This window comes from Gemmatimonadales bacterium, assembly GCA_030697825.1.
In the GTDB taxonomy this organism is placed as follows: Bacteria; Gemmatimonadota; Gemmatimonadetes; order Gemmatimonadales; family JACORV01; genus JACORV01.
Genome location: JAUYOW010000010.1, coordinates 1 through 48136 on the forward strand (window position 1 = coordinate 1; position 48136 = coordinate 48136).

Consider the following 48136-nt stretch of genomic DNA (forward strand, 5'->3'; position numbering starts at 1 on the left):
CCTACACGCCCTTTACGCCCAGTGATTCCGGACAACGCTCGCACCCTCCGTATTACCGCGGCTGCTGGCACGGAGTTAGCCGGTGCTTCCTCTAAGGGTACCGTCAATCCCGGTCGGGTATGAGCCGCCGGGCCTTCGTCCCCTCCGACAGTGGTTTACAACCCGAAGGCCGTCATCCCACACGCGGCGTCGCTGCGTCAGGCATTCGCCCATTGCGCAATATTCCCCACTGCTGCCTCCCGTAGGAGTCTGGGCCGTGTCTCAGTCCCAATGTGGCTGGTCATCCTCTCAGACCAGCTACCCGTCGTAGCCTTGGTGAGCCATTACCTCACCAACTAGCTGATAGGCCGCAAGCCACTCCGTCGGCGTGAGGTTGCCCCCACTTTCATCACCCGGGATGTCCCAGGCGAATTCATGCGGTATTACCCGGCCGTTGGGCCGGCTATCCCCCACCGTCGGACATGTTGCTTACGTGTTACGCACCCGTTCGCCACTGACCTGGAGTTGCCCCCAGGCCCGTACGACTTGCATGTGTTAGGCACGCCGCCAGCGTTCGTCCTGAGCCAGGATCAAACTCTCCAAGAGTTTGAATCAGCTCGTCCGAACAACTGTGTTCAGCTGTCCGAATCACTTTACAAAACTCAGAATTGGTCCCCTCCCGCAGCACCTCTGAGAGCACTACGGTAAGAGCGGGGCCACACGAGTTCCGCACTCTCCGATTCGATTATCAAAGAACAGTCCGCGCGAAAAACTCGCGGTCAGACAATCAAAATAGAGGGGGAGCTGGGGCAAGTCAACTCCCCAACCAAGGCGGATTTAGGGGCTCTTCGGCAGGCGGAATCACCCCGGCCAGGGGCCACGATGCGGAACGCGCCAGGAGGGACTCGAACCCCCGACCCGCAGCTTAGAAGGCTGCCGCTCTATCCAGCTGAGCTACTGGCGCAGCAAAGACAGACGCGCAGACGCACCGACGCGCAGACGCGCAGGAAAGACGGCCTGAATCTATAACACCGAGGCGTCCCGGTCAGCCCGTCAGCTTCTCGAGGGCCGCCTTCAGCTGGCTCGCCGACTGCCAGCGATCCTTGGGCGCCTTGGCGAGCGTCTTAGCGAGGACCCTGGCCAGAGGCTTCGACACCTCCCGCCGGAACTCCCGCACGTCGGGGATCGCGGCCTTCTGGTGCAACTCCAGCAACGCCGCCTCGCTCTGGTGCTGGTACGGCGGCCGCCCGGCCAGGCTCTCGAACAGTACGCATCCCAGCGAGTAAAGGTCGCTACGATGATCGATCTCGGCACTGCCGGCCGCCTGCTCGGGGCTCATGTAAGGCGAGGTCCCGACGGTGAACCCGGACCGGGTGACGCGCTCGCCCTCAGAAACCTGGACGGCGCGCGCGATGCCGAAGTCGAGCAGAATCGCCCCTCGCGGCGCGAGCACGATGTTCTCCGGCTTCACATCCCGGTGCATTATCCCGTTGGCGTGCGCGTGCGCCACCGCGTCGAGGAGCTCCCGCGAGCCGCGCAGCGTGGGCTCGATAGGCGCCTGCTTGTGCTGGTCGAGGTACTGCCGGAGCGTCGGCCCGTCCACGTACTCCATCACGTAGTATAGGAACCACCCGGCCTCTCCGTAGTCCAGGAGCCGAGCGATGAGGGGATGGTCGAGCTTCTGGAGGACGCTGATCTCGCGGAGGAACCGTTGCGCGGTGATGCTGGGGAGAAGCTCCGGACGCAACACCTTTAGCGCCACCGCCCGGCCGCCCTGGTCCCGAGCGAAGAACACCCGCGCCGCTCCACCGGCCGCTATCTCTCGATCCACCGCGTAGCGGTCGCCCAGGGCTTGGCGCACCATCGGGAGCAGCTCGCGCGGAATAGCGCACCTCCGGCGCTGCGGGGATGGGGCAATAGTCGGGGAAACCGCGTGAAGCCGCAAGCCGGAGGGACGATCGAAGAGAGAATGGCGTTGAGGGTCGAAGAGGCAAGGGCGTTGAAGGTTCAAGAGAGAAAAGCGTTGAAGAGTTGAGAAAAACGCGTAGGTTGGGCCCATGACTCGCTCACTCGCTCTCGCGCTCGCGATCCTCACCGCTCCGGCGGCCCCGGCTCTAGCCCAGGGCACCCAGGTCGTGCTCCTGGGCACCGGCACGCCCAACCCCGATCCCGATCGCTCGGGACCCGCCGTCGCGGTGGTGGTGAACGGGAGCGCTTATCTGGTGGACGCAGGTCCCGGTCTGGTCCGGCGGGCGGCTGCCGCTCAGCGTCGCGGCATCGCCGCGCTCGCGGCGCCCAACCTCAAGATCGTCTTCCTCACCCACCTCCACTCGGACCATACCGTCGGCCTCACCGACCTCATCTTCACCCCATGGGTCCTGGAGCGCGCCGCCCCGCTCGAGGTGTACGGCCCACCAGGCATTGGCGCGATGACGGCCCACCTCGTGGCCGCCTTCCGGGAGGACATCCGGATGCGCACCGAAGGCCTCGAGCACGCCAACCGCACCGGCTATCAGGTCAACGCCCACGAGATCCGACCGGGACTCATCTACGCGGACAGCAACATCCGCGTCACGGCGTTCCTGGTGGAGCACGGCTCCTGGCTGGAGGCGTACGGATTCCGTTTCGACACCGCCGATCGCTCGATCGTCGTCTCCGGCGACACCCGCGCGACCGATGCCGTCGTGGAGGCTTGCAACGGGTGCGACGTTCTAGTGCACGAGGTCTACTCGCAGGTAGGCTGGGAACGCCGAGAGCCTCTATGGCGGCGCTACCACGCCAGTTTCCACACCTCCGCGCCCGACTTGGGCCGCATCGCGGCGCGCGCGCGGCCCGGGCTGTTGGTGCTCTACCATCAGCTATTGTGGAGCGGCACCGAGGGGGACGTGCTCGCGGACATCCGCGCCGGGTTCAGCGGCCGGGTGGTGTTCGGGAACGATTTGGATGGCTACTAGGCGTTGAGCAACGCTCTAGCCCTATCATGTCCATCTTCGTGGCAGACGCCCTCGGCCTGTGGCGGCACGACCTGAATCCCTCGTAGCGCGTTGGCGGGCTGGGGCGTAGATTGGGGCCGCTCGGAACGGCACTCCGCTCTGCGCCCTATTCCGCGAGGACTATGAGCTTATCGCCGCTCGGCGCGCCGCTCGTCCGATAGGCGGCCGTGAGGGACCTCCCCACCTCGAGAGAGTAGCGTCATGCGCGTAGGGATCCTCGACATTCTCGCGCTGCCAACCCGCCGACCGGCAGAGAACTTCTATCGCCTGCTGTTTACGAAGCAGTTCGCCAGCGTTACCCCACAGGCAATCTCAGTGTGGTGCCGCCGGCTGGGCCACGATACGTACTACGCAACTTACTACGGCGTGGGCCACGCGCACCGGTTGCTGCCGTCGGACCTGGACGTGGTTTTCATCTGCTGCTACTCGCAGGCGAGCCCGCTCGCCTACGCCCTGGGCGCCATCTACGCCAGGGCCGGCACACGGACCGTGATCGGTGGGCCACACGCCAAGGCGTTTCCGCTCGACTGCCTCAGGTTCTTCGACCTGGTCGTGAAAGAGTGTGACGAGACGCTCATTGCCGACATTCTCGCCGGGCAGTTCGATCCCGGCTCCGTGATATCGAGCGCGCGACCGTTCGATGACCTGCCACCGGTGGAAGAACGGTTGCCGGAGATTCGGGCCTCAGCCTTCTTCTGGAACCGTCTGGGTTCTCCGCTGACGTCCGTTCCGATGCTGGCCAGCATGGGCTGCCCCTACTCGTGCAACTTCTGCATCGATCACAACAACCCGTATCGTGCGCTGCCGCGCGATCGCCTGGCCGCCGACCTGCGGTTCGTTGCCCAGAAGCTCCCGGGCACACCCATCTCCTTTCACGATCCGAACTTCGCCGTGAAGTTCGACGAGGTCTTCGATGTTCTCGAGGCGGTCCCAGTGAACGAGCGCATTCCCTACATCATGGAGAGCTCGCTCTCGATCCTGCGCGGCGACCGGCTCAAGCGCCTGAAGGACACCAACTGCGTGTTCGTAGCTCCGGGCGTCGAATCGTGGACCGACTACTCCAACAAGGCGGGCGTGGGGCGCCAAGGCGGCGTCGAGAAGGTCAACCGCGTCGTTGACCACTTCCAGCAGCTGCACGAAAACGTGTTGTACCTCCAGGCCAATTTCATCTTCGGGCTGGATACCGACATCGGCCGCGCGCCCATCGAGCTGACCAAGCTCTTCATGGACGGCACGCCGTTCGCCTGGCCCGCGATCAACATTCCGGTCCCCTTCGGCGGAACGCCGCTCTACGACGAGTTCATGCGCAACGGCCGCATCCTCATGGCCATGCCGTTCGGCTTCTACTACGCACCGTACCTGGTGACCACGCTGAAGCACTACGAGCCGGTGGACTACTACGAGAAACTGATCGAGCTGTTCGCGCACGCCTCGACGCCGGCGATGCTCAAACGGCGCCTGGCGACCACAACGAACTGGCGCGTGAAACTCCTGCACTGGTCGCGCACGGTCGGCACGCGCTCGCGCATTGCCGGGTTCGTTCGTATCCTCGAGATGCTTCGCACGGATCCCCATTTCCGCGCGTTCCACGAAGGACGGACGGAAGCGCTCCCCGAGTATTACCATCAGCAATACGAGCAGGGACTCGGCCAGTACGCGGAGCTAGTGAGTCGCACCGACCGTATTCCGAACCTGGAGCGCGCCGACTGGCGCACCGGTATCCATGCGAGGGTGGTAGGCGTGTAGCCCGGTGGGGCGAACAGGAAAAGGGATGGCGGCACTCGGGGATGGCGCCCACCGATGCCGGCCCGTATCCTAGACCGATAGGTAGGATTGCCCCGCGCTTGGAAGCTCGCTCGGCTTCGCTCTGACGCTTCTTGTTGGTTGGGCGCACCTCTTCCCCGAAGGTCCGGCATGGACCGTCCGCCTTCAACCGTGTCGTGGAAGCGGTTGCTTTCCAAGTTGTGGTGGAAACACAACTGGAAGTGGGCCGTTCCGGTCGCCGGCCTGGCCCTCCTTCTCTTCGGTCCGGTGTTGCTCGTGGTCATCCCCCTCGTCTACCTCGGCGTACGCCAGAGCAGGAAACACACAGCTAAGCTGCGGCACGTCTGTGAAGTCCTCGGATTCGCCTTCGAGGACACTGAGGTCCGGGAACTCGGCGCCCGGTTCGGCGATTTCCCCCACTTCGCGCTGTCCGGCGGCACGGGTCGGGGCCTGATGACGGGGTCGCTGGCCGAGCACCCAGTCACGGTGATGGAACACTTCTACGGCATCCGCTCGAAGTACAGCGAGACGCTGGCCGTATTCCCGGACGGCGCGAAAGGGCTGCCGGACTTCGAGCTGGCCCCGGGCTTGGGGGCTTTGGGTGAGAAGATCCAAGCGGTGTTCGGCTACCAGGACATCAACTTCTCGGAGAACGAGGAGTTCTCGAAGCACTACGAGCTGCGAGGCACGAATGAGGCGGGGATCCGGCGTACGTTCGACGCGACGATGCTGGCGTTCTTCGCCGCGAACCAGGGGTGGTCGGTCCAGACCCGCGGCGGGGCAGCGATGATCTTCCGCGGCCACAGGCTCTACGCGCCCGCAGAAGTGCCGGGCTTCCTCGCCGAAGCCCTCAACGTGCTCGGCGAGTTGACGCGGCGGTGAAGGACTCGGCGATGCCGGCCGGCTGTCCTCGGGACACCGCGCCCGGTGCTCGAGCGGCTGGAGTCCCTCTGGCGCGAACACGATCGGGAGTTCGCGCGCTTCGCGGAGATGCCGCTCGTCGGCGTCGCCGTGCACATGTTTTCTAGGGAGCGGCTCAGCATGGCTACAGCTCGTCTGACACTATTGCTTGTTGGCGCGGTATTGCTCGGGTGCCGTGAACAATCCCAGACAAGCGGGCGCTCAGCGCCCGCAGCGACCCTGCCAGGCGACTCTACGGGAGCTTCGGCGCCACGCGCTGACACGACGCTCGCGCTCGGGCCCGATCAGTATGTGGCGCACGGCACCTGCCCATTTGAGTGTTGCCGGTACGGCCGCTGGGCTTTCGCTACGGCCGCTGAGGTCCACCGCACCCCTTCGCTGGGTAGCCCGGTGGTCGCACAGGTCTCTCCGCGCGAGGTCATCCTCGCAGACAGTGGCATCGTCGTCGTCACTCCGATCGGTCTCGCGGTGGTTGACTCCGCCGTCGATGATCCCGAGTCGGACTTCAGCTTCGCCGCGGGTGACACCTTGTTTCTGCTCGACTATCTCGGTGAGGGCCTGCGCCGCATACGCGTCCGCGAAGAGACGCTTCGGGTATCCGAGTTCTGGGATTCCACTGGGCGCCATGGGGCGCGCCTCCTTCGGCCGCCGCTGCAGATCTGGTGGGTCCATGTTACGCTCGATCCACCGGGCGTGCGGGGCTGGATACTCATGACGACCGACGTAGTCGCGGGCCCTGAAAACGTAGTTCTGCACGGTGAACACCCATGCTCGTGACGCCGGTGCCGGTTGGAGTTGACGGCGCGCCGCCGGGTCCGGCGTCGTGCAGGTTGCCGTTCTGTGGCGGGGCGGGCTGGGGCAGCATAGGTTTGCCAACAAGGCATGGGCGTTCCGTGCCAACGCCAGTGGCGCACGGAGGCGCCGGTTCACGCATGAAGCACTCGATTCGCAACCCATTGTGCCTCTCCGCCACCGTGATCGGTGTGGCCTTCTCTGCCTGTTCCGATCGCAGCGGCGAGTCTCAGAGGGCACCATCCTCGCGAGCCGACTCTCCACCTGCTCAGACCACACCCGCCGCGTCCACTATCGCGAGTGTCAACTACGACACTATCATTGGCCTCGCCCAGGCGCGCAGCAGCGGTGAGGTCTGCCTTGCCATCCCCGCCACTCTTTCACCAGGTACAGTTGTCACACTCGTTTCAGTCCCCTTCGCGGGAGGAGAACGGGCGGCGACGGCCTTCCCAGCTCAAATTGCCTCTGCGTCTGCCCGCTCCTGCGTCGACTCCACTGGCGTCGGAGTTCAAGAGGGCGGCGACTCGCTTTACACGCTGACGCTCATCAGGGACACGATCACACCCGGGCCAGTCTACTTCGCGGTCGCTGCCCCCATCGACCGCTTCACAGTGCGAGGTGACTCTGTCCATGCACAGCTCGGCCCACGCGATGAAGTACTCTCCTTTCGCGTTTGCACGAGTGGGGAAGGGCTACACTTCGAGGCCTGGCTCGGCGCACCTATCACAGGCAGGCGTGTGTGGAATCGATACTACTATCTCGGATATGATGTCGAGCCGTCCTGTTATTCCGCTGATGACGGGGGGACGCAGTGAGGCGCGGCCCAACACCATTAAGAAGTGCCCTGTCAAGCGCTTGAAGCTGCCGGCAGACCTCGGCCACCGGCCAGCCGGGCCGGTCCACGTCCTGCACAAAGCGCAGTCGCTCGTCCACACGTGACGTCTCCCTCCATGGCATGGCGCCTCCTAGTCGAGGCGCCTGGTTTATCGTGAGTAGACGAGGACTCCACGGCTCCTCGCCGCGTAGCAGTACATCGCCTTCTCGGACAACGAAGAGTTCTCGAATCACTACCTGCTGCGAGGCACGGACGAGGCGGCGGTCCGGCGTGTGTTCGACCCGACGATGCTGGCGTTCTTCGCCGCGAACCAGGGTTGGTCGGTGCAGGCCCATCGCGGCGGGGTGACGATCTGCCGCGGCTGGAAGCTCTCCGCGCCCGCCCAAGTGCCGGGCTTCCTAGCCGAGGCGCTGACAGTGTTCGGGGCGTTCGACAGCCAGGTATCGCCGAGCGGGACGCCGCCGAGCCAATCGCCAGGACTCCCCAGTTCAACTGCACCTCGCCCATCAGCCCACCCGGGAATCCTTGCACTGACACCGAAAACTACTATCGGGGCCCTGCCTTCCCGGAGGGGCTTGTGCCCAGGGTCGGCGGCCAGATCCAGGGAATAGACCTGACGTGGGAGCATGGCGACCTTCAGGGGGTTTCCCTCAGCTTCAAGTCTGGTGTCGATGAGGCGGCGATCCGGAATGCTTTTCGGCTTCCAGATGTGACGGAAGAGAACATGCCAAGAGATCTGACGAACGTGATGTACGTGAGCATACAGCGTTGTGGCAACGACTATTCCTGTCTTCTCCTGCAGGGCTTCGACCACATGGGAGCCGGCGACGTCGACTGTGGCGCCGCGGACGACGGGGACACTACGAGAGACTCGACGCAGATGGCCGCCGCCTGCTGCCCCGACTGGCCGCACCGGTAGACGCGGCCGCCGCCTGCCGAGCCTCATCAGCCCGGTAGCTCCGGTCGTCAGCGTTGCCGTCGTCGGCTTGTTCTTCGCGGGCGGCTTCGTCCCGACGATGTGCGGCTGCGGAGACGGGAAGGCGTATGTCGCCGAGATGAAGAGCGATTTGCGCAACCTGGTGACCGCCGAGGAGTTCTACTTCGCCGACCAGGTGTCGTACACATCCTCGACGACCGCGATCGACTTCGAGCCGTCGGCCGCCGTGAGCGTCTCCATCACGTCCGCTACCGGCACGGGCTGGGCCGCCACGGCGTCACACAACGGCACGGACAAGACGTGCGGCATCTACGTGGGCAGCGCCAGCGCACCGATCGCGGGCCAGAACGAAAGCGAGCCGAAGTGCCAGTGATGTAGCCACCTCTCTCGGGGGTTCACGAGCATGCGGCCTCGTGGGGCAACATGATCGCCGCGGGACGGGACGCTTCGGTGACGGATTGAGCTGCGACTTGCGCATCATTTGGGTACGGTGGACAGGCCGCGGGAACTGGGGCGCGCGCCCGGGCCGGCTTGCCCCGTTGGCGGCCTGAGCGCAGCTTGAACGGCGTCGGTGCGCCCGGACCCCGGGGTACGGTGGCGCCGGCACCGGCCGCTGCATATCATCGCGAGTCTGGCAGGCTAACTCGGCTACGGGGCCGAGTTATCACCCGAGCGTCGACCCGGGCTGTTGCGCGCCGAGTTATGCGCCGATTTGTCGCATAAGCACGGTGTAGGCCGAGTTAGCTGGACAGGAGGACTTTTCGTGAACCGAGGTAGCAAAGCAATGACGGCCATCCTTGGTTCTGCGATCCTTTTTGCCGCATCCGTGGCCACTGCCATTGTCTTCCTATGGCTCCGTGATTGGTTCGGGGCGGGAGACCTTACAGCCTTCATGTTCTGGACAGCCCCAGCGGCTGCTATTGTCATTCCCGCCTCGCTGCTTCTGCGTCGCGTTTCGTTACAATGGTCATCGTATACAGTCCTTGGTCTGGCCGCACTCGTAGCCCTTCTTCTGGGATGGACATGGACCGCGATCGTAGCGGCCGTCCTCGGTCCATGGATCGGGGCATTCAGCGTGCCGGTGCTCTACTGCTGGACCGTGGGTTTTCTCGTCGCGCTCGTTGGAGTTGTTGTTTTCTGGCGCAAAGGCACGTGGCCGACAGGAGCATTCATTACCATAGCTGTCGCTTTCGCTCTCTTCTTCATGCTGCGGTCGCTGTCCACCCCACCACCCGACCTCATCGTGTATCTCAAGGCTGGTGCCACCCAGTCCGAAGTGGATGAAGTCTGGAACGGTGTACTTTCGCGCGCTGATTCGTCAGGTGTCGGCTACTGGCATCTCGATGGAATCCAGTCTCTTTCACGAGCTGACGGCGTGGAGGGTCCTGGCATTCGAATCGGGTTTCGGGCCCGGCTCTCCCGAGCCCGACGCTCTGAGATTCGTGGGGTCGCGCTTTCTGGTCCGAATGTTCGAAACGTCGTTGACGCACCCGCCCTCGGAGCCGGACAGATGCGAGCGAACTTTAGACTCCAACACGGTGCAGGGTCGGCGACACCACCATAGGACATCGCGTGCGTGACCAGCAGGTAGCGCATCCGCACATTCCCGGTCTTGCTGATCCGCCCCCGGTGCTGCCGCTCGCCGGAGCTGTACTCCTGCGGCGTCAGGCCGAGGTACGCTTCGACCTGGTGCTCGCTCTTGAACCGCGTCACGACGTCCAGGGTGGCCACGAACGCCACCGCCGTCACCGGCCCGATGCCCGGCGCGGTGCACAGCTGGGTCACGACCGGATCGCCGGCGACCACGGAGGCCAAGCGCGCGTCGGCGGCAACGATCTCGCCGTTGAGCGGCCCCAGGAGGACGCGCAGCGGCGCCACCTCGGCGTCCAGGAGGGCCGGCAACGGCAGCGCCGGCCCTGTCCGTTATGCCGCCAGCGGCACAACATGGTCACTGGTCGGGTCTTCCGCTCCCTCGTTTCAGACCGTAACATTGTCGCGTCACGCACGCCGCCGCCGTGGGGTTCTCCCGGGGCGTGGTGTTTGGCACCCCACCTCGACGTGGCGGAGGCGCTATGAGCAAGCTCTTCTTTCTGGTCTGGCTCGCGGTAATCGTCGTTGTCATCGCCGGCGTCTGGAAGACCTTCGAGAAAGCGGGCAAGCCTGGATGGGCGTGCCTGGTCCCCATCTATAACGCGTGGGTCGTACTCGCGATCGCCGGCAAGCCCGGCTGGTGGCTGCTCCTCCTGCTCATCCCGGTCGTGAACCTCATCGTGGGGATTCTGGTGTCGATCGCGGTGGCAGAGCGGTTCGGGAAGGGGACGGGCTTCGGCGTTGGCTTGGCGCTCCTTGGATTCATCTTCTTTCCGATCCTTGGCTTCGGCGACGCCCAATACCGTGCCTCAAGCTCAACCGGGCCGACCGCCACGCCTGGCTAGAGGCGGACCGCGCTGGCCACTGGCGGTCAAGGGCATGAAGCTGCCGGCGCGGCCAACCGGCGGTGCTCCGACTTGATCATGGTTTGGCCGCGCCGCAGCTTGACCCCCGCAAAGGGGAGTCAGTCCGGCCTGGGCGCGGACGCCGCTCGCGCCGCGAGAAGTTCGCATAGTGTTCGCATAGTTCGCCGAGGGATAGGAAAGCCCGCCGCACGCAAATGCGCGGCGGGCTTTCGCTTACAGAGTCGGGGCGACGGGATTCGAACCCGCGACCTCCTGGTCCCAAACCAGGCGCGCTACCGGACTGCGCCACGCCCCGGACTCGCCAAGAGTTGCAGCGTTGCAGAGTTGCAGCGGTTACAAGTATACAGGTTACAGGGGCCTGGCGACCAGCGCCGCCGCTACCTGCCTGAAGGCCTCTCCCCGGTGACTGACGGCGTGCTTCTCCTCGGCGGCGGCCTCGCCGAACGACTTGCCGAGCCCCTCGTGAAAGAACAACGGGTCGTAGCCGAACCCGCCGGTGCCCTTCGGCTCGTCGAGGACGCGTCCCCAGCAGCGGCCGGCGAACGATTCCGGCACCGCGTTCGGGCGCCGGATTAACACCGCCACGCAGACGTACGAAGCGCGGCGGCGCGAGGCGTCCGCGCCCAGGAGACGCCGCAGGAGTTCTCCATTGTTCGCCTGGTCCAGCTCCTTCCCCGCCAACGATCCCGCATTCGGCGCGAAGCGCTTGGACTTCACTCCCGGCGCTCCGAGGAGCGAGAGCACCTCGAGACCCGAATCGTCGGCGACGGTGGGCAGCCCGGTGAGCTTGGCGAAGTACTCGGCCTTGGCGCGCGCGTTGGAGAGGAACGAGTCGAACTCCTCGATCGCCTCCTCCTTCGAGCTCCACGCGACGCGCGCCCCATCGAGCGACAGCAGTTCCACGCCGGCGCCGGCTGACTTGAGTACTTCGCCGATCTCGCGGGCCTTGTCAGCGCTGCGGGTAGCGAGGAGGAGCTGGTTCACCGGCCCAGAGCGGCGCGCTGCATGGCGAATAGGCGCGCAGCGCCGGCCATCGCGAGATCGAGCAGTTGATCGAGGTCGGTGCGGCTGAACGTCCCGTTCTCGCCGGTGCCCTGCACTTCCACGAACGCGTCGGGCTCAGCGACGACCACGTTGGCGTCCACTTCCGCGACGCGGTCCTCCGCATAAGGCAGGTCGAGTCGCGGCTCGCCCTCGACGATTCCGACGCTCACGGCGGCGACCAGCCGCGCGAACGGGTCTGCCACGCCGGCGGTGCGGGAGAGCCAGGCGCACGCGTCCGCGAGCGCGACGGCGGCGCCGGTGACGGCCGCGGTGCGGGTGCCGCCGTCGGCCTGGAGGACGTCGCAATCCACGCGGATCGTGTGCTCTCCGAAGTCGAAGCCGGTGAGCGACGCGCGCAGGCTCCGGCCGATCAGGCGCTGGATCTCGTGAGTCCGGCCGCCCGCTCCCTGCCGTTCGCGTGAGGTCCGCTGAAGAGTGGCACGCGGAAGCATGGCGTATTCGGCGGTGACCCAGCCCTTGCCGCTGCCCCTGCGCCACCCCGGCACCCCGGCCTCCACCGACGCGGTGCACAACACCAGCGTCCCGCCCATGCGCACCAGGCAGGAGCCTTCCGCGTAGGGGTTGGCGCCGCGCTCCAACGTCACCGGCCGTAGCTCGGCCGCGCCGCGTCCATCAGGTCTCGCCACGTTTCGCCTTCGCGATGAAGTTGGTGGTGGAATAACCTTCCTCGAGCGGGATGCGCACCACCCGCCCGCCCCTCGCCGTCACGAGGTCCGCGCCCACGATCGCCTCGGGCGCGTAGTCCGCACCCTTCACCAGCACATCCGGTTCCAGCGCCGCGATCAGCTCGTGCGGGGTGTCCGCGTCGAACAGCACTACCGCGTCCACGCTTTCCAGCCCGGCGAGCACGAACGCGCGATCACGCTCGCGGTTGATGGGCCGGTCCGGCGCCTTGCCGAGCCGCCGCACCGAGGCATCGGTGTTGACGCCGACCACCAGCGCGTCGCCCTCGGCGCGGGCGGCCGCCAGCAGCGCGACGTGCCCCCGGTGCAGCACGTCGAACACGCCGTTGGTGAAGACGACCGATCCGGCAACGCCGCGACGCCAGCGTGCCAGTGCCTCGCGACCCATGATCTTGCGGTCGGGGGTGGAGCGCGCGCCGCCGCTCGAAGACACTAGAAGAGCGGGGCGCGCGCGCCGGGCGTGAAGTGGAAGCGGAAGACCTTAACGTAACCGGGAAGCTGGATGACGACCGAGTCGTCGTACGAGGCGCTGATGACGATCTCAATCGGGAACACGGTCGAGCGGCGGATGTCCCACTGCCTCCGCCCCAGCGGCAGGCCGAGGCTGTCCGACTTCGCTACGAGCCGGCGGCGGATCTCGTCGTTGCTGAGCGTGGTGGCGTACAAGGCCTCGGTCTTCACCTCGTCCAGGATCTGGTAGTAGCGGAACTGTACTTCGAAGTACTGGACGCCGTGATAGGCCGCGAACGCGAGAACGAGGAGCACGAGCAGGCACCCCAGCCGCGCCTTCCCGGCCTCGCTACGCCAGCGCTTCACCATTGCGACTGCGCTCCTTCCACGACGTCTGCCACCAGCTTGGCCAGCGCGGTGCGCCGGCCCTCGATTTCCCGCGGCGGCTGGTACTCGCCGTCCACCGACAGCCCATTGCGCTGCCAGAGCGCGCGCCCCAGACGCTGGTCGAATATCTCCACGTTGACGGTGATCTGCACCCGGCGACTGGTCACTTCGACGCGACGCCCTGGCCGACCGACCGCCTGCTCTGACTGATAAGACAGGGGAATGTCGGGATCGTAGCGCACGATCTCGCCGCGGACGACGGCGTCTGCGCCGGCCTCCGGCGCCGCACGGAGCCCGAGCCGCCGCTCGACCGCGTCGCGGATCGCCTGGAATACCTCCTGGGTGAGTGCGGGCTCGCCGGTGCGGTTGTCGAACGGCAGCACCGCCACCGTCCGGATGTGCCCGGGGAGGCCGCCGCCCCGGAACCCGTACACGCACCCCGCCGTGAGGCCGGCGAGGGCCACGGCCGCGAGGCTACGAGCGAAGACGCCAGACTTCACTTGGGAACGCCTCACTCGGCTGCCGGCTAGCGATGTCCACCTCGAACCGGGCCCGCCGTTCGTAGTCGGTGACCTGGGCGCGAAGTACGGCGCCGTCCGAGCCCCGGAAAAGGCGAAGCCGCCCCACCGGCCTACCTGACCGCTCCCGCGTCACGCTGACCAGCGTGTCGCCGCGCATCTCGAACGTCGTGCTTCGGCCGGCGTCGTCGGCCACGCGCCAGAACCTCCGCGCGCCGTCCTCGAGCAACTCGAAACCATTGCCGCCCTCCGGCGTGCGAATCACGCCGAGCGCGGCCCAGAGCGCGAACCGGTCCGGCAGGAGCTGGCCGACCATTTCCTCGGGTTCGGCCCGCACCGAGTCGCCGGCCACGATGAGCGTTCCGCGCGCCACGCCCAACCGGATCGCGACATCCACGCGCACCGAGTCCGGAGGCGCCACCCGCACCGCGCCGGAGCCCGACACCGAGATCCTCCCGTCATCCGAGCGCCAGCGGATTCGAAGCAACTCGCGCCGGCCGGGCGCCGTTCGCGCCGCGGCGGCCTCGAACGCCTCGCGCGAGGCCGGAGCAAAGGCGCCGGCGGGCGTGGCCATCCGCGGCGCGCGACAGCCGCACGCGAGCCCAGCCGTCACGGCGGCAAGATAGAAATGGCGCCAAGGCGAAGCAAGGAAAAAGGGGCTCATGATGCGCGAGCGCACGCTAGTAGTTGAACCCGAACCAGAAGTCCGCGAATCGCCGCCCTTGGTAGTTGGCTGGAAGGCTGTAAGGCACCCTGTCCCCGGCCCCGTATCGCCAACCGAGGTCGAGGCGCAGGACGAGCGGCGAGACGAAGCTCATCCGCAGCCCGAGGCCGTACGCGCCGAGGTACCCCCGGCTGGTGGAACGCGCGGACCACGCGCGACCTACGTCGCCGAAGAACGCGCCCTGGACGCCGGGGAACCGGAACTCGCCGAATGGGAAACCGATCGAGAGGTAATCCGTGATCGGGAACCTCCACTCTAGGTTGGCCATGACGGCGCGCGTGCCGGACACGTACGCGTACCGCGGGTAGCCGCGCAGGGCGTAGGAGCCGCCGATGCTGATCCGCCGCGGCCGAGCGCCGCCGGCGTAGTACCCGAAGCCGCGGAACGCCAAGGCGCTCCGGAGCCCGGTCCGCAGGTAGCGCCGCACGTCGGCCGAGATGACGTAGCTGTCGAACCGGCCGTTCTCGAGATCGGTGACCACGCCGCCGGTGAGGTTGGTCCGTCCGCCGTCGATGGGTCCGGTGGAGAGCCAGAGCGAATTGTCCTGCACCAGGGTGAGGAAGTTCGACGTCAGCACGCCGCGGCGGCGCGGCGCCCCCACGCTGAGGTCGTCCTCCACGATCCCGAAGTCGGTCCGGTCCGAGTGCTCCACCCGCAGCTGGCCCTCCAGGCGGGTGAAGCGGGAGAACGGATACCGCAGCTCGACGAAGCCGCCCACGGCCGTCTCCCGGAAGATCTGGTCGAAGTCTCCCTCGTAGAAGACGCCTCTCACCCGGAAGGCGCCGAAGCCCCAGTTGAGGCGCCGCGTCTGATTGAGGTAGAGCACGGTGCCGTTGAAGTTGCTCACCAGGTCGCCCAGGCTGTTCCCCTGCTGGAACGACACCACGCTGAGGAAGACGAGGTGATCGCCCAGCATGTCTGACAGCAGGAAGGTCGCGCCCTGCGCCGCCCCGACGCCCGGCACCAGCAACGCGTCCCCCGCGGCGAAGTCGAGGGAGTAGCGTTGGTCGTAGCGGGCCGCGTCGGCTCTCGCGTAGCGAGGGTCGTCCAGCTCGGCCCAGCGCCAGGCAGCCGGCTCCCTTTCCGCCGCGAGCCTCACGACGTCCCGGGGCAGCGAGTCCGCGACCGGCGTCCCCATCCCACCCACCGGGTCCGCAGGCGCCGAATCCGGCGGCGGACTGAAGCTGTAGATGTTGAACGAGAGGTTCTCGAACGCACCGAAGACGTAGCGCCCGACCGACGGCACCCACACCGCGTCGAACGTGCCGCCGGGGACCGAGGTCTCCCGCCGTCCGGTCCCGGCCGAGTCCACCACGTAGACATCGAACGTCCCACGCCGGTCCGAGGTGAACGTGATGCGCTCACCGGTGCTGTCGGCGCTCCACCGCGGGCCCTCGTCCCGCCAGGCCCCGTAGGTGAGATAGCGGACGCCGCGGGTACCGCGGTCCAGCACGAAGAGGTTGAGAGCGCCCTCCGGGCCGAAGGCCGTGCGGTCCGACGAGAAGACGACGCGCCGGCCGTCCGGCGCGAACGACGGGTCCAAGTCCTGGTACCGGTCGGAGGTGAGGCGCTCGAGCGTGCCGCCCGGCAGGCGGAGGACGTACAGGTCCGAGTAGCCGGAAATGGACAGGCCGGAGAAGACCACTTCGCTGCCGTCCGGCGACCACGACGGCGACAGGATCGAGACCAGCTCGGGGAACTGATAGCGGCCCACTACCCGGCTGGTCTGGATGTTCCAGAAGAACAGGGCGTCGCGCTCGAGGTACTTGCTCGCGAACACGACCACGCCTTCCGGGGAGACGTCCATTCGCGAGTCGAACGGATGGAACGACTCGAACTCCGCGCTTCGCTCACCCTTGACCACGGTGCGCGACCGCCCGCCGCGGAGCGGCGCGGAGTAGACGTTGGTGTACCCCGACTTCGGCGAGAGGTAGAGGACCTGTGGCTCGGAATCGCCCGGCGCGGTCCATACCACCGGCTTCACGGCCAGTGACGCGACGCGATGCGCGGCGATCTCCAGCGGCCGCTGCTCGGTGACCAGCGGGTAGTAGCGGCGCCGCATCTCGTACTGCCACTCGGCGGTCAGCTGGGCGAGGCTCCTCCCGAAGACCCCCCGGGCCAGCGCGTCGAAGTCGTCGTATTTCCAGATGTCGTCGTAGGCCTGCACCAGTCGCCACTCGCCATAGCGCTCCGCCAGGAACCGGATGAGCGTGCCGCCCAGCGGGTAGACGATCCCGCCGTATGCGAAGGTGAGCTGTTCGAGCGTGGGCAGCCGCCCGGAGACGGTGATGTCCCTTAGGATCATCTCGTCGCGCGTGTCCTCCCCGCCCGACCAGTACTCAGCGAGTCCTTCCTGCCACCAGAGCGGGAGCTGCTGGCGCCGCTGGCGCGGATAGAGGCTGAACTGCAGGGTCAGCTTCGACAGCTGGAAGACGTGGACCAGCTCGTGGCGAATGGTGTGCCGGAACTCGGCGTAGTTGCCGCGGAACGGGAGCGTCACCCGGCGCTTGAGGAAGTCGGTCACGCCCAGCAGGCCCTCGGGCGGGACGAACGGGAGGACGTTCGTCTGCTCGAAGTCCGAGTGGGAGGCGTAGACGATGAGCGGGATCCGCGTCGTCACGCTGTGGCGGAAACGGACCTCGAGCTCCCGGTACGACTGCTCGGCGTACGCGAGCGCGACCCGGGCCAGCTCCTCCTCTTCCGGATAGAAGTGGAGGTCCACGTGCTCGCCGCGCAGCACGCGCCACTGGAACTGGCGGTACTGGATCTTGTTGGGACCGAAGACCCCGAACTGGGCGCGCGCCGGCGCCGGCAGGAACAGCAAGACTGCCGCGAGGGCGAGGAGGGTCAACGAGGTTCGTGGCATGCTACCGAAAGATGCGTCGGATCCGGTCGCCCTGCACAACCTGGTCGAGGACGCCGTAGCCGTCGGTCAGGTGACCGAAGACGGAGTACCCGCCATCGAGGTGCGGCTGTGGGGAGTGAGTGAGGAAGTACTGGGAGCTGCCGGTGTCGGGGCCGGACAGGGCCATCCCCACCGCTCCGCGGTCGTAGCGCCTGCGATTGATCTCGTCCCTGATCACGATACCGGAGCCGCCGCTGCCGTCGCCTCGAGAGTCGCCATCCTGGATCACGAAGTTCGGGACGACCCTGTGCCAGCGCCCGTTGTCGAAGAACCGCCGGTCCACCAGCCGCAGGAAGTTGTCCACCGTCAGCGGCGCGTCGTAGCCGAAGAGGGCCACGACGATGCTGCCCCGGTCCATCTCGATCGTCACCCTCATCGCCCCGCCACCCGAGCGCAGGATGTAGCGCCGGGCTATCTCGCGGTAATCCTCGACGCTCCTGCCGGTCTCGATGGGCAGGACGTCGCCCCAGTAGCGCGCGTGCGTCTCCTCGCCGAACCGCTCGGCGACGGCGCGCCGGACCAGGTAGTCGGCGCTGCGGGGCACCGACGCGAGGAAGCTCCGCTCGACCGCGGCGCGGCTCTCCGCCCCGCCCTGCGCCAGCTGCCAGAGCGCATTCACGGCGGCCAGGCGCGCATCGTTCAGCTCATCATGTTCCGCCGCCCGGTACGCGGTGACGAGGGCGGGAAGCGACGCGAGGCTTGCCTCGCGGCCCAGGATGTCGGTCGCCGCGGAGCGCACCCCCACGTCCGGGTCGGTCAGCTTCGCGCGCGCCGCCACGGCCACCGCCGGGTCTCGCTGCTCGCCCCCCTGCCCCAGCGCGCCCAGCGCCGTCGCTACCACGCGCGGATCGGCATCGTTGAGGAGCTCGGTGAGCAGCGCGCGTGCGGCCGGCGTACCGACCGCACCGAGCATCTCGGCGAATGCCGCGCGGTTGCGCCAGTCCTGGTCGGAGCGCCAGGCTCTGCCGACCGAGAGCGCCGTCTCCGGGGCCGCCTGCGCCAGGCCGAGGAGGATGGCGCGCTTCAGCGCGAAATTGGGCGCCGGCCCGAACCGCTCCCGCAACACCGTGATGGCGCGCGAGCCGCCGAGGGTTCCCAGGGTCGCGGCCGCCTGAACGGGAACGTTGGGGTCGCGATCCACGAGCCGGCCGCCGGCCACGCTCGCCAGGCCCGAGTCGCGGAAGGTGGCGAGCGAACGCAGGGCGTTGATGCGCACCTGGCTGTTCTCGTCACCGACCAGCGCCCTCACGCGCCCGACGAAAACGTCGCGCGCCAAGCCGGCGGAATCCGCGATGGCGGCCGTCAGGCCGCGCGCGGCGTAGCTGCGCGTCAGCGGCTGGGAGTCGGTCGCCGCTTCGAGGAACGCCGCGGCGGCGGCGGGCAGGCGAAGCCGGGAGGCACTGTACGCGGCGTTCTGGCGAAAGGCGCCCCGGCTGGTCCTCACGTATTCGGCGAGCCGCGGGGCGATCGGGGAGTCGCGGCCCAAACGCCAGGCTTCGAGGAGCACGACCGCGGTGGCGCGATCGCCCGCGGGCCGGTCGGGGGGGTGACGCTGCAACAGACGCTCGAGCGCGCGAGTGGCGTCTTCGCCGCCGATCTTCGCCAGCGCGGTCACGACCTCGGCTTCGAAGTCGCCGCCCTCCACCGGGGCGAAGGCTTCCACGAGACGGGAGAGCGCCGGGACAGCAGCCGGGTCCCCCAACTCTCCCAGCGCGAAGGCTGCCTCGGCGCGGACGCCGGTGTCACGGTCCGCGAGCAGCGGGATCAGGATGGGCGTGGCGCCACGGTCGCCGATGCGGCCCAAGGCCATCGCCGCGCGGACTCGCACTACCGAGTCCGGGCTCTGGGCCGCGCGGCGAAGGGTGGCGGCGTCGAACTCGCGCCGGTCCTCGAGCGCGAGGATCTGGGCCAGATCGCCGACCGTGGTCTGGTCCTGCGCGAGCGCCGGCGCGGCGCACGCCACCCCGAGGAGGGCCATCACCATCAGAGAGTCGGCCCTACGCATCACGCCCCAGAACTCCGCGCATCAGGATGAGCAGGTCGTCGGGGAGCCGCGTCGGACGGCCGGTCGGACCGATGGAAACGAGCGCCGTCATCGCGGTAGCGAGCAGCGCGCCGTCGTCGGCGCGCTCCATACGATACTCGAAGTTGACGCGGCGGGAACCGACATCGGTGACCCAGCTCGTGACTCGCACCAGGTCGTCGTACCTGGCCGGCTTGAGGAAGCGGAGGCTCACTTCGGCCACCGCCAGAAGGAAGCCTCGGTCCTCGAGATCCCGATACCTGACCCCGTGACGACGCAGATGTTCCGTACGGCCGATGTCGCACCAGTCGAGGTAGTGCGCGTGGTAGGCGAAGCCCATCCGGTCGGCTTCGCCGTAGCGCACCCGAACTTCGACCGACGTGGAGAGGGCTGGTCCCGTCACCTCTCGTCGCGCCAGATGCCGAGGGCCTTGGCGCGGTCGCGGGCCGCGGGCGTGACGAGATAGGGCCCGCCCGCCGACAGCGTGTCGCCGCGCGCCGAGATCCGCGCGACGTCGCGCTCGGTGAGGAGCGGCCGCTTCCTTCCGGCCGGCGCGCCGCGCGAGGTGGCCACGATCACCGCCGAGTCCCCCGTCTGCACCTGTGCCGCGTTGGCCTCGTCCAGGTCCAGGTGCAGCTCCGTGGCGTGGTCGGGACCCATGCGCACCAGGACGTCGTGCAGCGTGACGCGCCGGCCCGCAGGCCCACATTCCATGGCGACCCGGTCGCCGTCGGCCACTCCCAGAGTCTTGGCGTCGGCCGGCGCGGCGTGCAGATGCCGCTGCGCGACGATCACGCCGCTCGCCAGCATCACCTTGCCCGCCGGCCCCTCGAGCGTGACGCCGCCGCCCGAGTTCTCGAGCTTGCCGCTCTGCCGGACCGGCGCGGTGACACCGAGGACGTGCCCGTCCGCGGTGGAGATCTCCAGCTGCGTGGCGCCGCGCGCCGGCCCCACGATGCGCACACCCTCGATCTTCCCTTTCGGGCCCACCACGGCGACGACTTCGGCCGCGGCGTACTGCCCCGGCTGCGAGATGGGCCGCTGGACCATGGGCGCCCTGCCCTTGCCGAACAGCGCCTCGAAATCGCGGGGCGAGACGTGGAGGTGGCGGTTCGACACGCCGATCTTCACCTCGCGGCGGGTGCGCTGCGTGGAGGCGCGGTCTGCGCCGGCCTCCGAGCCAGAGGGCAGCGGTGAAGGACCGCGCGCGGCCGCCGCCTGACGGGCCGCCGTCACCATCGCGGGGTACTCGGGCCGGTGACGCGAGGTCCCCGCGGGCCGGCGCACCGGCGCCACGTCGGGCAGCGTCTGCGCCGCGCCCGACCAGGCGGGCAACATCCCGGGGGTGGGGTCGCCCGGCGGCTCGGGACGGGTCGGCGTCGGCAGCCACGTGCCGCCCGCGCCCTTCTCGGCGAGCCTCGTCGCTACCAACTCGACCAGTTTGGCGACTTCGTCTTTCGTCATCCTCGACCTCTCGATGCGCGATGCTTGGCGAGGAAATCGTCCACCATGACATGGACCTCGGCCGGCGTAAAGGAAGAGGGAGCGGGGAGCGGGGAGCGGTTCCTTTCGGGCGCACCGACGTCTTGAATCACACCAACGGTACCGCTCCCCGCTCCCCACTCCCCCGGCGCCTTGTACTCCCGAATCTCATACGCCAACCGCTTGATGTTGATCAGATGCAGCGGCCCGATGTTGTCCGAAGTGCTGCTGCCCGCCCACGTGCCGGGGCCCAGCGTCATCGCCGGGACGAGGCCGGTCGTGTAACCCACTGCGCCCATCGCCGCCATCGTGTTCACCAGGATGCGGAACGCCGGCTTCTCCTCGAAGAACCGCTGGATCACCGGCTCGTCGCGCGAGTGGATGGCGAGCGAATGGCCGAGCCCGCCGAACTCGAGCAGCTGGATGCTGCGCTCGCAGCAGCGCTCCCAGCCGTCCTCGACGTAGTACCCCAACACCGGCGACAGCTTCTCGCGCGAGAAGAACTCCTTCGGCCCGACCTCCGTGCACTCGACCACGAGCACCCGCGTATCCGCCGGGACCGTGATGCCCGCCCGCCCCGCGATCACCGTCGCTGCCAGCCCGACGATCTCGGCGCTCACGCCACCGGTGCGCGAGTCCTGCATGGCGCGCTGGAGCCTGGCGCGGTCGTCGCCGGTCACGAACACGGCGCCGTTCTTCGGCAGCTCGGCCCGCACCTCTGCGTCCACCGGCGCGTCACACACGATGGAGTTCTCGGCCGAGCAGAGGAGGCCGTGGTCGAAGCACTTGCCGTTGACGATGTCGCGCACCGCCTTCGGCACGTCGGCGGTGCGCTCGATGATCGCGGGCACGTTCCCGGGACCCACGCCATAGGCCGGCTTGCCCGAGCTGTAGGCCGCCCGCACCATCGGGTACCCACCGGTCGCGAGGATCATCGCGGTGCGCTTCTGGCGCATCAGCTCCTGCGTCCCCTCGAGCGTCGGGATCGTCATCGAGAGGACGAGGTCTTTCGGGGCCCCCGCTCCCACCGCGGCGTCGTGCATGATGCGTGCCGCCTCGTTGATGCACTTCACCGCCCTCGGGTGCGGCGACATCACGATGGCGTTGCGGCCCTTCACGCTGATCAGCGCCTTGTAGATGGCGGTGGAGGTCGGGTTGGTGGTGGGGATGAGCGCCGCGACGACGCCCATCGGTACGGCCATCTCCTTCACCTTGAGCTCGGGGATCTCGCGGATCACGCCTACCGTCTTGAGCGGCCGGATGTACTTGAGGACGTCATCGGCGCCGAACTTGTTCTTGAGGACCTTGTCCTCGTAGCGCCCCATGCCCGTCTCGTCCACGGCCAGGCGCGCCAGCGGCTCGGCGGAGGCGGAGGCCGCGCGGGCCATCGCTTCTACGACGCGGTCGGTCTCTTCCTGGGTGGCGTGCGCGAAGGCCTGCTGCGCGGCGTGGGCCCGCTCCACCAGGTCCCGGGCTTCCTGGACCGACGCGAGGTCCTTGTCCACGGTACCGGGCCGCGCTCGCTAGGTGGAGTGGCCGAGGGCGCGGAAGTGCGCGAGCAGCTCTTCGCGGTTGGCGATGGAGAGCTCGCGCCCCTTGAGCGGGAAGTCGGGCATCTGGCGGGCGCGATGGCGGAGATCCACGACCTTCATCTCAGCGAGCGGGACATCGCCTCTCGCGGGATTGCCGGCGCTGCCCTCCTCGGCGGCGTCGGACATGAGCTCGAGGCCCGGATACGGACGCGGGATGACGTGCACGGACACCAACTGGCCCACCTTGCTGGCAGCGGCCGCGCCGGCGTCCACCGCCGCTTTCACGGAGGCGACGTCGCCGGAGAAAAGGACGGTGATAAGGGCGGGATCGGTCCTCTCGGTACCCAGCAGCTTGACCGGCGCCGCCTTCACGCCCGCGTCAGCCGCTTCGATCGCCCCCACCAGCCCCCTGGTCTCGATCAGGCCGAGGGCCTGTTCGGTCCAGGACGACATGCCCGGGCTCCTACACGCCCTTCGGGAGGATGAGCTCGATGTCCGCGTGAGGCCGCGGGATGACGTGGACCGACACCAGCTCGCCGACGCGCTCGGCGGCCGCGGCACCGGCGTCCGTGGCGGCCTTCACCGCGCCCACGTCGCCGCGCACCATGACGGTGACGTAACCGCCGCCCACCTTCTCCTTGCCGACGAGCTTCACGTTCGCGGCCTTGACCATGGCGTCCGCGGCCTCGATCGCGCCGACGAGGCCCTTGGTTTCGATCATGCCGAGCGCTTCAAGTGGCATGGCTCCTCCGAATGTGGCACGCTGGGAAAAACTCCGTGCCACAGTACGTGCTCCCGCCTCAAAAGTCAATAGAAACCAAGCGCTTGCGCCACTCCCCCCGGGGGAGCATTATGGGCGCGTGAGCGGCGAACGCGTGGTTGTGGTGGGCGATGCGCACCTGGGGTCGGCCAACATCCGGGACGAGGAAGCGTTCCACGAGCTCCTCGACGCCGTGCCCTCGCTCGGCGACCGGCTGCTCGTCATGGGAGACCTCTTCGACTTCTGGTTCGAGTACCGGGCCGTTATCCCCCGCCGTCCCTTCAAGACCCTCACCAAGCTGGCCGTCCTGGCCGAGAAGGGGGTGCGGGTGGAGATGTTCGGGGGGAACCATGACCGCTGGGGAGGGACGTTTTGGGGGGAGGACCTCAAGATCCCGTTCCACGCCGAAGGCACGGACCTGGTGATCGCCGGCCGGACGGCCCACGTGGCCCACGGCGACGGGCTGGCCGAGCAGACTCTGGGGGGGAAGCTGCTCCACTGGATCACCCGGAGCCGGTTCACGATCGGCGCCTTCAAAGCGCTGCACCCCGACTTCGGCTTCAAGCTCGCCGACCGGCTCTCCGGCGGCCTGGCGGAGGGCAACAAGTCGCCCGAGGCGATTGACGCGGCGGCGGCAGCTCAGGAGACCTGGGCCCGCGCGCTGATGGACAGCCGCCCCGACCTGGGATTGGTCGTTCTCGCCCACACGCACCGGCAGCGGCTGCTGGAGGTGGCGCCGGGTAGGTTCTATCTCAACGCCGGCCAGTGGATGGTGGATCGCGCGTACGCCGTGGTCGGGCCGGAGACCATTACCCCGCTGCGCTGGCCCGCGCGCCCGTAGTGGAGTTGACCCGCCGGTCTCAAGTGATCCCTGCACTATTCGCGGCGTACGGGCATTGTTGAGGTCGTTCTGAGGAGGTTGCCATATGGGGCAGGGTTCGGGTCCTTCTCATCGGTTGACGCTGGCGCTGCTGGCCGTGATGAGTTCGTTGCTCACCGCGGGATGCTCGCTCAACCGAATCGCCATCAACAAGCTGGGGAACGCCCTGGCCGAGTCCGGCACCACCTTCGCCTCCGACGACGATCCCGAGTTGGTGGGCGAGGCGATCCCGTTCAGCCTCAAGCTCATCGAGAGCCTTCTGGCTTCGGCGCCCGATCATCGGGGTCTACTGTTCGCCGCTGCCAGTGGCTTCACGAAGTACTCCTACGCGTACGTGCAGCAGGAGGCCGAGCAGCTGGAGGACCAGGACGTCGCGCGGGCCGCGGCCGCGCGCGCGCGCGCCCGACGGCTGTACCTGCGGGCGAGGGACTACGGCCTGCGCGGGCTGGAAACGCGCCACGCCCGCTTCGGGGAGAGACTCCGGGCCGATCCGGGCGCCGCGGTTCGCGCGGCCACCGCCCAGGACGTGCCCCTGCTCTACTGGACGGCGGCCGCGTGGGGGGCGGCGATCGCGATATCGAAGGACGACCCCGAGCTGGTCGCCGATCAGCCGCTGGTCGAGGCGTTGATCGACCGCGCCCTCGAGCTGGACGAGCGGTTTGACGACGGCGCGATCCATGGCTTCCTGATCAGCTACGAGCTGGCGCGCCAAGGCGCCCGCGGCGACCCCAACGAGCGCGCCCGGGCGCACTTCGACCGGGCGGTGAGTCTTACCGACGGGCGACTGGCCTCGCCGTTCGTCGCTCTGGCGGAAGGCGTGAGCGTGAGCCGGCAGGATCGCCGTGAGTTCGAGTCCCTGCTGCGGCGGGCGCTCGCCATCGATCCGGACGCCAGGCCTGAGTGGCGACTCGCCAACCTGATCATGCAACGCCGCGCGCGCTGGTTGCTGTCGCGGGTGGACCAGCTGTTCCTCGACGAGGTTCCCGGAGGCACCCGATGAGTCGGTTGCGCCAAGTCCTGATCCCGGCAGCCGTGGCCCTGGGCGCCCAGGGGTTGGCGCCGGGAGTCGCGACACCGCAGACCGCGCCGCTGCGCATCCGACTCGGGACCCTGGCGCCGCAGGGGACCTCGTATCACCGCATCCTCCAGGAGATGGGCGAACGCTGGCGCGTTGCCACCAACGGTCAGGTCCAGTTGACCGTCTATGCCGGAACCATGGGGAGCGAGCTCGAGCTGGTTCGGCGGATGCGGCTCGGGCAGCTGCAGGCCGCGACCTTGACGGTGGTGGGCCTCAGGGAGATCGACCGCGCGGTGGGCGCGCTGCAACAGATGCCCATGATGTTTCGCACGCTTGACGAGGTCGAGTACGTGCGGTCGCGGCTCGAGCCCGTCCTGGCCAGGCGTCTGGCGGAGCGGGGCTTCGTGGTGCTCTTCTGGGCCGACGCGGGCTGGGTGCGCTACTTCACCCGCCGCCCCGCGGTGCACCCCGACGACTTCAAGAGACTCAAGATCTTCGTCACCGCCGGCGACAACGAACAATTCGACCTCATGAGGTCGTCCGGGTTCTCGCCCGTGTCTCTGGATTGGTCCGACGCGCTCACCGCGCTGCGGACGGGGATGATCGACGCGGTCCCCACCATCCCGTACTTCGCGCAGTCGATGCAGTTCCATACCGTGGCCAGCAACATGCTGGAGGTGAACTGGCTGCCGCTGGTGGGCGGCACGATCATCAGCAAGAGAACCTGGGATGGCCTCTCCGCGGAGAGCCAAGCGGCGATGCGGGCGGCGGCGACCGATGCCGGCCGGCAGTTCCAGGAGCGCGGCCGGGCCGAGAGCGACTCATCGGTGGCCGCCATGAGACGGCGCGGCCTCAACGTCGTCCCCATCCCGCCCACCATCGACGCGGAATGGCGAACGATGAGCGTGAGCCTCTATCCGCAGATCCGCGGCACCATGGTACCCGCCGAAATGTTCGACGAGGTGGTGCGCGTATTGGCCGAGTACCGGGCGGCCCATCCGGGCGGCCGTTAGGCGATCGCCGGCGTGACCGCTCTTCCCTCTCCGGAGGCTGACAGCCCCCCTCTGGGCGGATGGCGCCGCCTGCCCGCCCGGGCCGAAGACCTGGCCCTCACCCTCGTGCTCGCCGGGATGATGGTCTTACCGCTGCTCGTGGTCCCGCTCCGAGGGCTCCAGGTGCAGATCAAAGATCAGGCGTCCATCGTGCAGCACCTCACGCTGCTTGCGGGAATGATCGGCGCGGCCATCGCGGCCCGCGAGGGGCGACTGCTGTCCCTCACCTCCGTGGATCTGTTGGTTCGGGGAAAGTGGCGCTCGGTGGCGCGGAGCTTCGCCGCCGCCGTCGCCGCCACGGTGACCGCGCTGCTGGGTGTGGCCAGCGTGCGGTTCGTCCAGAGCGAGCGGGCGGCCGGCGGCACGCTGGCCTACGACATCCCGCTCTGGATCGTGCAGCTGGTGCTGCCGATCGGCTTCGCGCTGATCACGCTGCGCATCCTCTGGAGAGCGTCGGAGACGTGGGGATGGCGCGGAGCGACCGTCGCGCTGGCGGGACTCCTGGCACTGTGCGCGGTGAGCCCGCCGGTGCCGCCTGAGCAACTCGCCGTCCCGGCCTTCGCGCTGCTGCTCCTCGCCACCGTGCTTGGCGCGCCGATCTTCACGGCCCTGGGCGGCGCCGGACTCATCCTGTTCTGGCGCGACGGTTCGCCGATCGCATCGCTCACCGTGGACCATTACGGCCTGGTGACCAATCCCACGCTCGCGACGGTCCCGCTGTTCACGCTGGCCGGCTACCTCCTCGCCGAAGGCGGCGCGTCGCGGCGCCTCATCCGGTTGTTCCGCGCCCTGGTCGGCCAGCTGCGCGGCGGCCCGGCGATCCTGGTGGTCCTGGTCTGCGCCTTCTTCACCTCGTTCACCGGCGCCTCGGGGGTCACGATTCTGGCGCTGGGCGCGCTGCTCATGCCCGTGCTCCTGGCCGCGGGCTACGCCGAGAGGACTGCGCTCGGGCTGCTCACCGGAACCGGCTCGATCGGCCTGCTCATCCCACCCTGCCTTCCCCTCATCTTCTACGGCGTCATCGCGGGCGTGGACATCAAGGACATGTTCCTCGGGGGGATCATCCCCGGAATCCTGTTGATCGTATTGACGGCCCTCTGGGGAATCAGCCAGGCGCCACCCACCGCGGCCCTGCGTCAGCCGGTCGACTGGCGGGAGACGCGACTCGCCGTCTGGGACGCCAAGTGGGAACTGCTCATTCCGGTGGTCGCCCTCGGGGCGCTCTTCAGCGGACTCGCGACCCCGGTGGAGGCCGCCGCACTCACGGCCTTTTACGCCTTCGTGGTTGAGACCTTCGTGTACCAGGACCTCAGGCTGTTCCGCGATTCCCCTCGAGTCATGGCGGAGTCCGGGGTCCTGGTCGGCAGCGTGCTCCTGATCCTGGGGGTGGCGCTTGGCTTCACCAACTACCTCGCCTTCGCCGAAATCCCGGCGCGCGCGGTGGAGTGGGTGACGGCGACCGTCCACTCGAAGTGGGCCTTTCTCCTCCTCCTCAACCTGTTCCTGATCGTGGTTGGGGCGCTCATGGACATCTATTCGGCGATCGTGATCGTGGTGCCGCTGCTGGTCCCCCTCGGCCTGGCGTTCGGCATCGAACCGGTCCACCTGGGGATCGTGTTCCTGGCCAACATGGAGCTTGGATTCCTGACGCCCCCGGTCGGTGTGAACCTGTTCCTCGCCTCGATGCGATTCAACCAGCCCGTCTCCGCCGTGATCCGCTCCGTCGTTCCCATGCTCATCGTGTTGCTGATCGGCGTGCTCCTGATCACCTACATCCCGGCGCTGACCACGACGCTGCCTCGCTGGTTCGGCGGGTAGGAGAGGCGGAACGGCACGATCGAGCCGCTGCTGCTGGCGCTTCGGTGCACCACAAGTCGCCCGAGGCGATGGACGCGGCGGCGGCGGCTCAGGAGACCTGCCCGCCTACCGTCCTTCTCCCAATACGATGGTCTCGACGTCGCGCACCCGCTCGCCCAGGAACGCCGCGCCGACGCTTTCGAACTGCTCCGGCGCATCGCTCACCACGAAATGGACGTGCCCCTCGGCGTCATTGGGGGCGTGGAGCGCCGAACTCCCGAGCTCGCGGGATACGGCCGCGGCGGTCTCCTCCGCGCTGTCGATGAGGCGCACGTCCGGCCCCATTACTTCAGAGAGCAGCGGCTTCAGGAGCGGGTAGTGGGTGCAGCCCAGGATGAGGGTGTCGATGCCGTCGTTCCTGAGCGCATCGAGATACTGGTGCGCGACGAGCTTCGTCGCCGCATGGTCGAGCCACCCCTCCTCGACGAACGGCACGAACAGTGGGCAGGCGCGCTGGGTGACGTGCGCAGCCGGATCGACCGTCTTGATCGCGCGTTCGTAGGCGCCGCTCCTCATCGTGCCGGCAGTCCCGATCACGCCGATGCGCCCGGTACGCGAGGCGCGCACGGCGGCACGCGCTCCCGGCCCGATAACCCCCTCGACCGGCACCGGCGAGACCCGGATCAACTCCTCCAACGCATGAGCGCTCACCGTGTTGCACGCCACGACAACGAGCTTCACCTCGCGGCTCACCATGAAGTCGAGGATCTCACGGCTGTAGCGCCGCACCGTGTCGGGCGACTTGTTCCCGTAGGGGACGCGGGCCGTGTCGCCGAAGTAGATGAGCGGCTCGTGCGGCAGCTGGCGCATCAACTCGTGGACGACGGTGAGTCCGCCGACGCCCGAGTCGAAGACGCCGATGGGATGCCGGTTCACCGCGCGGGCGGACGGACGCGCAGCGGGACGGTGACCCCGAAACCGGTGACGCCGCCCGGCAGACGTTCGATCTTGAGCGCCACCGGGAAGTCGTAGAGGTGCGCCGAGACGTAGGCCTCCGCGCCGGAGAAGAGGTGGTTGAAGACCAGGAGCGTGATCCAGTCCTCGCGCTCCTGCCGGTGCTCCTCGACGAACTTGTCACGCGTTCGGGCGAAATCCAGCTGCCACTGCGACTTCCAGACCATCGCGGCGGCAAGCCCCTCGAACGCGACGAACAGCCCGCCGGTCACGTTTCGGTTGAGCCGCGCCTGCCCCCACCCCGGAAGGACCAGCGAACGGAGGAATGCACCGGTGGGCGAAACGGGCGGGCGCGGGCGGATAGAGTCACCCCGCGTGGGCGGCGGCGGCGCGGAGTCCGGCTCGGCGGCGCGGACGGCAGTGGGGTCCGCGCGCGGCCGGGCGGGCGGGTTCTGCGCCAGCCCGACGGGCGCGGCCCCGAGCAGGAGCGCGAAGCAGGATAGGAGCGCGAGCCTCATCGGCCGATGAGCACCCGGAGACGCTTCGGCTCGATCGTTACGGTGACCTCCGTTAGGCCCGGTTCTCGCAGCTCGCCGTCGAGGTGGAGGACCAGCGGCGCGCCCTTCGAGCGGATGGTAACCGACCCGGTCCGGAACATCGCGACCTCGTTGAGAGAGTCGTGCGTGCCCTTCATCACCTTGGGCACCGACTTGAGGAAGGTCGCCGTGCTCACCTTGCGAATCAAGCAGACGTCGAGCAATCCGTCCCTGGGATCGGCTTGCGGGGTGATGTAGAACCCGCCGCCCGACGACACGCCGATCGCGGCCGCGAGCATCATCATCTCGCCGGTCTCGCGGTGCTCGGCGGCGTCGATCTCCAGGACCGGAGGCTTGAAGAAGACGAAGGTCTTGTAGATCGCGGCGAGATACACCGCGAAACCCTTCAGCCGCCTGATCTTGTTGGCCTGCTTCAGCGCCTCGGCGTCGAAGCCCACGCCCAGCATGTTGACGAAGTACTCACCTAACGCCTTGCCCACGTCGAAGATGGCGGTCTCGGCGCGCACGATCCGGGCCGCGGCGGCCTCCGGCGGGAAGCGGAACACGCCGAGGAGCTTCGCGAAGTCGTTCCCGGTGCCTAACGGGATGACGCCGAGGGCCGGGCGGGTGGCGCCGTCATCGGCGAGCGGAGCCTGGAGCATCCCGTTCGCGACTTCGTGGGTCGAGCCGTCGCCGCCCGCGACGATGATCCGCTCGACCCCGCTCACCGCGGCGTCGCGAGCCAGACCCAGGGCGTGGCCCGGCCCCGTCGTCTCGACGAAGTCGTAGGCGATGCCGGCGTCCTTGAGGCCGCGCTGGACCTGGGCCCGGTACTTCTTGCCCCTGCCCCGGCCGGACCAGGGGTTCAAGATGACGAGGGTGGTCACGGGTCAGTAGTCAACGTGCCAGGCTCGGCATGTGCAAGCCCGAGCCTCAAAGACGTCTCCTTGCGTCCGGGAATCGTCAGGCCGCGCGCCGCCGTCCCATGCTCGCCAGAACTGTCACCTGGGGCTCAGTCGCGTAGTTCTCAGTAGGTGAGTTGCAGCGAACCGTAGACGAACCGGATGTTCTCCGCTGCGCCCGTCTCCTCTATGAAGGGCCCGGGAACGAACCGGCTGTAGCCCACGAGTCCCGCGACATGCTGCCCCAGCCGCCAGGTGAGGGTGACATCCAGCTCGCTGCCCACGGTCGCCGCCCGGGTGACGCCGGCCGCGCGCTCCACCCCGCCCCCGGCGTGGTAGAGCCCGTCGTTGGTGCTCGCGCGCCGGAAGTGGTGCGCGGTAACGTCGGCCTGAAGGCTCTCGACCGGCTTGATCCCGACGCCGGCATTCAGTGCCACCACGTTCTGTCGGCCCACCACGTCTATGTAACCCAGGAAGGCGTGCCCCAGGGGGAACAGCTGGTTGAAGGTCTCTACATCGCCGCCCGCCGACCCGTCGCCGCTCGCGTAGTCGAGGCCGGCGTGAAATCTCGGGCGCCCCGGAACCGGTACGACCGTGTACGCCAACTCGCCGCCGAACATCGCCGCCGAGATAGTCCCTGCACCGAGACTTCCCCACTGATACGCGGCCTCGACGTCGTACTCGGCGCGCCCGCCACCCGCCCTCCCTGCGAGGCGCGCGCCGAACGTATGGCGCCTCTCGGGGCCGGCCGTTTCATTGAACGCGGCCGCTTCGCGACGCAACATAAGCCAGTAGCCCTGTAGCCCCGGCACCCGGCCGGGCTTCCTGGCGGCGTGGAGGCCAAAGAAATCCGTGCCGCGGTCCCAGCGGTTGAAGCCGGATTTCACTACCCGAACCGGACGTACGAAGAATCCGTCCAGCGTCCAGGCCCGGATGGTGGCCGTCCCACGGGCACCGTCGAAGGTCCGGCGCGTGTTGGTCCAGTCGAGCGGGCTCACCAGCCGCTGCCTGCCGAAGAGCAGTTCCTGGCGGCCGGCGCGCGCGGTGATTCCGACGTCGGCGGCGAGAGGGAGCGACACCTCGAGATACGCGTTCTGGACATCGATGTCGTCGGCGTCTACTGGGCGCCGGCCGCCGGGCAGGTTGCGGTCGGTGAGCACCGCGCTCTTGGCCTCCACGAACGCGCGCAGCCGTTTGCCGAGGTGCAGGTCCGCGTTGAGCAGGACCCGGTTCAGGACGAAATCGTCGTCGTGGTCGAGCGCAGCGTCGAAGCCGAAGTTCCGCCAGCTTTCGACCCGAGCGCGAAGCTGCGCGCCGAAGCCGACCCACACCTGGCCCTGCCGGCCGAGCGGAATGCGCTTCAAGGGCTGCGCGGCCGCCTGAGCCGGACCGGTTTGCTGAGCCGTCGACGGTGCAGCCGCCACCAGCATCCCCGCCAACCCGGCCATGACTCGCGCGAGGCGCATCATCAAGGACTGCCTAGCGCGGCGGGCGCCCCTGGGCAGGCCAACCGGATGAGGGACCTTCAGCACGGACGCTCCGCGCCGCGCCGATAGTAGTACCACCAGTTGATCCAGAGATTCACCGCGTAGAACACCGCAGCGCCGTAGAAGAAGAACTTCGGGGAGCCCAGGCTGGTAATCGTCAGCCCCACGAGGCTCGCAAAAACGAAGGGCCCGTAGGCGGCCACCGCCGCCGTCCACCCGAGCACACCCCCTGCCTGGCGCGGCGAGTGGGCAAAGATGATCGGTATCTGTCGAAAGGTGGACGCGTTCCCCAGCCCCGCAAAGAAGAACAGCCCGAGCATCAGCGCGACGAACCGGGGGAACTCCTGCAACGACGACGGATCCAGGAACGGCGCGATCGCCAGCGCGCAGGCCACCAGGCCGAACCCGCTGATCTGCGTCAGGATCCCGCCGCCAAACCGGTCGCTCAACGGTCCGCCGATCACCCGGATGGCGGACCCGATCAGCGGACCGAGGTACGCGTACCTAAGCGGGTCGGGGGCGTTCGGGAAGTCGCCGTACAGCGACATGATGAGTAACGGGAAGACGGCCGAGAGCCCCGAGAACGAGCCGAAGGTCATGATGTAGAGGGACGTCATCAGCCAGGTGTGCTTGTCCCGGAAGATGTCCATCTGCTCCTTCACGGACGCCCTGATCGGCACGCTCCGGAGGAACACCCACGCCAGCAGCGCGACGAACAGGAGCACCGGTACATACCAGAAGGTCGCGTTCTGCACCCATATGGGCTTGCTCACTTCGCCGGCCGTGAAGGTCTGGGGGTCGCCGGCCAGCGCACCGAGGGCGGCGAAGCCGATGATCCAGGGCGTGACGAATTGCGTTAGGCTCACTCCGAAATTGCCGATGCCGGCCTGGATTCCGAGGGCTGTGCCCTGCAGCCGCTTGGGGAAGAACAGGCTGGTGCTGGGCATGAACGAGGAAAAGTCCCCCCCGCCGAACCCCGCGCTGAACGCGAGCAACAGGAACACCCAGAACGGCGTCTCGGGATTCATCACGGCCAAACCGATGCCGACGCAGGGGATGAGCTTGAGCAGAGTCGCGATCGTGACGACCCGCCTGGTTCCGAAGAGCGGCACCAGGAAGGTGTGAACGATGCGCAAAGTTCCGCCGGCCAGGCCCGGAATCGCCGCCAGCCAGAAGAGCTGCATGGTGTCGTACTTGAAGCCGATGCGCGGAAGACGCACCACGACGGCGCTCATCACGAACCAGGTGGCGAAGGAGAGCACCAGCGCGATCGTCGTGATGGTCAGCGTCTGCCACGCGATCGTTCTTCCCTTGCCAAGCCAGAACTCCGGGCTCTCGGGCTCCCACCGCTCCAGCCAGGTGGATTTCACGCCGCATCTCCGCCGCGCACCACGCAACGTCCCTCGCACCGCGCCGCGCCCTCCTGGCCGGGGAAGAGCGAGCATTCGCGTACGACGACCTCCAGGTCGCTCCCCCGGACGGCCACCACTCTCACGCGCGCTTCCACCGAGTGTACCGGGCAGCGGACGCGCAAGGACAGAGGGACGGGTGCCCCTCCCCACTCGACGTGCGTCGCCACCTCGGGCGCGCGTTCAGCCATCATCCGCCGGATCACGAGGTGCATCCACCCGAGCGAGGTCAACGAGATGCCGAACAGGAACATCCAGCTCGTGGTCCAGATGCCTGTCGCGTCGAGCATGTAACCGAACAGAATAGGACCAACGAATCCGCCCAGTCCGCCGATCACGCCAACCATCCCGCCGACGGTGCCGACGTCCCTGGGGAAGTACTCGGGGATGTGTTTGTAGACCGCCGCCTTGCCGATGCCCATCAGGATGCCGATCACGAACACCAGCCCCGTGAATACGCCGATGTTGGCCTGGAAGTAGATGTGCGTGACGCCCCGAGCCAGGAGTTGTCGCTTGGCGACCGCGTCGCCCGGCCGCACTACCGGCTCCTGCCACGAGACGCTGGTGGGCCAGATCAACGCGCCTTCCCGCTCCGGCGTACCCGGTCCGCGCCGCCGCAGCGGGTAGCGTGCACCATCCACCTCGATGGCGTCTTCCTTCACTTCGGTGATGGTACCGGCACGGGCGGCCATCACGCCCTCGCCGGGTGACTGGATGTCCATGCGGGGCACCACCAGCAGCAACGAGGCGGCGGTGCATCCGCCGAGGACCCAGTACATGACGGTTCGTGCGCCGAGGCGGTCGGACAGCCAACCCCCGAGCGCCCGGATGACGCCGGACGGGAAGCTGAAGATGGAAGACAAGAGGCCCGCCGTCACGACGGTCAGGGCATACACGTTGACGTAGTAGGGGATCAGCCACTGCGAGAGGGCGACGAACCCGCCGAACACCAGGAAGTAGTAGAACCCGAACCGCCAGACCCGTACCGACCCGAGCGGCTCCAGGCGCTGGCCGAGGGTGCGCACCACCTGCTCTTCCGGCTTGCGCGGAAACGTGGCGAGCCAGAACAGCACGGTTGTCACCACCAGGGCCCACGCGTACATCCGCGGAAGCAGTCGCCACCGCTCCAACTCCACTCCGCCCCGCGTCAAGAGCCCGAGCACCGATGGTGCGATCATCGCGGTGATCGCGGCCCCGGCGTTCCCCATGCCGAAGATCCCCAGCACCGTTCCCTGCTGGTGCCGCGGGAACCACACCGAGGTGTACGCGATCCCCACCGCGAAGGAGGTTCCCGCCAGACCGAAGAAAAGCCCGCCCAGCAGGAACGCCCAGAAACTGTCGGCGAAGCTCACCAGGTACACCGAGACGGCGGCGATCAACATCACCCCGGCGAAGATGGGACGCCCGCCGTAACGATCGCTGAGCATCCCGGCGGGGAGGCGGAAGATCGATCCCGAGAGCACCGGGATCCCGATCAACCACCCCATTTCCGTCTTGCTGAACGCGTACAGCTGGCGGTCCATTAGGTAGGTGACCAGCACGCCGTACATCATCCACACGGCGAAGCACACCGTGAACGCCACGGTGTTGGCGGTAAGGACGCTGATCGCTTTTGCACGGTCGGTCATGACAGGCCCGCCCAAGAGACTTATCGTTTCCGGAGGAATGCGGTCAAGCTCAGTCGTTGGTTGGCCGCGTCCTGGTCCAGGCCGCGTTCGGGTCTCGAATGGTCTTCCGGTCCCAATTCCAGATGACCTGCTGATAGGGTCGAGCGATGTAGTGCAACGGCGCTACCACGAAGTGGACGAGTCGCGTGAAGGGAACCATGAAGATGATCGCGAATGCGCCGACGATGTGGAGTTTGATGACCCAGGGCAATGCGAAGACGGCATCAGTCTCGGGACCCAGCGTGACCAGCGACCACAGATAAGGTGAGAGATCGGCCGCAAACCACGATGAGCCCCAGCGAAAGCCCAGCGCGATCCAGCATCCCAGCACCACCTGGGCCAGCAGGAGCAGCTCGATGGCGATGTCCGTCTTGCTGGTAACCGCGCGGATGCGTGGATTGGTGAGCCGCCGGTACATGAGTGACACCAGGCCGGCGAGCACCGTGAGCCCGAACGCGAAGGCGGTTACCTCGAGGACGATCAGGCGCGCCGGGATGCTGTTCCAGGCGAGTGTCGCCTCCGGCAAGAGGAACGCGGTGAGGTGCCCGACGAACACGACCAGAATCCCCAGATGGAAGGGGACGGAACCCCAGAAGAGCCTCTTCCCCTCGAGGAACTGCGACGAGAGCGACGAGACGGTGAAGCCCTCGCGCCGGTACCGGTAGGCGACACCGACCACGAATACGATTACCGCCGCGTACGGAAACACCACGAAGAGAAGAACGTTGAGCGCGTTCATGGCGTCCCCCCCGACTGGGCCGGGCGGCCCTGGTTGGCTTCGATTTCGAGCTCGCGCCCGATGTAGTGCAGGAAATCGTTGTCCCGCTCCGGTGGCTTCCAATCAGAGAGGCCGAAGTCCTGCTTGAGCACCTCCCGAACAGCCGACAGGGGTTGTCGGAAGATGGTGCCTCGCTCACCGGAGGAGGCGATCAGGGTCTTGAAGTGTTTCTCGTACAGTGCGTTTCGGTGTTCCATGTGCCTGGGACCGAACTCTCCGATCATCCTCTCAAGCGCCGGATGGAGGATCTGTTCGGCAAACTCCGCCGCCAGCTCGCGGTCCGCCCACCGGGCCATCAATCGCAGGACGTTCGGCAGGTGGTCCGGAAGCTCGCTGCCGCAATCAATTCCGGCCTCCCGCTGCTCGCGGCCCAGGTTCACGAGCAACTCACCCCTCTTGTAGTCGTCCCCGAACATGACGTAGCCGACGCCCAGGGTCGTAATCGACTGGACATCGAAGGTCCGCGTAAAGATCTCCTGAACCTCGTCCAGTGCTTCCGGCGTGAAGACCCCACCCTCTGTCGGGAGAGCCCGGGCAAAGGCGTCGATTTCGGCCGCCGCGAGCACATGCCGGCCCGCCAAAACGTCGTAGACGCTCTGGACCCGGGACGGGTAGTCCCACCCGGGGTAATCGAAAAGCGCAGCCACGGGCTCGTAATGGCTGAGGGAATGCACGCTCACGATCCCCTCTCCGCCGATCCACCCTTGAACCCGAAGCCCGTACTGCCCCTCACGTCGCCGGTGAACTCCAGCATCTCGATGGCCTGCTCCCGGTGAGCGGCCGGAATCACGAAGCGATCGTCGAACTTCGCCAGGGAGGTGAGATAGTAGATGTCGTCTGCCATTTGCGAGGTCAGTTCGGTGTCGGCGAGCGCCGCCGTCACCGTTCCGGCCTCGACGTCGCCCACGGTGACCTGGCGGCGATGCAGCCGCACTGCCATGAGTTTCTTCAGTCGATCCGCGACCGCCTTGGTGTCACCCGCGCTGAAGAGGTTCGCCATGTACTGGAGCGGGAATCTCGCGTCGTCGATCGTGCCGAAGAGCGCCTCGGTGGTCGTGTCGTAGAGCCAGCTATCAGGCCAATACTTCGCCTTGACGTTCAGCTTCTCGGCCTGCCCGCCGTTGTCCACGTCGGTGACGGATGCCATCACCGGCAGCAGCGGTGGAACGTAGAACAACATGGGAAGCGTGCGGAATTCCGGGTGAAGCGGCAGCGCCAGGTGCCACACCTTCACGAACTTGTACACCGGTGACTTCTGCGCCGCGTCGATGGTGGAATCGGCGACTCCGTTGGCTTTCGCGGCGGCTATGACCTCGGGGTCGAACGGATCGAGGATCAGCTCCAGCTGGCGGCCGATCACATCGGCATCATCGGCCGCGGCGGCGCTCTCGATCCGGTCGGCATCGTAGAGCAGGACCCCCAGGTAGCGGATGCGTCCCACGCAGGAGTGCATGCACGCCGGCGCGTGGCCCGCCTCGATCCGCGGATAGCACAGGATGCATTTCTCGGACTTGCCGGTGCTCCAGTTGTAGTAGGTCTTCTTGTAGGGGCAGGCCGTGACACACATGCGCCAGCCGCGACAGACCTCCTGGTTGATGAGGACCACCCCGTCCTCGCCCCGCTTGTAGATCGCGCCCGAGGGACACGACGCGACGCAGGCGGGATTGAGGCAGTGGTTACAGATCCGGGGAAGGTAGAAGAACGCCATGCGCTCCAACTGGAACATGGCCTCCCGCTCGGCGGGAGTGAGTTTCTCGAGGTTGGGGTCGTTGCGCGCGTAGTCCGGCGACCCGCTCAAGTCGTCGTCCCAGTTCGGCCCCATCTTGATGTCCATGGGTTCGCCCGTGATCATCGAGATCGGGCGGGCCGTGGGCTGGTCGTCGCCCGCGGGCGACTCGATCAGGTCCAGGTACTTATAGGTGAACGGCTCGTAGTAGTCGTCGATCACCGGCAGGTGCGGATTGTGGAAGATGTTGGTGAGGCTCTTCGGCTTGCCTGCGCCCTTCAGCTGGACGAGGCCGCCGTTCTTCTCCCAGCCACCTTGGTAGATGTCCTGGTTTTCCCACTTTCCCGGATAGCCGGTACCCGGCTTCGTTTCCACGTTGTTCCACCACATGTACTCGGCGCCCTTCCGATCGGTCCAGATATTCTTGCAGGCGATCGAGCAGGTGTGGCAGCCGATGCACTTGTCGAGGTGAAACACCATCGAGATCTGCGAGCGCACATCCATCTCAGGTCTCCCGTTCGTGGCGCGATTCTCCGGTCATCAGAACACCACCTTGTCCATGCGCTTGACCACGACATGGGTGTCGCGATTCGGGGCGATGGGGCCCCAGTAGTTGAACCCGTAGGTGAACTGCCCGTAGCCTCCGGCGAGGAAGTTGGGCTTGAGGTGGATGCGGGTGAGACTGTTATGCCCGCCCGCCCGCTTTCCACCGCGCACCTGTGACTTCGGGATTCCGACGGTACGTTCGGGGACGTGATACACGATGCACACGCCCCTGGGGATTCGAGCGCTGACACACGCCCGAGCGGCGTACACCCCGTGGTCGTTGTAGACCTCGACCCAGTCGTTGTCCTGGATGCCCAGACCCTCCGCGTCCACCTCGCTCATCCAGACCGGCTCGCAGCCTCTGGAGAGCGTCAACATCCGGTGGTTGTCCATGTAGGTGGAGTGGATGTGCCACTTCCCGTGCGGCGTGAGGCAGTTCAGGATTCGGGCCTCACCGTTCTTGAGCGTCGTCTTGAGATCGCCGTACGCAGCCGGCTTCGGAGACGGCTTGTAGGTCGGAAGATTCTCGCCGTACGCCAGATACATCTCGTGGTCGAGATAGAAGTGCTGGCGACCCGTCAGCGTCCGCCACGGGACCAGCTTCTCGACATTGTACGTGTAGGCGGAGTAGGCCCGCCCGCCGGTCATGACTCCCGACCACAGCGGTGAGGTATTGTACCGCCGCGGCTGCGCCTGAAGGTCCGCGTAGCTGATGCGGACGTCCTTGCTGCCAGCCCCCAGATCCACGAGATCGAGACCGGTCCGTCTCTCCGCATCCTCGTACGCGCGCACGTTGAGCACGCCGTTGGTCAGCGTCGAGAGGTGCAGAATCGCGTTGGCCGCCCACTCGTCTTCCTTCAACGAGGGGAACGCGCTGCCGTTCCTGCGCTCCACGGGGAAATGGTTGGATGCGACCATCTCATCGTACGCATCGGCACACTGGTATGAATTGCCGTGCGCACCGAGACCGGTCGTTCGAATGCGATCGCCCAAGGTGATGAATCGTTCATAGAGCTTCGTGTAGTCGCGCTCCACGACGGTCAGGTTGTGGGTGGTCTTGCCCAGCACGGGCTCGCATTCACCCTGATACCAGTCCTTGATGACCGGCTGGGCGATCTCTCCCCGGGAGTCGTGCGCGATGGGAGACGCGACCACGTCCTTCTGCGGCTCGGGGAGGTACTTCGCCGCCGCCTCACTGGTGGCCTTCGCCAAGTCGCGGAAGATGTTCCAGTCCGTCTTCGACTCCCACACCGGCGCAATGGCCGCCGAGAGTGGGTGGATGAACGAGTGGAGGTCCGTGCTGTTGAGGTCGGCTTTCTCGTACCACGACGCCGCCGGAAGCACGATGTCGGAGTACAGGGCGGAGGAGTCCATCCGGAAGTTGAGGTCGACGACGAGGTCCATCTTCCCCACCGGCGCGAACTCGTGCCACTTCACTGCTGCGGTGTGATCCTCGGAATCCTCCGCGATCGCGTTGGAGTGCGTGCCCAGGTAGTGCTTCAGGGCGTACTCATGCCCCTTCATGCTCCCCATGATGGCGTTGCCGCGCCAGATATACCACACGCGTGGAAAGTTGCGCTCGGCTTCCGGATCGCTCACCGAATACCGCAGCTCCTTGCTCTTCAGCTTGTTCATGACGTACTGCTTGATCCCCTCGTCGTCGGCAGCCCCGTGGTCGATGGCTTCCCTGCAGAGCGCCAAGGTGTTCTGGTCGAACTGCGGGTAGAAGGGCATCCACCCCATGCGCACCGACTTGTAAATCAGATCGGCGGTGTGCTGCCGGGTCAGCTCGTTGTCCGGAACGGTGTTGTACCTGGAGAACTGACCGTCGTAGCGGTACTGGCACGTGTTGATGTAGTGCCAGATGGGTGCCTGCTGGAGTCGAACTGCAGCGACATGGTCCCTGGCGAACGCGATCGCTCCCCAGGAGTCCACCGGGGCCAGCTTCTCCTGGCCCACGTAGTGGTTGAGGCCCCCGCCGTTCTTGCCCACGCAGCCGGTGAGCATCAGGGCCATCGCCCCTGCGCGGTACATGAGGTTGCCGTGGTACCAGTGGTTAATACCTGCCCCGGTGATGATCATGCACTTGCCGCCCGTGGTCTCGGCGGTGCTCGCCCATTCACGAGCGAACTGCAGCACGGTGTCTGAGGAGACGCCCGTGAAGATCTCCTGCCATGCCGGCGTGTAGGCCGCGTCCTTGTCAGTGTAGTCCGCCGGATAGGCGCCGGGCAGACCCCGGGACACCCCGTACTGGGCCATGGTGAGGTCATAGACCGTGGTGACCATGACCGGGCCGCCGGTCGTCTCGACCTGCATCACGGGAACACCGCGGTACACAGTTTGATCGAGCCCGAACTCGGTGAAGGCCGTCCGGGCAACCTGTTCCGACCGCCCCAGGAGCGTGAGCACCGGGTCGTACGGCTGGTCATCGGCGGCGTTTTCCGGCTTCATGTTCCAGTTGCCCTGCTTCTCGTCCCACCGGGATCCGGAGCTTCCCTTGGGAACCACGAACTCGCCACTCGCGGCGTCAATGTTGACGAACTTCCAGTCCCCGTTCGAAATGCCTTGGTACTTCGGAATCTCGGACGCCCGCAGGAGCCGGCCCGGCTTATAACCCGCTCCGTCCCTCTCGAGCTTCACGAGATACGGACTGTCCGTGTACTTCTTGACGTAATCGAGGAAGAACGGGGTCTGCTTCTCGTGGTGGAACTCCTTCAGGATCACATGGGTCGTGGCCATCCAGAAGGCGCCGTCGCTTCCGGCGTGGAGCGGAACCCACTGATCGGCGTACTTGCAGACCTGGCTGAAATCCGGCGAGAACACCACGGCTTTGGTACCGTTATGGCGCGATTCGGCGAAGAAGTGGCAGTCGGGCGTGCGCGTCATGTTGAGACACGCACCCATGTCCGCGACCATCTTGGCGTTGTACCAGTCGGCGCTCTCGCACACGTCGGTCTGCTCGCCCCAGATCTCGGGGAAAGCCGTGGGGAGATCGCAGTACCAGTCGTAGAAGCTGAGGTTGACACCTCCGAAGAGCTGAAGGAAGCGCGCACCTGCCGCGTAGCTCAGCATGGACATGGCCGGGATGGGGCTGAACCCGATCACCCGGTCCGGGCCGTACTCCTCGGCGGTGCTGAGGTTGGCCACGGCCATGATCTCCATGACCTCGTCCCAGGTCGACCGGCGGAAGCCACCCTTGCCACGCGCCTGCTGGTATTTCTTACGGGCTTCCTGGTCCGCTTGAAGGGCTCTCCACGCCTTCATGGGGTCGCCCGTTTCGCGTTTCTTCGCCCGGAAAGCGTCGAGCAGGGCGCCTCGAATCAGCGGGTACTTGATCCGCAGGGGGCTGTACAGGTACCACGAGTACGAGATCCCCCGCTGGCATCCACGCGGCTCGTAGGGAGGCAGTGAGTCTTCCAGCAACGGGTAGTCGATCTGCTGCGTCTCCCAGGTCACGATCCCGTCTTTGACGTGGATCTGCCATGAGCAACCTCCCGTGCAGTTCACGCCGTGCGTGCTTCGCACGGTGCGATCGTGCTGGAAGCGGTTGCGGTAGAACTCTTCCCACTTCCTGGTTTCCGGCGAGATGATGTCTTTGATCCAACCCATGGTCGTTTCCCGGCTGGTCGTGGGCGTTCTGTCTATCGGGCCACAAGCTCGGGGGGCTCCTCCGCCGGCCCGTTTCCGTCATCGACTCAGGTGGATTTCACCTGTCGGTCGTAGATCGCCTGATTCACGGAACCTCTCATGCGTCCGCGCCAGGCCAGAGAGCAGAGACCCAAGAGGATCGCCGCGCCCACCAGCCCGGATAAGAACAGTCTTAGGCCGTAGTCCCTTGGATGGTGGAACGCCTGCTCGGCGTCGGCCTGCTGCAGGAAGCCGACCAGTGCCGCGACCTCTTCATCGGCGAGCGGCTTGCCCCGGTAGGCACGTTCCATCACGGGAAACGGAGGGCTTCCGATGATCGCACGAACCCCGGGTCCGCCCAGCCGAGAGAACACCGTCGTGAGTTCCCGGGCGAGCACCCCGCCACCAATGATCGCGTCATGCGTCACGTCATGGCAGGAGTTGCACGACGGCCCGCCGCGGGCGAACCGGATCTTTCCCTGGAACAGCGCCTGTCCCAGCAGGACCTGCGCCTCGGTGGCCGGCTGAACGGAGTCCGGCTGCGCCGACGCGGTGGTGGCGGTCGCGGCACCACGTACGTACCGGATGATCTCCCGGATCTCCTGGTCCGAGAGCGGCTGATCCGGCATCGGAATCCGGTTAAACTCCTCGAAGAGAGCGATGGCGACGGAATCACCGCCCCGCACCATGTCCTGGGAGTGCTGCACGAACCGGATGATCCATTCCTCGCTGCGCCGCGAGTCGACCCCTTGGAGGTCAGGTCCTACGAGGCGGCCGCCACCGATCGTGTGGCATACCGCGCACCGCGTCCGGAAAACCTCCCCGCCCTGGTCCGCCTGGGAGACTGCCTCCGACGTTATCGCGCCGAGCCACAGTGCGAGTCCGCCGACCCACCGTACGACCGCTGTCATCACGTCACTCCTGCATCGCGAGGTGAAGTGACTCCGGTGATTCCCGTATCAGGTCCGCCAGCGTGAATGTGCTCAATGCCGCATCCAATCCCGAGCGGAGATGCTCCAGCCGATGATGGAGGGGACAGCGCGACGTCTCGCAGCAATGGCCGCCCCAGAGCAGGCACCGCTTCAGCGCTTGCGGACCCTCGACCGCCTCAAGCACTTCGCGCACGAGCGTCTCCGCAGGCGGGGCCCGGAGCGCATATCCGCTGCCACGACCCCGCTCAGCCTCCAGGACGCCATGGCGGGCCAGCTTGCGGAAGATCTTCGCCAGAAACGCGGCGGGCAGATCCGCTGTCTCGGCGATCTCGGAGTGCGGGACCATGTAACCCGCCGGATAGGTCGCGAGGCGAGCCAATCCGCGCAGCGCGTATTCGCTTTCCCGGGTCAGATTCACTGAGTCAGGCTCATGGCTTCTTGCTTCCGGGAGAATTCGGGTCCGACTAGTCTTGGCGGGTTATCGTGAAAACTCGGTGAAGGTTCTGTGAAGATCTCTTATGACACTGCGGTCGCCGGACGTCTGCCGGCGGTTGGGGATCGCCGAAGCGACGTTCTACGCTGTGGAAGAAGAGGTTCGCCCGCCTTGGCGTGGCCCTACGACGAGCAACCGCCCCCGTGCTGGGGGCGGCTCTCACATAGCCATGAATAGACCGTTGTGGCGGGAGCGTGTGGGAATCGAACCCACCAAGGCTCGCGTAGCGAGCCCCAGGCAGTTTTGAAGACTGCTCAGACCACCAGGCCCGATCCGCCCCCGTAGTCAGATGGCACAGGCGCGCAGGCGCACCGGCGGCCCGTTGCGTTGCCGCGCTACACCAGCGCTACGACGTCGATCTCGACCAGCACGTTCTTCGGCAGCGTCTTCACCGCCACCGTCGAGCGCGCCGGACGGTGGTCGCCGAACCAGCGCTCATAGACCTCGTTCATTCTGGCGAAGTCGTCTATCGTCGCGAGGAAGCACGTCGTCTTCACGACCCGTGAAAGCGACGAGCCCGCAGCCTTCAGGATCGCGTCCAGGTTCTTCATCACGCGCTCGGTCTGTGCCGTCACGCCGCCCGGCACGACCTCCATGGTCGCCGGGTCGAGCGCGATCTGGCCCGCCGTGTATAGAAAGCCGTTCGCGATCACGCCCTGGCTGTACGGGCCGATGGCCTTGGGGGCCGAGTCAGTCGCAATGAAGCGCAGGTCGCTCACTAGAACAGTCCCTCGATCGTGCCGTCGGGCAGCATGCGGATCCGCTCGGCCGCCGGCGACTTGGAGAGCCCCGGCATGGTCATTATGTCTCCCGCGAGCGCGACCACGAACCCAGCGCCGGCGGACGCGTAAACGTCGCGCACCGTGATCCTGAAACCGGTCGGCCGGTTGAGCTTCGACGCGTCATCGCTGAACGAATACTGCGTCTTGGCCATGCACACCGGCGTGCGGCCCAGCCCCATCGCCTCGAGTTGCTCGATGTTCCGGCTCGCGGTGGCGGAGAAGTGGACGCCGTCGGCGCCGTAGATCTCGCGGGCCACGATGTCGATCTTCTCCTTGATGGGCTTGTTGGCGTCGTACAGCGGCTTGAACGCGGCCTGCTTCTCGTCCAGCACGTTCAGCACGGCCTCGGCCAGCGCGAGCCCGCCCTCACCGCCCTTCGCCCACACGTCCGACAAGGCCAGCGTAACGCCGAGGGCCTTGGCCATCTCGGTCACGCGGGCAAGCTCCTCGTCCGAGTCGGTGATGAAGCGATTGAGCGCGACTATGGGCGGCACCCCGAACTTGCGCACGTTCTCGACGTGCTTGGCCAGGTTGGCGAAACCCGCTTCGACCTTAGCGACGTCCGGAGTGCCGAGGCTCTTCTTGTCGGCGCCTCCGTGCATCTTGAGCGCGCGCACAGTGGCGACGATGACCGCGGCTTCGGGTTCGAGTCCCGCCACCCGGCACTTGATGTCGAAGAACTTCTCGGCGCCCAGGTCCGCGCCGAAGCCGGCTTCGGTGATCACCAGATCGCCCAGCCGGAGCGCGAGCTTGGTCGAGACCACCGTGTTGCACCCGTGCGCGATGTTCGCGAACGGGCCGCCGTGCACGAACGCGGGCCCGCCCTCGAGGGTCTGCACCAGGTTCGGCAGCAGTGCGTCCTTGAGGAGCAGCGCCATCGACCCCGAAGCCTTGAGGTCCGCGGCGCGGATGGGCGTCCGCTCGTGGGTGGTCCCCACGATGATGCGCGCCAGCCGGTCCTCGAGGTCCTCGCGGCTGGTAGCCAGGCAGAGGATGGCCATGATCTCGCTGGCCGGCGTGATGACGAAGCGGTCCTCGCGCGCCGGCCCGCTCGACGACGCGCCCACGCCCACGATGACCGTGCGCAGCGCGCGGTCGTTCATGTCCATGGTGCGCGGCCACGTGACGCGGCGCAGCGCCAAATGCGCGGTGTTCCCCTGGTAGATGTGGTTGTCCAGCATCGCCGAGAGGAGGTTGTGCGCCGAGGAGATGGCGTGGAAGTCACCGGTGAAGTGGAGGTTGATGTCCTCCATCGGCACCACCTGCGCGTACCCTCCGCCGGCGGCGCCGCCCTTCACGCCGAACACCGGCCCGAGGCTCGGCTCGCGCAGGCACACCACGGCGTTCTTGCCCAGCCGGCGCAGCGCCTGCGCCAGCCCGACCGAGACGGTGGACTTCCCTTCCCCCGCGGCGGTCGGCGTGATGCCCGTGACGAGGACGAGCCGGCCCTTGGGCTTCCGGGACTCGAGCGCGCTGAGGGCGATCTTCGCCTTGTGCTTGCCGTAGAGGATGAGCTCATCGTCGCCGAGACCGAGGTCCCCGGCGACGTCGGCGATGGGCCGCAGCTTGGCGGCTTGGGCGATGGCGATATCGGAAGGAACGGTCATGGGGTCTGGTGACGGTTTGAGTTAAGGGAGCGGGGAGCGGGGAGCGGTACCATCCGTGCGCACCGCAGGTACGGCTCCCGGCTCCCGGCTCGGCAATTTGAACAACCTTCTCGCGTTCTCACCCGTCAGCTCGGCGATCCGCTCCGGAGTCGTGCCGCGGATCTCGGCCAACCGCTTCGCCGTGGCCGGCAGGAACCCCGGCTCGTTGCGCTTCCCGCGGTACGGCACGGGCGCGAGATAGGGCGCGTCGGTCTCGATGAGCAGCCGGTCGTCCGGCACCCGCTCGACCGCCCACGCCGCGTCCCACTTCCGGAAGGTGATCATGCCGCTCCAGGACACCAACAGGCCGCGCGCGAGCGCCGCGTCCAGAACGGCCGGGCCGGAGCTGAAGCAGTGCAGCACGCCGGTCAGGCCGGCCGGCGCTTCGGAGAGGAGGCGCGCCGTGTCCTCGTCCGCCTCGCGCGAATGGATGATCGCCGGCTTCCCGCGCTCGGCCGCCTGCCCGAGGTGCCACGCGAACGCCTCACGTTGCCGATCCCGCGGTGAGTGGTCGTAATGGTAGTCCAGCCCCGTCTCACCTACGGCGACCACTGCCGGATCGCTGAACAACCGTTCCAGCTCGAGCGCTGACGCGGGCTCGAATTCCGAGGCTTGGTGAGGGTGAATGCCCGCCGTCGCGGCGAGCCCTTCCCCGCTCCGGCTGATCGCGACGGCCGCATCCGAAGCTGCGACGGTATCCGCCACCACGATGATGACGCCCACACCCGCCGCCCGCGCCCGCTCCACCACCTCCACGCGATCCGCGTCGAATGCGGCGTCGCCGAGGTGGCAGTGCGAGTCGACGAGCAACGGCGGCTAGACGACCGGCACGCTGCTAGGCGTCCCGGCTGGCGCGACCGTCGCCTTCACTCCGCGGGCCCCCTCACCCGGCCACCGCTTCTCGATCGCCAGCAGGATGGGCGAGGCGATGTAGATCGAGGAGAAAGTGCCGGTGAAGATGCCGAACGCCATCACCCACGCGAACGGCCGGAGTACCTCGCCCGCGAAGATGAGAAGCGCGAGCGTGGTCGCGATGGTCATCCCATGCGTGAGCACGCTTCTCGGCAGGGTCTCGTTGATGCTGCGGTTCAGGATCCCCTGGAGGTCGTCCCGCTTGTACTTGTGCAGGTTCTCGCGCACCCGGTCAAAGATGATGATGGTGTCATTCAGGGAGTAGCCGACCACCGCCAGGAGGGCCGCGACCACGACGAGCGAGACCTCGAGGTGCATGTACGAGATGAACGCCATCGTGGTGATGATATCGTGCGCGGTGGCTACCACAGCGGCGACGCCGAACCGGAACTCGAACCGGAACGCCAGATAGACCAGGGTCGCGAGGAACGACAGGAGGATCGCGACCAGCGCCTTCTGCCGCAGTTCGCCGCCCACCTTGGGGCCCACCGCCTCGACCCGCTGCACGGTGTACGCGTCGGCGCCGAATGCCCGGGTGAGCGCGCCGGTGACCTGAGCGGCCGTGCGCTGGGCCTCGTCCTGCGTCGTGGTGTCGGCCATCGAGGCGAGCCGGGCGCGGATCACGAACTCCTGCCCCGTCCCGAAGCTCTGGATCTCGGCGCCGCGCACTCCGCCTCGGACGAGCGCCGAGCGGAGGTCTCCGACGCTCTGCTGTTGCTTCACCAAGACCTGCACCAGCGTGCCGCCCGTGAACTCGATGCTGTAGTTGAGCCCGCGGACGGTGAGCAGGAGCATGCCCGGTATTACGATGGCCGCGGTGATCCCGTAGGCCCACTTGCGCAGGCCGATGAAATCGTAGTTGGCGTTGGCGAAGATGCGGATCATCAGATGCTCACGGTCTGGAGACCGGGCCGGCGCTCCAGCCAGATCATGAAGAAGGTGCGGGTCACGAAGATGGCGGTGACCATCGATGCGATGATGCCCAGGATCAGCGTCACCGCGAAGCCCTTCACCGGACCGGTGCCGAACTGGAACAGGAACGCCGCGGTGAGGATCGTCGTGACGTTCGAGTCCACGATGGCGTTCATCGCCATGCGGAACCCCGCGTCGATGGCGAGGCGCAACGACTTGCCGAGCGCCAGCTCCTCGCGGATGCGCTCGAATATCAGCACGTTGTCGTCCACCGCGATGCCGATGGAGAGCACGAAGCCCGCCACACCCGGCAGCGTCAGAGTAGCGTCGAGCGCCGCGAGCGCGCCCAGGGTGAAGAGCACGTACAGGCCCAGGGCGAGGACCGCCAGGGCGCCGGAGATGCGGTAGTAGCCGATCATGATCACGATCACGAGGGCGACTCCGATGATGCCGGCCAAGACGCCCTTGTTGACGGAGTCCTCGCCGAGGGTGGCGCCCACGGTGCGCTCCTCCACGATCTGGAGCGGCGCCGGGAGCGAGCCCGCCTTGAGCACGAGGGCCAGGTCCTGGGCGTCCTGGAGGTTCGAGCTGCCAAGCTCGATCTGCCCGCGACTCGCGATCTGGCCGCGGATGACCGGCGGCTGGCTCTGCACCTTCTGGTCGAGCACGATCGCCATGTAGTCGCCGATGTGGCGGCCGGTCTCACGCTCGAAGATGCGCCCGCCGCGGCGTGACAGCTGGAAATCCACCACGGCGCCGCTGGTGAGCTGGTCGATCCTGGCCTGTGCGTTGGTGAGATACCCGCCGGTCATGATAGGCCGCTCCACCAGCGCGTAGACGGGCCGGAAGGCGCGCGCGCCGCGGGAGAGCGGCT

The 48136-nt window shown here is 67.1% G+C and carries 43 protein-coding genes, 3 tRNA genes and 1 rRNA gene; 11 read left to right on the plus strand and 36 right to left on the minus strand.

Features of this window, described 5'->3' with window-relative positions; all coding sequences use genetic code 11:
- The 3 genes from Q8Q85_00270 to Q8Q85_00280 form a co-directional block, all read right to left on the minus strand.
- Positions 1 to 585: ribosomal RNA gene (locus tag Q8Q85_00270) — 16S ribosomal RNA — on the minus strand; the annotation flags it as partial.
- Positions 586 to 869: 284 nt separating this feature from the next.
- Positions 870 to 943, minus strand: a tRNA-Arg gene (locus Q8Q85_00275).
- A gap of 81 nt (positions 944 to 1024) precedes the next feature.
- Positions 1025 to 1843 (minus strand): serine/threonine-protein kinase, encoded by an 819-nt coding sequence (locus Q8Q85_00280; GenBank protein ID MDP3772683.1) that lies wholly within the window; start codon positions 1841 to 1843, stop codon positions 1025 to 1027.
- Positions 1844 to 2036: 193 nt separating this feature from the next.
- Here Q8Q85_00280 and Q8Q85_00285 point away from each other — a divergent pair, with 193 nt between their 5' ends.
- The 6 genes from Q8Q85_00285 (at position 2037) to Q8Q85_00310 (ending at position 8594) form a co-directional block, all read left to right on the plus strand.
- Positions 2037 to 2933: an MBL fold metallo-hydrolase gene (locus Q8Q85_00285; GenBank protein ID MDP3772684.1), complete on the plus strand. Its 897-nt coding sequence runs from the start codon at positions 2037 to 2039 to the stop codon at positions 2931 to 2933.
- A 240-nt stretch (positions 2934 to 3173) separates the two neighbouring features.
- Positions 3174 to 4718, plus strand: coding sequence for a hypothetical protein (locus Q8Q85_00290; protein MDP3772685.1), 1545 nt, complete (start codon positions 3174 to 3176; stop codon positions 4716 to 4718).
- A gap of 168 nt (positions 4719 to 4886) precedes the next feature.
- Positions 4887 to 5618 (plus strand): hypothetical protein, encoded by a 732-nt coding sequence (locus tag Q8Q85_00295; protein ID MDP3772686.1) that lies wholly within the window; start codon positions 4887 to 4889, stop codon positions 5616 to 5618.
- 429 nt (positions 5619 to 6047) lie between these two features.
- Positions 6048 to 6434: a hypothetical protein gene (locus Q8Q85_00300; GenBank protein ID MDP3772687.1), complete on the plus strand. Its 387-nt coding sequence runs from the start codon at positions 6048 to 6050 to the stop codon at positions 6432 to 6434.
- 1574 nt (positions 6435 to 8008) lie between these two features.
- Positions 8009 to 8203, plus strand: a complete 195-nt coding sequence (locus Q8Q85_00305) for a hypothetical protein (GenBank protein MDP3772688.1) — start codon at positions 8009 to 8011, stop codon at positions 8201 to 8203.
- A gap of 136 nt (positions 8204 to 8339) precedes the next feature.
- Positions 8340 to 8594, plus strand: a complete 255-nt coding sequence (locus Q8Q85_00310; protein MDP3772689.1) for a hypothetical protein — start codon at positions 8340 to 8342, stop codon at positions 8592 to 8594.
- 956 nt (positions 8595 to 9550) lie between these two features.
- Here the strand turns inward: Q8Q85_00310 and Q8Q85_00315 are convergent.
- Complete coding sequence (locus Q8Q85_00315; protein MDP3772690.1) at positions 9551 to 10123, minus strand: transposase; 573 nt, start codon at positions 10121 to 10123, stop codon at positions 9551 to 9553.
- 170 nt (positions 10124 to 10293) lie between these two features.
- On the opposite strand from Q8Q85_00315, the gene Q8Q85_00320 reads away from it, so the two are divergent.
- The gene (locus Q8Q85_00320) at positions 10294 to 10656 is read left to right on the plus strand and encodes a DUF5684 domain-containing protein (GenBank protein ID MDP3772691.1); all 363 of its coding nucleotides are present in this window, start codon (positions 10294 to 10296) and stop codon (positions 10654 to 10656) included.
- Between the two features lie 242 nt (positions 10657 to 10898).
- On the opposite strand, the gene Q8Q85_00325 is transcribed toward Q8Q85_00320, so the two are convergent.
- The 14 genes from Q8Q85_00325 to eutM all read right to left on the minus strand — a co-directional run bounded on the left by Q8Q85_00325 (position 10899) and on the right by eutM (position 23188).
- A tRNA-Pro gene (locus tag Q8Q85_00325) sits at positions 10899 to 10972 on the minus strand.
- Positions 10973 to 11025: 53 nt separating this feature from the next.
- Positions 11026 to 11661: a non-canonical purine NTP pyrophosphatase gene (locus Q8Q85_00330; protein MDP3772692.1), complete on the minus strand. Its 636-nt coding sequence runs from the start codon at positions 11659 to 11661 to the stop codon at positions 11026 to 11028.
- On the minus strand, positions 11658 to 12326 hold the full coding sequence (gene rph / locus Q8Q85_00335) for a ribonuclease PH (protein MDP3772693.1): 669 nt from the start codon (positions 12324 to 12326) through the stop codon (positions 11658 to 11660). Before rph ends, Q8Q85_00330 begins: the two co-directional genes overlap by 4 nt.
- 28 nt (positions 12327 to 12354) lie before the next feature.
- Positions 12355 to 12858 carry a D-glycero-beta-D-manno-heptose 1-phosphate adenylyltransferase gene (rfaE2, locus tag Q8Q85_00340; protein ID MDP3772694.1) on the minus strand — a complete coding sequence of 168 codons (504 nt, stop codon included), beginning with the start codon at positions 12856 to 12858 and terminating at the stop codon, positions 12355 to 12357.
- On the minus strand, positions 12858 to 13241 hold the full coding sequence (locus Q8Q85_00345; GenBank protein MDP3772695.1) for a hypothetical protein: 384 nt from the start codon (positions 13239 to 13241) through the stop codon (positions 12858 to 12860). Before Q8Q85_00345 ends, rfaE2 begins: the two co-directional genes overlap by 1 nt.
- A complete protein-coding gene (locus Q8Q85_00350; protein ID MDP3772696.1) occupies positions 13238 to 13762 on the minus strand; it encodes a DUF4136 domain-containing protein in 525 nt (174 codons plus the stop codon). The genes Q8Q85_00345 and Q8Q85_00350 overlap by 4 nt, the downstream gene beginning before the upstream one ends.
- Positions 13737 to 14393: a hypothetical protein gene (locus Q8Q85_00355; protein ID MDP3772697.1), complete on the minus strand. Its 657-nt coding sequence runs from the start codon at positions 14391 to 14393 to the stop codon at positions 13737 to 13739. Before Q8Q85_00355 ends, Q8Q85_00350 begins: the two co-directional genes overlap by 26 nt.
- A 67-nt stretch (positions 14394 to 14460) precedes the next feature.
- The gene (locus Q8Q85_00360) at positions 14461 to 17370 is read right to left on the minus strand and encodes a hypothetical protein (protein ID MDP3772698.1); all 2910 of its coding nucleotides are present in this window, start codon (positions 17368 to 17370) and stop codon (positions 14461 to 14463) included.
- Position 17371: 1 nt separating this feature from the next.
- The gene (locus Q8Q85_00365) at positions 17372 to 19414 is read right to left on the minus strand and encodes a HEAT repeat domain-containing protein (GenBank protein ID MDP3772699.1); all 2043 of its coding nucleotides are present in this window, start codon (positions 19412 to 19414) and stop codon (positions 17372 to 17374) included.
- Positions 19407 to 19835: a thioesterase family protein gene (locus Q8Q85_00370; GenBank protein ID MDP3772700.1), complete on the minus strand. Its 429-nt coding sequence runs from the start codon at positions 19833 to 19835 to the stop codon at positions 19407 to 19409. Before Q8Q85_00370 ends, Q8Q85_00365 begins: the two co-directional genes overlap by 8 nt.
- Positions 19832 to 20896 (minus strand): phosphate propanoyltransferase, encoded by a 1065-nt coding sequence (gene pduL, locus Q8Q85_00375; protein MDP3772701.1) that lies wholly within the window; start codon positions 20894 to 20896, stop codon positions 19832 to 19834. Before pduL ends, Q8Q85_00370 begins: the two co-directional genes overlap by 4 nt.
- Positions 20893 to 22419 carry an aldehyde dehydrogenase family protein gene (locus Q8Q85_00380; protein MDP3772702.1) on the minus strand — a complete coding sequence of 509 codons (1527 nt, stop codon included), beginning with the start codon at positions 22417 to 22419 and terminating at the stop codon, positions 20893 to 20895. Before Q8Q85_00380 ends, pduL begins: the two co-directional genes overlap by 4 nt.
- Before the next feature lie 18 nt (positions 22420 to 22437).
- Positions 22438 to 22899: a BMC domain-containing protein gene (locus tag Q8Q85_00385; GenBank protein ID MDP3772703.1), complete on the minus strand. Its 462-nt coding sequence runs from the start codon at positions 22897 to 22899 to the stop codon at positions 22438 to 22440.
- Between the two features lie 10 nt (positions 22900 to 22909).
- Positions 22910 to 23188, minus strand: coding sequence for an ethanolamine utilization microcompartment protein EutM (gene eutM, locus Q8Q85_00390; protein MDP3772704.1), 279 nt, complete (start codon positions 23186 to 23188; stop codon positions 22910 to 22912).
- 118 nt (positions 23189 to 23306) lie between these two features.
- Between eutM and Q8Q85_00395 the strand changes: the two genes are divergently transcribed.
- The 4 genes from Q8Q85_00395 to Q8Q85_00410 all read left to right on the plus strand — a co-directional run bounded on the left by Q8Q85_00395 (position 23307) and on the right by Q8Q85_00410 (position 27974).
- Positions 23307 to 24047 carry a UDP-2,3-diacylglucosamine diphosphatase gene (locus Q8Q85_00395; GenBank protein ID MDP3772705.1) on the plus strand — a complete coding sequence of 247 codons (741 nt, stop codon included), beginning with the start codon at positions 23307 to 23309 and terminating at the stop codon, positions 24045 to 24047.
- Positions 24048 to 24132: 85 nt separating this feature from the next.
- On the plus strand, positions 24133 to 25086 hold the full coding sequence (locus Q8Q85_00400) for a TRAP transporter TatT component family protein (protein ID MDP3772706.1): 954 nt from the start codon (positions 24133 to 24135) through the stop codon (positions 25084 to 25086).
- Positions 25083 to 26117, plus strand: a complete 1035-nt coding sequence (gene dctP, locus Q8Q85_00405) for a TRAP transporter substrate-binding protein DctP (GenBank protein MDP3772707.1) — start codon at positions 25083 to 25085, stop codon at positions 26115 to 26117. Before Q8Q85_00400 ends, dctP begins: the two co-directional genes overlap by 4 nt.
- Positions 26118 to 26129: 12 nt before the next feature.
- A complete protein-coding gene (locus tag Q8Q85_00410; protein MDP3772708.1) occupies positions 26130 to 27974 on the plus strand; it encodes a TRAP transporter large permease subunit in 1845 nt (614 codons plus the stop codon).
- A gap of 105 nt (positions 27975 to 28079) precedes the next feature.
- On the opposite strand, the gene murI is transcribed toward Q8Q85_00410, so the two are convergent.
- The 18 genes from murI to secD form a co-directional block, all read right to left on the minus strand.
- Positions 28080 to 28889: a glutamate racemase gene (murI, locus tag Q8Q85_00415; protein ID MDP3772709.1), complete on the minus strand. Its 810-nt coding sequence runs from the start codon at positions 28887 to 28889 to the stop codon at positions 28080 to 28082.
- Complete coding sequence (locus tag Q8Q85_00420) at positions 28886 to 29425, minus strand: hypothetical protein (protein MDP3772710.1); 540 nt, start codon at positions 29423 to 29425, stop codon at positions 28886 to 28888. The genes murI and Q8Q85_00420 overlap by 4 nt, the downstream gene beginning before the upstream one ends.
- On the minus strand, positions 29422 to 30330 hold the full coding sequence (locus Q8Q85_00425; protein MDP3772711.1) for a diacylglycerol kinase family lipid kinase: 909 nt from the start codon (positions 30328 to 30330) through the stop codon (positions 29422 to 29424). The genes Q8Q85_00420 and Q8Q85_00425 overlap by 4 nt, the downstream gene beginning before the upstream one ends.
- 140 nt (positions 30331 to 30470) lie before the next feature.
- Positions 30471 to 31814 carry an alginate export family protein gene (locus Q8Q85_00430; protein ID MDP3772712.1) on the minus strand — a complete coding sequence of 448 codons (1344 nt, stop codon included), beginning with the start codon at positions 31812 to 31814 and terminating at the stop codon, positions 30471 to 30473.
- 56 nt (positions 31815 to 31870) lie between these two features.
- Positions 31871 to 33202, minus strand: coding sequence for a nitrate/nitrite transporter (locus tag Q8Q85_00435; GenBank protein MDP3772713.1), 1332 nt, complete (start codon positions 33200 to 33202; stop codon positions 31871 to 31873).
- On the minus strand, positions 33199 to 34869 hold the full coding sequence (locus Q8Q85_00440) for an MFS transporter (protein MDP3772714.1): 1671 nt from the start codon (positions 34867 to 34869) through the stop codon (positions 33199 to 33201). Before Q8Q85_00440 ends, Q8Q85_00435 begins: the two co-directional genes overlap by 4 nt.
- 49 nt (positions 34870 to 34918) lie before the next feature.
- Entirely contained in the window at positions 34919 to 35647 is a 729-nt protein-coding gene (narI, locus tag Q8Q85_00445; protein MDP3772715.1) for a respiratory nitrate reductase subunit gamma, read from the minus strand.
- The gene (locus tag Q8Q85_00450) at positions 35644 to 36366 is read right to left on the minus strand and encodes a hypothetical protein (GenBank protein ID MDP3772716.1); all 723 of its coding nucleotides are present in this window, start codon (positions 36364 to 36366) and stop codon (positions 35644 to 35646) included. Before Q8Q85_00450 ends, narI begins: the two co-directional genes overlap by 4 nt.
- Positions 36363 to 37916: a nitrate reductase subunit beta gene (gene narH / locus Q8Q85_00455; protein MDP3772717.1), complete on the minus strand. Its 1554-nt coding sequence runs from the start codon at positions 37914 to 37916 to the stop codon at positions 36363 to 36365. The genes Q8Q85_00450 and narH overlap by 4 nt, the downstream gene beginning before the upstream one ends.
- Positions 37917 to 37952: 36 nt before the next feature.
- Positions 37953 to 41567, minus strand: coding sequence for a nitrate reductase subunit alpha (locus tag Q8Q85_00460; protein MDP3772718.1), 3615 nt, complete (start codon positions 41565 to 41567; stop codon positions 37953 to 37955).
- Positions 41568 to 41653: 86 nt separating this feature from the next.
- Complete coding sequence (locus Q8Q85_00465) at positions 41654 to 42496, minus strand: c-type cytochrome (GenBank protein MDP3772719.1); 843 nt, start codon at positions 42494 to 42496, stop codon at positions 41654 to 41656.
- Positions 42497 to 42500: 4 nt separating this feature from the next.
- Entirely contained in the window at positions 42501 to 42935 is a 435-nt protein-coding gene (locus Q8Q85_00470) for an Rrf2 family transcriptional regulator (GenBank protein ID MDP3772720.1), read from the minus strand.
- Positions 42936 to 43194: 259 nt separating this feature from the next.
- Positions 43195 to 43291 (minus strand) — tRNA-Sec (locus Q8Q85_00475).
- Between the two features lie 54 nt (positions 43292 to 43345).
- Positions 43346 to 43729 carry a RidA family protein gene (locus tag Q8Q85_00480; protein MDP3772721.1) on the minus strand — a complete coding sequence of 128 codons (384 nt, stop codon included), beginning with the start codon at positions 43727 to 43729 and terminating at the stop codon, positions 43346 to 43348.
- Positions 43729 to 45399 carry a formate--tetrahydrofolate ligase gene (locus Q8Q85_00485; protein MDP3772722.1) on the minus strand — a complete coding sequence of 557 codons (1671 nt, stop codon included), beginning with the start codon at positions 45397 to 45399 and terminating at the stop codon, positions 43729 to 43731. The genes Q8Q85_00480 and Q8Q85_00485 overlap by 1 nt, the downstream gene beginning before the upstream one ends.
- A 21-nt stretch (positions 45400 to 45420) precedes the next feature.
- Positions 45421 to 46248: a TatD family hydrolase gene (locus tag Q8Q85_00490; GenBank protein MDP3772723.1), complete on the minus strand. Its 828-nt coding sequence runs from the start codon at positions 46246 to 46248 to the stop codon at positions 45421 to 45423.
- Between the two features lie 6 nt (positions 46249 to 46254).
- Positions 46255 to 47235, minus strand: coding sequence for a protein translocase subunit SecF (secF, locus tag Q8Q85_00495; GenBank protein ID MDP3772724.1), 981 nt, complete (start codon positions 47233 to 47235; stop codon positions 46255 to 46257).
- Positions 47235 to 48136, minus strand: a 902-nt coding sequence (gene secD / locus Q8Q85_00500; GenBank protein MDP3772725.1) for a protein translocase subunit SecD, incomplete at its 5' end; no start/stop codon positions are given. The genes secD and secF, both read right to left, overlap by 1 nt.

Bases quoted from the DNA above. Each gene is read 5' to 3' on its own strand.
- eutM (MDP3772704.1), bottom strand. From the start codon at position 23,188: ATGCCACTTGAAGCGCTCGGCATGATCGAAACCAAGGGCCTCGTCGGC.
- Q8Q85_00360 (MDP3772698.1), bottom strand. From the start codon at position 17,370: ATGCCACGAACCTCGTTGACCCTCCTCGCCCTCGCGGCAGTCTTGCTG.
- dctP (MDP3772707.1), top strand. From the start codon at position 25,083: ATGAGTCGGTTGCGCCAAGTCCTGATCCCGGCAGCCGTGGCCCTGGGC.
- narH (MDP3772717.1), bottom strand. From the start codon at position 37,916: ATGGATGTGCGCTCGCAGATCTCGATGGTGTTTCACCTCGACAAGTGC.
- Q8Q85_00460 (MDP3772718.1), bottom strand. From the start codon at position 41,567: ATGGGTTGGATCAAAGACATCATCTCGCCGGAAACCAGGAAGTGGGAA.
- Q8Q85_00465 (MDP3772719.1), bottom strand. From the start codon at position 42,496: ATGACAGCGGTCGTACGGTGGGTCGGCGGACTCGCACTGTGGCTCGGC.
- Q8Q85_00285 (MDP3772684.1), top strand. From the start codon at position 2,037: ATGACTCGCTCACTCGCTCTCGCGCTCGCGATCCTCACCGCTCCGGCG.
- Q8Q85_00440 (MDP3772714.1), bottom strand. From the start codon at position 34,869: ATGACCGACCGTGCAAAAGCGATCAGCGTCCTTACCGCCAACACCGTG.
- Q8Q85_00305 (MDP3772688.1), top strand. From the start codon at position 8,009: ATGCCAAGAGATCTGACGAACGTGATGTACGTGAGCATACAGCGTTGT.
- Q8Q85_00385 (MDP3772703.1), bottom strand. From the start codon at position 22,899: ATGTCGTCCTGGACCGAACAGGCCCTCGGCCTGATCGAGACCAGGGGG.
- Q8Q85_00365 (MDP3772699.1), bottom strand. From the start codon at position 19,414: ATGCGTAGGGCCGACTCTCTGATGGTGATGGCCCTCCTCGGGGTGGCG.
- pduL (MDP3772701.1), bottom strand. From the start codon at position 20,896: ATGACGAAAGACGAAGTCGCCAAACTGGTCGAGTTGGTAGCGACGAGG.
- Q8Q85_00295 (MDP3772686.1), top strand. From the start codon at position 4,887: ATGGACCGTCCGCCTTCAACCGTGTCGTGGAAGCGGTTGCTTTCCAAG.
- Q8Q85_00320 (MDP3772691.1), top strand. From the start codon at position 10,294: ATGAGCAAGCTCTTCTTTCTGGTCTGGCTCGCGGTAATCGTCGTTGTC.
- Q8Q85_00310 (MDP3772689.1), top strand. From the start codon at position 8,340: ATGAAGAGCGATTTGCGCAACCTGGTGACCGCCGAGGAGTTCTACTTC.
- Q8Q85_00430 (MDP3772712.1), bottom strand. From the start codon at position 31,814: ATGATGCGCCTCGCGCGAGTCATGGCCGGGTTGGCGGGGATGCTGGTG.
- secF (MDP3772724.1), bottom strand. From the start codon at position 47,235: ATGATCCGCATCTTCGCCAACGCCAACTACGATTTCATCGGCCTGCGC.
- Q8Q85_00485 (MDP3772722.1), bottom strand. From the start codon at position 45,399: ATGACCGTTCCTTCCGATATCGCCATCGCCCAAGCCGCCAAGCTGCGG.
- Q8Q85_00280 (MDP3772683.1), bottom strand. From the start codon at position 1,843: ATGGTGCGCCAAGCCCTGGGCGACCGCTACGCGGTGGATCGAGAGATA.
- Q8Q85_00290 (MDP3772685.1), top strand. From the start codon at position 3,174: ATGCGCGTAGGGATCCTCGACATTCTCGCGCTGCCAACCCGCCGACCG.
- Q8Q85_00400 (MDP3772706.1), top strand. From the start codon at position 24,133: ATGGGGCAGGGTTCGGGTCCTTCTCATCGGTTGACGCTGGCGCTGCTG.
- narI (MDP3772715.1), bottom strand. From the start codon at position 35,647: ATGAACGCGCTCAACGTTCTTCTCTTCGTGGTGTTTCCGTACGCGGCG.
- Q8Q85_00420 (MDP3772710.1), bottom strand. From the start codon at position 29,425: ATGAGGCTCGCGCTCCTATCCTGCTTCGCGCTCCTGCTCGGGGCCGCG.